47 protein-coding genes and 1 CRISPR repeat array (1 of these 48 running past the window's edge) are annotated in these 57,671 nt (G+C 53.8%); of the genes, 31 read left to right on the top strand and 16 right to left on the bottom strand.

All coding sequences use genetic code 11. The annotated features are described in order from the left end of the window. Positions 1 to 58 carry the start of a hypothetical protein gene (locus HNQ92_RS24725; protein WP_184178483.1) on the bottom strand. It extends 83 nt beyond the left edge of the window, so the window shows 58 of its 141 coding nt (coding positions 1-58); it begins with the start codon at positions 56 to 58; its stop codon lies off the left edge, out of view. 349 nt (positions 59 to 407) lie between these two features. Here HNQ92_RS24725 and HNQ92_RS24720 point away from each other — a divergent pair, with 349 nt between their 5' ends. The 3 genes from HNQ92_RS24720 to HNQ92_RS24710 all read left to right on the top strand — a co-directional run bounded on the left by HNQ92_RS24720 (position 408) and on the right by HNQ92_RS24710 (position 3,136). Beyond that, positions 408 to 764, top strand: a complete 357-nt coding sequence (locus tag HNQ92_RS24720) for a LytTR family DNA-binding domain-containing protein (protein ID WP_184178481.1) — start codon at positions 408 to 410, stop codon at positions 762 to 764. 136 nt (positions 765 to 900) lie between these two features. Next, positions 901 to 1,671, top strand: coding sequence for an SDR family NAD(P)-dependent oxidoreductase (locus HNQ92_RS24715; RefSeq protein ID WP_184178479.1), 771 nt, complete (start codon positions 901 to 903; stop codon positions 1,669 to 1,671). A 175-nt stretch (positions 1,672 to 1,846) separates the two neighbouring features. Beyond that, the gene (locus HNQ92_RS24710; RefSeq protein ID WP_184178477.1) at positions 1,847 to 3,136 is read left to right on the top strand and encodes an asparagine synthetase B; all 1,290 of its coding nucleotides are present in this window, start codon (positions 1,847 to 1,849) and stop codon (positions 3,134 to 3,136) included. A 19-nt stretch (positions 3,137 to 3,155) separates the two neighbouring features. Here HNQ92_RS24710 and HNQ92_RS24705 read toward each other — a convergent pair whose 3' ends face one another. From HNQ92_RS24705 to HNQ92_RS24690, 4 genes are all read right to left on the bottom strand, one after another. Next, positions 3,156 to 4,199, bottom strand: coding sequence for an SDR family NAD(P)-dependent oxidoreductase (locus HNQ92_RS24705; protein ID WP_184178475.1), 1,044 nt, complete (start codon positions 4,197 to 4,199; stop codon positions 3,156 to 3,158). Positions 4,200 to 4,283: 84 nt separating this feature from the next. Continuing rightward, entirely contained in the window at positions 4,284 to 5,309 is a 1,026-nt protein-coding gene (locus tag HNQ92_RS24700; RefSeq protein ID WP_184178473.1) for an MlaD family protein, read from the bottom strand. A gap of 72 nt (positions 5,310 to 5,381) precedes the next feature. Continuing rightward, complete coding sequence (locus tag HNQ92_RS24695) at positions 5,382 to 6,155, bottom strand: ABC transporter ATP-binding protein (RefSeq protein WP_184178471.1); 774 nt, start codon at positions 6,153 to 6,155, stop codon at positions 5,382 to 5,384. A gap of 22 nt (positions 6,156 to 6,177) precedes the next feature. Continuing rightward, complete coding sequence (locus HNQ92_RS24690) at positions 6,178 to 6,963, bottom strand: MlaE family ABC transporter permease (protein WP_184178469.1); 786 nt, start codon at positions 6,961 to 6,963, stop codon at positions 6,178 to 6,180. A 364-nt stretch (positions 6,964 to 7,327) separates the two neighbouring features. Between HNQ92_RS24690 and HNQ92_RS24685 the strand changes: the two genes are divergently transcribed. From HNQ92_RS24685 to HNQ92_RS24630, 12 genes are all read left to right on the top strand, one after another. After that, on the top strand, positions 7,328 to 9,055 hold the full coding sequence (locus tag HNQ92_RS24685; RefSeq protein WP_246440796.1) for an alpha-amylase family protein: 1,728 nt from the start codon (positions 7,328 to 7,330) through the stop codon (positions 9,053 to 9,055). Between the two features lie 227 nt (positions 9,056 to 9,282). Further along, the gene (locus tag HNQ92_RS24680) at positions 9,283 to 10,629 is read left to right on the top strand and encodes a DEAD/DEAH box helicase (RefSeq protein ID WP_425504314.1); all 1,347 of its coding nucleotides are present in this window, start codon (positions 9,283 to 9,285) and stop codon (positions 10,627 to 10,629) included. Between the two features lie 211 nt (positions 10,630 to 10,840). Beyond that, complete coding sequence (locus tag HNQ92_RS24675; RefSeq protein WP_246440793.1) at positions 10,841 to 11,554, top strand: DUF1361 domain-containing protein; 714 nt, start codon at positions 10,841 to 10,843, stop codon at positions 11,552 to 11,554. Positions 11,555 to 11,808: 254 nt separating this feature from the next. Further along, on the top strand, positions 11,809 to 12,693 hold the full coding sequence (locus HNQ92_RS24670) for an ABC transporter ATP-binding protein (protein WP_184178467.1): 885 nt from the start codon (positions 11,809 to 11,811) through the stop codon (positions 12,691 to 12,693). Positions 12,694 to 12,755: 62 nt separating this feature from the next. Further along, the gene (locus tag HNQ92_RS24665) at positions 12,756 to 16,403 is read left to right on the top strand and encodes an ABC transporter permease/M1 family aminopeptidase (RefSeq protein ID WP_184178465.1); all 3,648 of its coding nucleotides are present in this window, start codon (positions 12,756 to 12,758) and stop codon (positions 16,401 to 16,403) included. Between the two features lie 448 nt (positions 16,404 to 16,851). Beyond that, entirely contained in the window at positions 16,852 to 20,034 is a 3,183-nt protein-coding gene (locus tag HNQ92_RS24660; RefSeq protein ID WP_184178463.1) for a SusC/RagA family TonB-linked outer membrane protein, read from the top strand. A gap of 29 nt (positions 20,035 to 20,063) precedes the next feature. Continuing rightward, the gene (locus HNQ92_RS24655) at positions 20,064 to 21,554 is read left to right on the top strand and encodes a RagB/SusD family nutrient uptake outer membrane protein (RefSeq protein WP_184178461.1); all 1,491 of its coding nucleotides are present in this window, start codon (positions 20,064 to 20,066) and stop codon (positions 21,552 to 21,554) included. 125 nt (positions 21,555 to 21,679) lie between these two features. Then, positions 21,680 to 22,264, top strand: a complete 585-nt coding sequence (locus tag HNQ92_RS24650; RefSeq protein WP_184178459.1) for a hypothetical protein — start codon at positions 21,680 to 21,682, stop codon at positions 22,262 to 22,264. A 352-nt stretch (positions 22,265 to 22,616) separates the two neighbouring features. Continuing rightward, positions 22,617 to 23,153, top strand: a complete 537-nt coding sequence (locus tag HNQ92_RS24645; protein WP_184178457.1) for a (2Fe-2S)-binding protein — start codon at positions 22,617 to 22,619, stop codon at positions 23,151 to 23,153. Further along, complete coding sequence (locus HNQ92_RS24640; protein ID WP_184178454.1) at positions 23,146 to 24,138, top strand: FAD binding domain-containing protein; 993 nt, start codon at positions 23,146 to 23,148, stop codon at positions 24,136 to 24,138. The genes HNQ92_RS24645 and HNQ92_RS24640 overlap by 8 nt, the downstream gene beginning before the upstream one ends. A 3-nt stretch (positions 24,139 to 24,141) precedes the next feature. Continuing rightward, a complete protein-coding gene (locus HNQ92_RS24635) occupies positions 24,142 to 26,370 on the top strand; it encodes a xanthine dehydrogenase family protein molybdopterin-binding subunit (RefSeq protein ID WP_184178452.1) in 2,229 nt (742 codons plus the stop codon). 39 nt (positions 26,371 to 26,409) lie between these two features. Further along, on the top strand, positions 26,410 to 26,853 hold the full coding sequence (locus HNQ92_RS24630) for a hypothetical protein (protein WP_184178450.1): 444 nt from the start codon (positions 26,410 to 26,412) through the stop codon (positions 26,851 to 26,853). 158 nt (positions 26,854 to 27,011) lie between these two features. Beyond that, positions 27,012 to 27,644: a CRISPR direct-repeat array (repeat unit 37 nt; unit sequence GTTTCAATCCATCTTGATTTGGAAGGTACTTTGGAAG). Between the two features lie 195 nt (positions 27,645 to 27,839). Here the strand turns inward: HNQ92_RS24630 and cas4 are convergent. Genes cas4 through HNQ92_RS24585 form a run of 9 tightly spaced genes read right to left on the bottom strand, consistent with a single transcriptional unit; the run spans position 27,840 to position 36,626 of the window. Then, a complete protein-coding gene (gene cas4, locus HNQ92_RS24625) occupies positions 27,840 to 28,415 on the bottom strand; it encodes a CRISPR-associated protein Cas4 (protein ID WP_184178448.1) in 576 nt (191 codons plus the stop codon). A gap of 21 nt (positions 28,416 to 28,436) precedes the next feature. Beyond that, positions 28,437 to 28,727 carry a CRISPR-associated endonuclease Cas2 gene (gene cas2 / locus HNQ92_RS24620; RefSeq protein ID WP_184178446.1) on the bottom strand — a complete coding sequence of 97 codons (291 nt, stop codon included), beginning with the start codon at positions 28,725 to 28,727 and terminating at the stop codon, positions 28,437 to 28,439. A gap of 41 nt (positions 28,728 to 28,768) precedes the next feature. Continuing rightward, positions 28,769 to 29,767 (bottom strand): CRISPR-associated endonuclease Cas1, encoded by a 999-nt coding sequence (cas1, locus tag HNQ92_RS24615; RefSeq protein ID WP_184178444.1) that lies wholly within the window; start codon positions 29,765 to 29,767, stop codon positions 28,769 to 28,771. A gap of 28 nt (positions 29,768 to 29,795) precedes the next feature. Next, on the bottom strand, positions 29,796 to 29,966 hold the full coding sequence (locus tag HNQ92_RS24610; protein ID WP_184178442.1) for a transcriptional regulator: 171 nt from the start codon (positions 29,964 to 29,966) through the stop codon (positions 29,796 to 29,798). A gap of 24 nt (positions 29,967 to 29,990) precedes the next feature. Then, entirely contained in the window at positions 29,991 to 30,698 is a 708-nt protein-coding gene (locus tag HNQ92_RS24605) for a CRISPR-associated endonuclease Cas6 (protein ID WP_184178440.1), read from the bottom strand. After that, entirely contained in the window at positions 30,695 to 33,151 is a 2,457-nt protein-coding gene (cas3, locus tag HNQ92_RS24600) for a CRISPR-associated helicase Cas3' (RefSeq protein ID WP_184178438.1), read from the bottom strand. Before cas3 ends, HNQ92_RS24605 begins: the two co-directional genes overlap by 4 nt. Continuing rightward, positions 33,126 to 33,839 (bottom strand): type I-B CRISPR-associated protein Cas5b, encoded by a 714-nt coding sequence (gene cas5b / locus HNQ92_RS24595; RefSeq protein WP_184178436.1) that lies wholly within the window; start codon positions 33,837 to 33,839, stop codon positions 33,126 to 33,128. The genes cas3 and cas5b overlap by 26 nt, the downstream gene beginning before the upstream one ends. A gap of 9 nt (positions 33,840 to 33,848) precedes the next feature. Next, positions 33,849 to 34,712, bottom strand: a complete 864-nt coding sequence (cas7b, locus tag HNQ92_RS24590) for a type I-B CRISPR-associated protein Cas7/Csh2 (protein WP_184178434.1) — start codon at positions 34,710 to 34,712, stop codon at positions 33,849 to 33,851. A gap of 27 nt (positions 34,713 to 34,739) precedes the next feature. Next, on the bottom strand, positions 34,740 to 36,626 hold the full coding sequence (locus tag HNQ92_RS24585; protein ID WP_184178432.1) for a TM1802 family CRISPR-associated protein: 1,887 nt from the start codon (positions 36,624 to 36,626) through the stop codon (positions 34,740 to 34,742). A gap of 510 nt (positions 36,627 to 37,136) precedes the next feature. On the opposite strand from HNQ92_RS24585, the gene HNQ92_RS24580 reads away from it, so the two are divergent. From HNQ92_RS24580 to HNQ92_RS24570, 3 genes are read left to right on the top strand one after another with little or no spacing between them, the layout of a single operon-like run. Next, positions 37,137 to 37,370, top strand: a complete 234-nt coding sequence (locus HNQ92_RS24580) for a hypothetical protein (protein ID WP_184178430.1) — start codon at positions 37,137 to 37,139, stop codon at positions 37,368 to 37,370. Between the two features lie 5 nt (positions 37,371 to 37,375). After that, on the top strand, positions 37,376 to 37,549 hold the full coding sequence (locus HNQ92_RS24575) for a hypothetical protein (RefSeq protein WP_184178428.1): 174 nt from the start codon (positions 37,376 to 37,378) through the stop codon (positions 37,547 to 37,549). A gap of 50 nt (positions 37,550 to 37,599) precedes the next feature. Further along, complete coding sequence (locus HNQ92_RS24570) at positions 37,600 to 37,764, top strand: hypothetical protein (protein WP_184178425.1); 165 nt, start codon at positions 37,600 to 37,602, stop codon at positions 37,762 to 37,764. Between the two features lie 13 nt (positions 37,765 to 37,777). On the opposite strand, the gene HNQ92_RS24565 is transcribed toward HNQ92_RS24570, so the two are convergent. Next, the gene (locus HNQ92_RS24565; protein ID WP_184178423.1) at positions 37,778 to 38,665 is read right to left on the bottom strand and encodes a helix-turn-helix transcriptional regulator; all 888 of its coding nucleotides are present in this window, start codon (positions 38,663 to 38,665) and stop codon (positions 37,778 to 37,780) included. Between the two features lie 247 nt (positions 38,666 to 38,912). Here HNQ92_RS24565 and HNQ92_RS24560 point away from each other — a divergent pair, with 247 nt between their 5' ends. Further along, a complete protein-coding gene (locus HNQ92_RS24560; RefSeq protein ID WP_184178421.1) occupies positions 38,913 to 39,140 on the top strand; it encodes a hypothetical protein in 228 nt (75 codons plus the stop codon). Between the two features lie 10 nt (positions 39,141 to 39,150). On the opposite strand, the gene HNQ92_RS24555 is transcribed toward HNQ92_RS24560, so the two are convergent. Beyond that, the gene (locus tag HNQ92_RS24555) at positions 39,151 to 40,008 is read right to left on the bottom strand and encodes a dienelactone hydrolase family protein (RefSeq protein WP_184178419.1); all 858 of its coding nucleotides are present in this window, start codon (positions 40,006 to 40,008) and stop codon (positions 39,151 to 39,153) included. 281 nt (positions 40,009 to 40,289) lie between these two features. Here HNQ92_RS24555 and HNQ92_RS24550 point away from each other — a divergent pair, with 281 nt between their 5' ends. The 12 genes from HNQ92_RS24550 to HNQ92_RS24495 all read left to right on the top strand — a co-directional run bounded on the left by HNQ92_RS24550 (position 40,290) and on the right by HNQ92_RS24495 (position 57,492). Beyond that, complete coding sequence (locus HNQ92_RS24550; protein ID WP_184178417.1) at positions 40,290 to 40,529, top strand: filamentous hemagglutinin; 240 nt, start codon at positions 40,290 to 40,292, stop codon at positions 40,527 to 40,529. Positions 40,530 to 40,688: 159 nt separating this feature from the next. Then, positions 40,689 to 42,815, top strand: coding sequence for an alpha-amylase family protein (locus tag HNQ92_RS24545; protein WP_246440791.1), 2,127 nt, complete (start codon positions 40,689 to 40,691; stop codon positions 42,813 to 42,815). A 393-nt stretch (positions 42,816 to 43,208) separates the two neighbouring features. After that, positions 43,209 to 43,724 carry a YdeI/OmpD-associated family protein gene (locus HNQ92_RS24540; RefSeq protein ID WP_184178415.1) on the top strand — a complete coding sequence of 172 codons (516 nt, stop codon included), beginning with the start codon at positions 43,209 to 43,211 and terminating at the stop codon, positions 43,722 to 43,724. A gap of 100 nt (positions 43,725 to 43,824) precedes the next feature. After that, on the top strand, positions 43,825 to 47,652 hold the full coding sequence (locus HNQ92_RS24535; RefSeq protein ID WP_184178413.1) for a PVC-type heme-binding CxxCH protein: 3,828 nt from the start codon (positions 43,825 to 43,827) through the stop codon (positions 47,650 to 47,652). Between the two features lie 64 nt (positions 47,653 to 47,716). Continuing rightward, a complete protein-coding gene (locus HNQ92_RS24530) occupies positions 47,717 to 48,610 on the top strand; it encodes a sugar phosphate isomerase/epimerase family protein (RefSeq protein WP_184178411.1) in 894 nt (297 codons plus the stop codon). Positions 48,611 to 48,619: 9 nt separating this feature from the next. Beyond that, a complete protein-coding gene (locus HNQ92_RS24525) occupies positions 48,620 to 51,259 on the top strand; it encodes a PVC-type heme-binding CxxCH protein (RefSeq protein WP_184178409.1) in 2,640 nt (879 codons plus the stop codon). A 174-nt stretch (positions 51,260 to 51,433) separates the two neighbouring features. Further along, positions 51,434 to 52,429, top strand: a complete 996-nt coding sequence (locus tag HNQ92_RS24520; RefSeq protein WP_184178407.1) for a DUF2157 domain-containing protein — start codon at positions 51,434 to 51,436, stop codon at positions 52,427 to 52,429. Further along, the gene (locus HNQ92_RS24515; RefSeq protein WP_184178405.1) at positions 52,413 to 53,570 is read left to right on the top strand and encodes a hypothetical protein; all 1,158 of its coding nucleotides are present in this window, start codon (positions 52,413 to 52,415) and stop codon (positions 53,568 to 53,570) included. The genes HNQ92_RS24520 and HNQ92_RS24515 overlap by 17 nt, the downstream gene beginning before the upstream one ends. Positions 53,571 to 53,815: 245 nt before the next feature. Continuing rightward, positions 53,816 to 54,367, top strand: a complete 552-nt coding sequence (locus HNQ92_RS24510) for a hypothetical protein (RefSeq protein WP_184178403.1) — start codon at positions 53,816 to 53,818, stop codon at positions 54,365 to 54,367. Between the two features lie 225 nt (positions 54,368 to 54,592). After that, the gene (locus HNQ92_RS24505; RefSeq protein ID WP_184178401.1) at positions 54,593 to 54,940 is read left to right on the top strand and encodes a nuclear transport factor 2 family protein; all 348 of its coding nucleotides are present in this window, start codon (positions 54,593 to 54,595) and stop codon (positions 54,938 to 54,940) included. A 346-nt stretch (positions 54,941 to 55,286) separates the two neighbouring features. Continuing rightward, positions 55,287 to 56,198 carry an NmrA/HSCARG family protein gene (locus tag HNQ92_RS24500; RefSeq protein ID WP_184178399.1) on the top strand — a complete coding sequence of 304 codons (912 nt, stop codon included), beginning with the start codon at positions 55,287 to 55,289 and terminating at the stop codon, positions 56,196 to 56,198. 133 nt (positions 56,199 to 56,331) lie between these two features. Further along, positions 56,332 to 57,492 (top strand): DmpA family aminopeptidase, encoded by a 1,161-nt coding sequence (locus HNQ92_RS24495; RefSeq protein ID WP_184178397.1) that lies wholly within the window; start codon positions 56,332 to 56,334, stop codon positions 57,490 to 57,492. Positions 57,493 to 57,671: the final 179 nt, after the last annotated feature.

The raw sequence follows: 57,671 nt of genomic DNA, 5'->3' as shown, positions 1-57,671 counted from the left end.
AGGTGCGGACAAAGGGCGGCAGGCCGTCGGTATCGGGTGGTTCTTGCGGACTGTTCATGGTAGCGTGAGGGTAGGTTGATTCCGTATAATGTAGGCAAAAATAGGACGCTTTTTGGAACGAACTAGCATCTTTTTAAGAAAAAGTACATACTTCCTTCGCCAGTCGCTTACCTTATGCCCTTAGTCCGGATAAATGATTTTAAGCCTTGAGTCTAGCCTTCGTCAAAAAGCGTATGGTACTATTTCATCATTTTTTGCAAGCCCAGCTAAACGAGCAAATCACCGCGGAAGGTAGGATTGCCTCCCCTTTATTGAAATCAGAACGTTGTATTTTCCCAAAAATCGGCCTCTGCCACCCGAACACAATCTTTTATTTGCCAACTACCACACCCTAACTTATAACCTTTATGTACACTACTTTATGCTCCCAGGTTGTTTACGTGGGTAGTTCCACCTACCTCGATCCGGCGCTGATTGTCCGGCTGGAAGCCGACGGCAACTACACGCGCATTTACTTGGCCAACGGCAAGGAATTGCTCATAGCCCGTACCCTCAAGGTGGTTTTACTCCGATTAGAGCCCCACAGTGCGTTCGTTCGGATCAGTCGCCACGAAGCCGTCAACCCACGCTACATCCGGGTTTTCCGGGAAAATGGCGCACTCATCCTGCACGATGAAACCCGCCTGGTACCTTCCCGGCGACGCCTCAAGACGGTCAGGGAGTCCCTCTCCGCCCCCAAGTACCCCTGGCTTCTTGGTAAGTAAGGGTACTTCTGCACGCAGGTACTTCACCCAAGTACCTGTCGCCACCCACGTGTAGGTACCTGCCGACAGGTACCTGCACAAAGTGATTATTTACTCATGATTTTGCATATTGGGGCACGAACAAAAATGCACTCCTATGCAAACCCTAACCGACTATTTCAATCTTTCCGGAAAAGTAGCCCTCATTACCGGTGCCAGTAAAGGCATTGGTGAAGCCACCGCCCGCCTGCTGGCCCAGGCCGGGGCGCAGGTCGTGATCAGTAGCCGCAAACAAGCCGACCTCGACGCCCTGGCCAATACCCTGCGCCAGGAAGGCGCGGAAGTTACGGCCGTGGCCGCCCACGTGGGTGATAGCCAGCAGCTCAGCAATCTGGTCGAGCAAACCATGCAGGCTTATGGCGGCGTGGATATTCTGGTGAACAACGCCGCGGCCAACCCACACTACGGCCCCACGGTCGAGTTTCCCGAAAGCGCTTTTGATAAAATCATGCAGGTCAATGTGCGCGCCCCCCTGGAGCTTACCCGGCTTGTTCAGCCCAGCATGAAAGCGCGCGGCGGCGGGAGCATCATCAACATCAGCAGCATTGCGGGTCTCACGCCTGACCCCGGCCTGGGCATGTACAGCGTCACGAAGGCGGCCCTTAATATGCTCACGAAGGTATTTGCCAAGGAGCTGGGAGCCGACGGCATCCGGGTGAATGCGGTCTGTCCCGGATTGATCAAAACGAAGTTTAGTCAGGCCCTGTGGGAGGACGAAACAACGCTTGCCCGCTTCACCAAGCGCCTGCCCATCGCCCGCATGGGTACCGTAGAAGAAATCGCCGGGATGGTACTTTACCTGGCTTCACCCGCCTCAGGCTACTGCACCGGCGGAATCTTCACGGCCGACGGCGGTACTACCATTTAATTCCCTCTCCTTCTTACTTTTACCAGTCAGAGCCCGCTTTTCGGCGGGCTCTGTTTTTTCTAGTGCCCCCTGGCCCGTATCGCTTGATAAAGTAGAAACAATTTTATAGCTTTGGTATCCCTTCCTCTTCGTGCATCCGTTGATTTTTTCTTTTTACCCAAAAGCGACTGGTATTATGAGAACAGGCATACAACAAAAAGTAAGCGCCGTTATCACAAGAGGATACGTTACCTTCTTATTACTTCTGCTAAGTACCTTCACGCTGGCCAACTCCATCCTGATCCCGATGGACGATAAACAAGCCAACCACCTCAAAGCCTACGGGATTGCGTTTTCCGTGCTGAAAGCCGACGTGGACGTGGACTGGCTGCTCAACTACCGGGGCGGGAGTTTTATGGTAAAATACAGCTCGGTGGTGGAAAAGGAGTGCCGGGTGCGGGGGGTATCGTACGAGGTAGTTTCCGATGCACAAACCAACCGCATCCTGACCCTGATCGCCGACCCGGACGTGAACATGAACGTGGTGAAGCTCCAAAAAGCGCCCAAGGTTGTGGTGTATTCGCCCATCAAAGTCAGTCCTTCTGAGTTTGAAAATAACGATGCCGTACTCTTGGTACTTGCCTACGCCGAAATCCCTTTCGAGGTAGTGTACGACGAAGAAGTACTGAACGGTGACCTGGCCAAGTACGACTGGCTGCACCTACACCACGAGGACTTTACGGGGCAATACGGCCGGAACATGCGCCGCATGACGGTAGAGGACGTGAAGGCCCAGGAAGACATTGCCCGTCGGCATGGGTACGCCAAAGTGTCGCACATGAAGCTGGCCGTCGCCAAGTCCATCAAAGAATTTTGTGCCGGGGGTGGGTACCTGTTTGCGATGTGCTCCGCCGCCGAAACCCTGGATATCGCCCTCGCAGCCGAAGGGGTCGATATTGTGGACAGTAGTTTCGACGGCGACGGGATTGACCCCAACGCCCAATCGAAGCTGGATTTTAACCAAACGGTAGCCTTTCAAAACTTTACGCTGGAATACCAGGAAGGCTACGGCGGAATGGCTTTTTCCAACATCAACTCCACGGCCAGCTCGGGCTACTACCAGTCACTGGATTTCTTTTCGCTTTTTGACTTCTCGGCCAAGTGGGACATTATCCCGGCCATGCTGGTGCAAAACCACGAAAACGTGATCAAAGAATTTTACGGCCAAACCACCGCCTTTACTAAAAGTACCGTAAAGCCCAACGTACTGGTACTGGGCCAAAGCAAATCGTCGGACAGGTACCTGTACGGGGAGTTGGGTCGCGGGCAGTGGGTCTTTTACGGCGGGCATGACCCCGAAGGGCGGCGCGGCGGCGGCCACCGCATGGCCACCGACCTCAACCTCTACCCGCACTCCGCGGGCTATCGGCTCATTCTCAACAACGTTCTCTTTCCCTCGGCCCGCAAAAAGAAACGCAAGACTTGAAGGGTACTTGGAGGTACTTTTAGAGTTCGTTGTTCTCCATTGCGGCTTTATCCGTCAAAGCCGCAATGGGGCCCTGCGAGCGCGCCGACTCGCTGTCGTGCCCTTTTCGCCCCATCGAGCCCCCTTCTATGTTTTCAGGCAGGAAGCGATCCACCAGCACCAGGGCGTCACTTACCCAGCCGGGCATGACGCCCTGGAGCAGCGCAGCGGCCTTGCCCGTGGCGGTAAGTACCACCTCCGACTTGCCGTATTCCAGCGCTTCCAGAATATCCGCCGCCGCCGACTCCACCTCCTGGGCCAGCCAGGGAGCCGAATCCGATATTTTGAACCAGGCGTATTCCGCTTCGGCGTCTCCTTTTACGGTGACGTTTCGCGGGCTACCGGTGCGGGTCAGATTGGGCGAGACGGTCGTGACGTGGATGTTGTATTTCTTAAGCTCGGCATGCATGCCTTCCGAAAGCCCCACGAGCGCGAACTTGCTGGCCGTGTAGGGCAGCAGGTGCGGGAAAGCAATTTTACCCCCAATGGAAGCGATGTTGACGATGCGGCCTTCACCCCGTTCGCGAAAGTGGGGAATAACGGCCTGCATACTATGGAGCGGTGCCCAGAAATGCGTATTCATGGCCCAGTCGAAGTCTTCCATGTTCATGGCCTCCTGCGGGCCGACAATCATCACTCCGGCATTGTTGATGAGTACGTCGAGCTGTCCGTAGTGCGTAATGACCTCCTGAACCCTGCGATGTACCTCGTCGCGCTGGGTTACGTCCAGGGTGAAGGCCAGTACTTCGGCGCCCCGCTGCTGCAAGTCCTGCCGGGCGCGCTCCACCTGCTCCGCCGTCCGGGCGCATATCGCCAGGCGAGCACCCTTGGCGGCCAACTGCCGGGCCATCACCAGCCCCAGCCCGCGGGAGCCACCGGTGATGAATACTACCTTGCCCTCCAGGGGGTACTTGTTCATTTGCTTCCGAATGGCGTTGGCCACCGCCAGGGCCCCTAAGCCCACCAAGGTCCAGCCCAGCGTTTTGCGCAGGGAGGTACTTTCATGTATTGCTGGTTGATTCATACCGAAAACGACTAAAGTGTACGATGGTACTTGCCGGTTAAAAACTCCGTACCATTCGGTTTTCGGTAATCAAAAAGAGGTACTTTACCGGACTTCCGTGCTAGTGGTATCAGTAGGCGCAGATTCTTTCTGGGCTTTCTGCTCCCTTTTGTCCCGCTTGCGGAAAAAACCTCTCAACAGGAAGTTGTGCTGCAACGCTTCCAGGTTTTCGTCCAGCTTTTGGGAGCTGCTTTCCAGGTACCTTACGGTCGTTTTCAGTTCGGACGCCGTTTTTTCGTCGTTGAGAAGTACCCCCACCGGGCTGTTAGGATTAACCTGCAGGTCGTCACTCATGCGCTTGAGGTTGTCAACGGTAGCCTGCGCCGTGGCGGCCGTGGTGTTGAGCTGCTGCATGGTGGCTTTTACGCTGCGCATGATCGTCGTGTCGGTAGCCAGGTCGTTGGCCAGGCCGCCCTCGCGGGTGAGCTTGGCCGAGTAGCTCGACAGTGAGGCCGTCAGGTTTTGGGCGTTTTGGGACGTTCTCTTCAATGACGCCATCGTGGTATTGAGGTCGTTGTACAGCGATTCGTCGCCCAGGAGCTTCCCTACCGATCCTTCTCCGGCGCGTATCTTGCGACTGATCTCTTTGAAATCACTCGTAATGGCCAGGATGTTTTTGTTGTTTTCCTGCAAGGTATTCATGATATCCTGCTGGCTGTCTTCGGTTTGCACTTTGAGCACGTCTCCTTCTTCGATGGAAGGTACCTTCGGCGTTCCGCCCGCAATCACGATGATCTTGTTCCCAATCAGCCCGTCGGTACTTATTTTCACGGTGGCGTCCTTGCGAATATACTGTTGCGATTTTTCCTCAATGTTGAGAATCACTTCTACTTTTGAGCCTTCGTAAAAGCTAATTCGCTTCACAGTACCTACCTTTACACCCGAAAACCAGACGTTGTTACCCGCCTGTAGCCCGTTGACGTCGTCGAAAATGGAACGCACCGTAACCTTAGGTACAAACGACTTGCGCATACTCCCGATGGTAAGTACCCCCACGATAAAAATCACCAGGCCTAAGAATACAAACAAGCCCACGGTAACGGCCCTCTTTTTAGGGTTTATTGGTTTCATATTGCTCTACTTAAGATCTATAACTAATTGGTTTATTAGGGATTGTGGAATGGCTTACTAACCTTCCCAGCTTTATTCTACAAAATTGTAATCGTAAAAACTTTTGATGCGTTCTTCGTCGGTTTCGAATACCTCTTCAAAGGTACCTTCTCTGATAAACTGTCCGTCGAAGAGCATGGCCAGCCGGTCGCCGGTGGCTTTAGCGCAGGTGAGGTCATGCGTGATAATGATGGAGCTGGTGTGGTAGCGCTCGCGCACCTCATTAATCAACTCATTGATTTCCATGCACGTAATGGGGTCCAGGCCCGCGGTGGGTTCATCATAAAGCATGATCTCCGGGTTCATGATCAGCGTACGCGCAATGCCGATCCGCTTGCGCTGCCCGCCCGAGAGCTCCGAGGGCATCTGGTTGATGGTTTGGCTAAGACCTACCGAGTCCAGTACTTCTTCCACGGCGCGGTTGATCTCCGAACGGCTCAGGTTTTTGACGTTACGCACCAGCGGAAACTCCAGGTTTTCGCGTACGGTCATGCTGTCGTAGAGGGCGCTATTCTGAAAAGAAAAACCAATTTTTAGGCGTAGCTCCCTTAATTGCTTTTCGCTGAGCGAAGGTACTTCCTGGTTCAAAACCTGAACGGTACCCTGATCAGGTTTGAGAAGTCCGGCAATGATTTTGATGAGTACCGACTTGCCCGTTCCGGACCGGCCCAGTACCACTACATTTTCTCCTTTAAATACATCCAGATCGACCCCGCGCAGCACGTGCAGTTCTCCGAACGACTTGTACAGATTCCGGATCGAAATGGCCTTTTCGGTGCCTATTGGATGAGAAGTTGGCTGTTGCATAGGTACTTGTCTATTTCCGGGATTATCGCATCCAATTGGTAATCTGAACAATCGCTACTTCTTCCAGAAAGATCAGGAACATAGATAATACCACCGAAGCGTTAGCGGCTTTCCCCACGCCCTGGGTACCTTGAGTAGCATTATACCCTTTGTAACAGCCCACCATACCGATGGTAAATCCGTACGCAATGGCCTTGAAAAGGGCCGAGCCAATGTCCAGAAACGTGATTTGCTCAAAGGCTTTTTCGAAGAAGGCCACAATGTTGGTTTCTTCGTTGAGGGTTACGTCCAGGAAAGAACCCATGAGCCCGACGAAAGCGCAGTAAAAGGAAAGAATGGGAATGCTAATGGTGGAAGCAAGTACCCGCGTGACCACCAGAAACTTAAACGGATTAACGGCCGAAACCTCCATGGCGTCGATCTGCTCCGTCACGCGCATGGAGCCCAGCTCGGCCCCAATGCTGGAACCCACCTTGCCCGCACTGATGAGGGAAGTAATGAGCGGAGCCAACGCCCGAACGATGGCGATGGATACCAGCGAAGGCAGCCAGGACGTAGCCCCAAACTCCATGAGGGAAGGCCGCGACTGCTTGGTGAATACCATACCTGTAATAAAACCCGTCAGAGAAATGAGGGGTAAGGAGCGGTACCCAATCTGGTAGCACTGCTTCACCAGCTCCTGAAATTCCAGGGGGCCGCGGAACGCCTCGCGAAAGAAACGCCCCATAAACATGTACGCTTCGTAGAAATTCAGCAGCAGGTTGTCAATCCTTCGGGTAATTACGTAGTCTCTGGAATTGCGACGCATAGGGTTGGTAAAGAGAACAGCGAATCGGGTACGTATATTCAGCCTGGATATACCAGAGTAGGTAGGTCAGGATTCAATTTTAATTACATAAAAGTGTGCCAGGCCCCAGGTAGTAAAGTACTTCTCCGCTCCGTTCGGTTCCCGAATCGGTAAAATCAGGGGTTTGGGTGTGATCTGACGGGGGCCTCAGCCGCCTTCGTCCTGGCTCTCAGGAGTCCTTAGGCAGTATTTTGATCAAGCGAAGGGTGATTTGCGTACGGGTATGATTTTTACCCTATTACCAGCCGTTTGGCACTCGATACGTTTGCCTGCCGGGCTTATCCGCCCGGGTATGGTTCATCAACAACAAGCATTCACCGCTATTATGAAAAAGCTTAACTGCATTTACTACTACTTCCTGTTTTTGGTTTTCTCTTCAGCCACCTACGCCCAATCCACGGATCAGGCGCAGGATATGATCGACGCCCTTTGGTATAAAAACAGCATCATCTACAACCTGGAGGTAGGGGTGTTCAAAGACAGCGACAACGACGGCCGGGGGGATTTACGCGGATTAACCGAGCAGCTGGACTACCTGAAAGCCCTGGGCATTGACGCCATCTGGCTGGCTCCCTTCCAGCCTTCACCGGGCAAAGACGATGGCTACGACGTAGCCGACTACTACGGCGTGGACCCTAAGTACGGCACCCACGGGGATTTTACGGAGTTCATGCACCAGGCCGAGGCGCGGGGCATAAAAGTGATCATGGACCTGGTAGTGAACCACACCTCGGACACCCACCCCTGGTTTCAGCAAGCGCGGCAAAGCAAGGACTCGCGCTACCGCTCGTGGTACGTCTGGTCCAAAGATCGCCCCAAGGACTGGAACGAAGGCATGGTATTTCCGGGGGTGCAAGAGGCCGTCTGGACCCTGGACTCGGTGTCGGGTGAGTACTATTACCACCGCTTCTACAAGTTTCAGCCCGACCTCAACTACGAAAATCCGGAGGTGATCAAGGAGTCGCGGCGGGTGATTGCGTATTGGCTCCAACAGGGCATCTCGGGCTTCCGGCTGGATGCGGTTCCGTTCATCTTAGAGGGAGCCAAGCCGCTTAAAGACGTCCGCGATCTGGACTTTACGTACCTTATTAACATGCGTAACTTTACCCAAAGCCGCAAACCCGACGCCGTCATTCTGGGCGAAGCCAACGTAGAACCCAACGAAAATGAGCTGTACTTTGGCAAGCAGGGCGAGCGGATGCCCATGATGTTCAACTTCTACGCCAATCAGTTTCTATTCTACGCCCTGGCTACGGGCGAAGCGAACCTTTTTGTGGAGGCTCTTAAAAAAACCAAGGATATTCCGGCCAACGCCCAGTGGGGGTTCTTCCTGCGCAACCACGACGAAATTGACCTGGGGCGGCTTTCGGACAAGCAACGCCAACGTGTATATGACGTCATGGGGCCCGATACCAGCATGCAGGTGTATGACCGCGGCATCCGCCGCCGCCTGGCCCCCATGCTCAATAACGACCGCAAGCACATCGAGCTGGCGTATAGCCTGCTGTATTCGCTGCCCGGCACGCCCGTGATTCGGTACGGCGAAGAAATCGGCATGGGCGATGACCTGAGCCTCAAGGAACGGCTATCGGTCCGGACACCCATGCAATGGTCAGACGCCCAACATGCGGGCTTTTCGGGAGCCCCCGAGACGTTCCGGCCCGTAATTGATCAGGGAGCTTACAGCTACAAAACCCTGAACGTAGCGGCCCAGCGGCGCGACCCCAGCTCCCTCCTGAACTGGAACGCCCGGATGATCCGGCTGCGCAAAGAATGTCCTGAGATTGGACGGGGGGAATACAAAATTCTGGATACGGGCTCTCCGCACGTAATAGCACTTCGCTACGACTACAAAGGTAGTTCGCTCGTCATTGTTCATAATTTTAGCAAGGAAGCAAAAAAAGCCCGCATCAAAACGGCCCTGGATAAAACCACAACCGTTTTCGACCTCCTGGCCGACCAGCAACAACAGGAAGTAAAAAATGGTACGCTGGATCTATCGCTGCCAGGCTACGGCTACAAATGGTACCGGGTGGGCCAAGTAATGCGCTGAGGGGTACAGGACTGACCGCTCACTAAATAACGCTTGTATAAAGACGAGGGACGGCCGAAAATGAAGGCCGCCCCCTTCTTTTTTTGGTAAAAACAAAGTACCTTTGCTTGTAGTCAAGCGGTTTGCTGGCCGACGAAACGCAAGGTCAGCTTCACTATTTTTTCACCGGATTGCCAGAGCTTGCTAGCCAATAGCTGCTTTCTGTTGATCCTACATTCAGCTGAACTTTGCATTTTAACGAATTTGATCTCCACGATGACCTTCTCCAGGCCGTGGACTCCATGAATTTCCAGCAGGCCACCCCCATTCAGGAAATGGCCATCCCGCGCATCCTTCAAGGGAAAGACCTTATTGCCTGCGCCCAGACGGGCACCGGAAAAACGGCCGCCTACCTGGTTCCCATTCTCAACAGCATTGCTACCCATCCGCAGGAGCACATCAGTACGCTGATCATTGTGCCAACCCGTGAGCTGGCCCAGCAGATCGACGAGCAGGTACAAGGGCTGGGGTACTTTGTCAATGCCACCAGCATTGCCATCTACGGTGGTACCAAAGGCCCCGAGTGGGACCAGCAGCGCAAAGCCCTTACCCAGGGAGCCGACATCATCATTGCGACGCCGGGCCGCCTGATGGCTCACATGCAGCTAGGCTACGTACGCTTCGACCAGCTTCGGCACCTGATCCTGGACGAGGCCGACCGGATGCTGGACATGGGTTTTCTGGGTGATATTCTCAAAATCATGTCCCAGATTCCGGCCCAGCGCCAAACGCTCATGTTTTCGGCTACGATGCCGCCCAAAATAAGGGAGCTCGCCAAGCGTATCCTGCAGGAACCCGAAGAAATTCAACTGTCCGTCTCCAAGCCCGCCGCCGGTATTGACCAGCAGTTTTACCTGGCCTCCGACCAGCAAAAACTACCCCTACTGGTGCACCTGCTCAAGAAGGTGAATACCCCCAGCATGGTTCTGTTTACTTCGCGCCGCTCGTCCGTTGACTCCATCGTACGGGCCTTGGGCCGATTGGGCTACGACGCCTACGGCATTTCGTCTGACTCCGAGCAGTCGGTTCGGGAGGTTGTTTTGCGGGATTTCAAAAACCGAAAGTTTCCCATTCTGGTCGCGACGGATGTACTCTCGCGCGGCATCGACATCGATAACCTGAGCCACGTGGTCAACTTCGACGTTCCCCGTGACCCCGAAGACTACGTGCACCGGATTGGCCGCACGGCCCGGGCCGAAACCACCGGAACGGCCATTACCTTCATCAACCAGGACGACCAGCCCCGGGTACTGCGCATCGAGCGCCTGCTGGAAACGGTCGTGGAGAAGCAAGCCATTACCCAACAGCTAGGCTTGGGAGAAGCACCGGCCTTTGCTCCCCGTAGTGCAAAAGGAAACGGAAGCGGTGATCGCAAACGGAGCGGCAAGCCTTCTTCAAACGCCCGTTCCGGAGCTCCTACGGCGGCCCGAAACCCCGATAAGCCCGCCAAGAAGCGTTCGCCCCGCCGAAATCGCCCCCGCAAATCGCCTTCGGCTCCTACTAGCTCTGCTCCGCAAGATAGCAGCCCGAGCTAAGTACCTTAGTTTAGCCAGGTACCTAATAATTCTCTAGCAGGTACGTATTCCTGCTAGTTGTAATTTCTATTGATTCTTTATTATTAATAGGCTAAATCGACTTTTTTGTAAACCTAACTCCCTATTCAAGACGTTTTATAGTAGTTTCAATCCGAATACCCCGCCTAGGACGGTGTCGGCTATCGGAACAGGTACCTAACTAAAACGATCCTTGAAGCGACTCAAATCGTGGTGGCACTATAAAATAAGCGTCTCCGATCCTCCCATCATTACGCTGGAAGGATTGTACCCCCTGCTGCTGCTAGGCCTACTGAGTCTGTTGGCCTTCCTGTTTCATATGATTCGCATCCAGTTCAACGAAGCGGTTGACTTCTCGTTGGACTGGAATCTGTTTCTGAGCTGGATTCCCCTACTGATTGCTTACATTACCTCCATTCTTTCCAAACGCTTTGGCCCGATTCCCATTTTGGTAGGTATTTTGAGCGTAGTTTGGCTGGCTTTTTTTCCCAATGCCCCTTACATGATCACCGACCTGGTGCACCTGACGGTGGATTTTGAGCGTAACCTCACCTGGCACGACATCATCATGCTTTTCTACTACGCCCAGGTCAGTCTGATCAACGGACTGGTGTCGCTCTACTGGATACACCGTACCTGGCAACGTACCTACGGGAAAACGGCCGGTCTGACGCTGCTGCTCATCAGCCTGCCGCTGGCGGGTTTTGGCGTGTACCTGGGGCGCATCCGCCGCTGGAACAGCTGGGATATTCTGCACGATCCCATCGAACTGCTTAAAAATATCCTGGCCAGCGCACTGGACCGTACGGCGGTACTCCTTAGCTTTGAGTTTGCCCTCATGCTCGGAATGCTCTACCTGGTACTTTGGCTCCTGCTCCGTTTCCGCATCCGCAACGTCCGCCGCTAGGTGTGGGCCTGGGGCAAAGCAGAGGGCATGGGGCAAAGGGATTTAGGATGAAGGTACCCTGCTGCCCTCGGCTCCAAGTACCCCTTATGCCCTCCGCTCCAAAGTACCCCCTGCCCTATGCCCCACCCCCTCTGCCACAACGTTTACCGCTGATCCCGAAAAAATATTCTTCATCCCTAATATAGCGGTGATCAATCCGCCATTTTGTATCTTGTCCAATCGAAACTACCTGACAAACAACCTCCTTTCTACGTATGCAGCTCGTTATTGAAAATCTCAACAAGACCTACTCCAACGGCGTACAAGCCCTCAAGAACATTTCGCTCACCATCGACCAGGGCATGTTTGGGCTGCTGGGACCCAACGGAGCCGGGAAGTCGTCGCTGATGCGCACCATCGCTACCCTGCAAGAGCCCGACAGCGGTAGTATTCAGCTGGGAACGATCAACGTCCTGACCCAAAAAGATGAAGTACGGAAAGCGCTGGGGTACCTGCCGCAAGAGTTTGGCGTATACCCCAAGGTAGACGCCGAGACGCTCCTATCCCACCTGGCGGTACTGAAAGGGATTACCGATAAAAAAGAACGCAACGAGACGGTGAAAGCCCTGCTGCAGAAAACCAACCTCTACGAAGCCCGCAAAAAAAACCTGGGCGGGTACTCGGGCGGCATGAAGCAGCGCTTCGGCATTGCGCAGGCGCTGCTGGCCAACCCCAAGCTCATCATCGTGGATGAACCCACCGCCGGCCTGGACCCCGCCGAGCGCAACCGCTTTCTGAATCTGCTCAGTGAAATTGGCGAAAATACCATCGTAATCCTGTCGACGCACATTGTGGACGACGTGAAGGAGCTTTGCTCCGACATGGCCATTATCAACAAAGGTCAGGTACTTTATAAAGGAAGCCCTACTCAGGCGCTGGCGCAGATTCGGGGCCGGGTGTGGGAAATAAGAGTACCCAAGGCGGAAGTAGAGGTACTTCGGGCGCAATTCAACATTATATCAGAGAAGCTCGTAGGAGGTACCCCCGTGCTGCACGTGCTGGCGGATACCGAACCGGGGGAAGGTTTTGTGGCCGTAGACGGTGATCTGGAAGACGTGTACTTTTCGCACATCTTCGGGACGGCACCGGTAGAAGCCTAAGCCAACCTTGAAGACGCCATGCTATTTTTCAGCGCAATCACTACCCGAAACTACCCTACTTTATGTTGAAAGAAATTTTACGCTTTGAGCTCGCCTACCGCAAAAAACGCTCGGCTACCTACATCTACTTCGCGATTCTGTTTCTGATGAGCTTCTTTGCCGTCACCTCCAAGTACATCGTGATCGGGGGCGTGGCCGGTGGACAGATCGTCGAGAACTCGCCCTACAACCTATCCTTCATGACGGTCATCATGACCTTCGCCATGACCTTCATCGTGTCGGCCATCATGGGAGTACCCGTCCTGCGCGACTTCGACCACAAGACCGACTCCATGCTTTTTACCACGCCGGTGTCGAAGTTTGCCTACCTCTTTGGCCGCTTTTTTGGCTCGTTTGTGGTAACCGTCCTGGTTTTCAGCGCCGTGTGGGTCGCTTTTATGCTGGGCTTCGCCGTGGGCAAGTACCTCCCCTGGGAGCCTTCCTGGGCGGCCAAAGAAATGCTTCCTTTTAACTTTTGGCACTACATCCAGCCGTTCCTCACACTCGGCATCACCAATCTTTTTATCCAGGCGGCGCTCTACTTTGCCGCGGGTACCCTCAGCCGCCAGACCATCGTCATCTACGTGCAGGGGATCGTGCTGCTGGTACTTTACCAGATCGCCGACACCGTCCTGGAAGACATCGACAACAAAACCCTGGCCGCGATGCTGGACCCCTTCGGCTTCCGGGCGTTCCAGATCTACACCGAGTACTGGTCGCCCGCCCAAAAGAATAGCCAGCTGGTACCCCTCGAAGGTGTGCTGCTCTGGAACCGCCTGCTCTGGCTGGGCCTGGCGGGGCTGATCCTGGCCGGTACCTACTTTGGCTTTAGTTTTAGCGTAGTACGCAAAGGCTGGCGCAAAGCCAAAGCGGCCGTGGCCGAGAAAGTGACGTTCAAGCCCGAAAACGTCCGGATTCCCACCGTCAGGCAGGTACTTAATGCCGGTAGCTACCTCACCATGCTGTGGCAGCAGGCTAAGTTTTATTTCAAGATCACCACCCGCGACGTACCCTTCATTGGCATTGTGGCGGTGGGGCTTATCAACCTCATCGTGAGCTCGTTTTACTTCGGTGAGATGTACGGCACGGGCTCCTACCCCATCACGGCCAATGTCCTGGGTCTGCTCGACGAGTTCGATCTTTTCTTTTTGATCATCGTTATTTTTTATTCGGGTGAATTGATCTGGCGGGAGCGCAGCGTGAACATGAACCTCATCATGGACGCCCTGCCCGTACCCGACTGGGTGAACCTGGTGGCGAAATTCATCGGGCTGGTGATGGTGTACGTCCTGTTGCTGCTCGTCCTGATCGTGATGGGTATGGGCGTACAGGCCGCGCACGGGTACTTCAACTTCGAGATCCCGCTTTACGTCAAATCGCTCTTTACGTCTACGCTCTTTTTCCTGGTGGCCTACACGCTGCTGGCGTTTTTTATCCAGGTCATGGCCAACGACAAGTTCATTGGCTACGGACTCATGTTCGTGTTTTTTATCGTCACGTTCACCATCGGGGCCATGGGCGTGAGCCACCCCATGTTCATGTTCAACAGCGGTAACCTCGGCGACTACTCCGACATGAACCGCTACGGGCATTTTGTGGCGCGCTTCTCCTGGCTGAAATTCTACTGGTTCACCTTTGTGTGCATTCTGTTTTCGCTGTCGGTAGTATTTGCCGTGCGGGGCTCGGAGGCCGTGATGCGTACCCGCCTGCGGCTGGGAAGGCTGCGCCTGACGCGCCCGCTGGTTACGTTTGCGCTCACCACAATCATCGCTTTCACCGGCACGGGCTTCTACGTGTACTACAATACCAACCAGCTCAACAAGTACCGTACCCAGGAAGAAGGGGAGCAATGGGCCGTCGACTACGAGAAAACGCTGAAAAAATTCAACCACCTGCCTCAGCCCAAAATCGTGGAGTCGAACCTGCGCGTGGAGCTCTACCCCGACGAGCGCGACTTCACGGCCGAGGGGTACTTTTGGCTTAAAAACAAAACCGAACAACCCCTGGCCGACGTACACATTCAGGAAGATATTCTGAACGACGTCCAGACTGAGTACCTGCGGTTCGGCAACGGCGATGCCCAGGTGAAGCAGCGGTGGGAAAAGTACGGCTACACCATCTACACCCTGGCGCAGCCGCTGGCCCCCGGCGACTCCGTAAAGATGGATTTCAAGGTCAATTTCACCACCCGGGGCTTCACGGCCGGGGGCGGCAATACCAGCATCGTGCAGAACGGTACCTTTTTTAACAATACCTACTTCCCCAGCATTGGCTACGCCGAAGCCGCTGAGCTCGGCGATGACGACCTGCGCCGTAAGTACAAACTCCCCGAGAAGGAGCGCATGATGGAACAAACCGACCCGCGCGGCCTCAGCCAGAGCCTCTTCGGCGACGACGCCGACTACATCCGCTTTCAGATGATCATCGGTACCTCGCCCGACCAGATCGCCATCGCGCCGGGGTACCTGCAGAAAGAATGGGAAGAAAAAGGCCGAAAGTACTACCACTACCAGATGGACATCCCGATGGTGAATTTCTACTCCATCGTGTCGGCGCGCTACGAAGTGAAGCGCGACCAGTGGAAAAGCGCCGACGGCCAGGTGGTGAACCTGGAGATTTACTACAACAAGGGGCACGAGTACAACCTGGAACAAATGATGACCTCCGCCAAGAAGTCGCTGGGGTACTTTTCCGCGAATTTCAGTCCCTACCAGTTCCGGCAGCTACGCATCATGGAGTTTCCGCGCTACGCCAGTTTTGCGCAGTCGTTTGCCAACACGGTACCTTTCTCGGAGGGCATTGGGTTTATCCAGAAGGTGAGCAACCCCGAGAAAGACCTCGACATGCCCTACTACGTAACCGCCCACGAAATAGGCCACCAGTGGTGGGGCCACCAGGTACCCGAGGCCAGCGTGAAAGGCAACGCCATGCTCTCCGAAACCCAGGCCCAGTACTCGGCCCTGATGGTGATGAAGCACAGCTTCACGCCCGAGCTCATGCAGAAATTCCTGAAATATGAGGTAGACAAGTACCTCCAGGGCCGCGCCATGGAGCGCAAGAAGGAGCAACCGCTCGTGCTGGTAGAAGGCCAGGGGTACATTCACTACAACAAAGGTTCGGTGATTATGTACGCCCTGCAGGACTACATCGGCGAAGCCAACGTCAACACCGCCCTGCGAAACTTCCTGGCCGACTGGCAGTACCCCGGCCCCGACTCCAAGCCGGGCCGCTACCCCACCAGCCGCGACCTGCTGGGGTACTTCCGGGCCGAAACGCCCGACTCGCTCCAGTACCTCATCGATGACTGGTTCGAGCACATCACGCTCTACGAAAACAAAACCACCGAGGCTACCTACGTGAAGCAAAGTGATACCAAGTACGAAGTGACGCTGAAATTCAGCTCGGAGAAGTACCGCGCCGACAGCGCCGGGAACGACACGCCCCAAAAGCTGGCCGAGTGGATCGACGTGGGGGTGTACGGCAAAGATAAAGCCGATAAAGACTCGCTGCTCTACCTGCAAAAGCATAAAATAACGAAGCAGGAAAACGTCATCAAAGTGAGCGTACCCAAGGTACCTACCAAAGCCGGCATCGACCCGCTCAACAAGCTCATCGACCGCCACCCCGACGATAATACCAAAACCGTCAGCCAGGCCGAGACGACTAGCTAGAGGTACTTTACATAGGCTTATAACCCTTCCCCGGCTAGTTACAGAATAGCCGGGGTTTTATTTTGTATTAAGATTGTACTTAATTTAGTTATTATGGCAATAATTAATGTACAGATCAATAGACATCCATCAATTAAGTACAATTTCTCTTCTTCAAAAAAAGGCTACATTCTGGTATTTATGTGCATCCATAGAATATTCTGTTGACTATTCCAACCTAAGCCCAAACAGGCCATTCAACAAGTCAAAATTCGATTTACTAGAATACTATTCTTTATAACCAACTAAAAGTGAATAACTATTTGGTTAGTTTAAATTATAATAATATTAAAATTGGAAGAATCTGCTTGATTTTAGTACCAATTTGTCTTGACAAATAAATTACATGCCTACTTTTACGAAATAATAATATTTACATAATCCTCTATTCATCAAAAAAACATTCATTATGAGTAAAGCTCTATCGAGTTTCGTACTGTTGTTTTTGACCGTCGGATTTCTGCACGCGCAAACAACAGTAAGGGGAGTAGTTACCTCCCAGGAAGATGGATCAGCCCTACCCGGTGTAAGCATCGTGGTAAAGGGTACTTCTGTGGGTACCGTTACGGATGGTAACGGAAAGTACGTCGTCAACGTGAGCCGGGATGCTTCTACGCTAGTAGTGAGTTACATCGGATTTGCCACCATGGAGGTGAATATCAACAACCGCAGCGTGATTGATATTACCCTGGAGCAAGATGTAAAAATACTCAGCGAAGCGATCGTGGTGGGGTACGGTGCCGTGGATAAATCGACGCACGTGGGGTCGTCGGCCCAAATCAAAGCGGCTGACATCGAGAAGCGGCCCGTGTCCAACGCCCTCAACGCCCTGATCGGAGCCGCGCCCGGCGTACAAACTACCATGGGCAGCGGAGCTCCCGGCTCGGCTCCCGCCATTCGGGTGCGTGGGTTTGGCTCCATCTCCAACTCCAATACGGCTCTCTACGTGGTAGACGGAGTACCCTTTGACGCCTCTACGGTGAACTTAAACCCCGAAGATATTGAGTCCATCTCCGTTCTGAAAGACGCTTCTACCACGGCCATCTACGGTTCGCGGGGTGCCAACGGGGTGATCATGATCACGACCAAAAAAGGAAAAGCGGGCAAGAGTAACTTCAACATCTCCGCTTCCGGCGGTACCATTTCCCGGGGGCTTCCCGAGTACGAAACCGTAAACGCGCAGCAGTACTACCCCTTGATGTGGGAAGCCTACCGCAATACGCTCCACTACGGCTCGGCCAACCTTCCCATGGATGTAGCCAACAGCGTGGCCTCCGGCCAAACTACCACCTACGGAGGCCGAACCTATTCGGGCATTGCCGATCTGCTGGGGTACAATCCGTTCAATGTACCGGGCAATCAAGTGGTCGACGTCAACGGGGTACTTAACCCTAACGCACAGCTACTCTATCCGGATGATCTCAACTGGGCCAAGGCCATCCAGGGCGGCGGCCAGAGTCGGCAGAACTACACGATGTCGTTTGACGGTGGAGCTGACAAAACCGACTACTTCGTATCATTGGGCTATACCGACGAAAAAGGGTACCTTGTGAACTCCGATTATAAGCGCTTCACGGGCCGTATCAACGTAAGTACCCAGGCTACCAAGTGGCTCAAAACCGGCCTGAACCTGAACGGCGCCTACAGCCTGGCCAACAACGATAATACGTCTGGCAATACGTCGTTTATTAACCCGTTCTACATTTCGCGCTATATCGCTCCTATTTATCCGATCTATGCGCACGACCCTGCCACGGGGGCCTTTGTTCTGGATGAGAACGGAAACAAAATCTACGACATGGGTGATAAGCGGCTTTTTGCCAGTGGTCGCCATGCCATCTGGGAAAACGAGCTGAACAAAAGGACGCAGACCCGCGGCGTACTCGGGGCCCGTACCTACGCGACCGTCAACATCCTGCCTAGCCTGAGAGCCACCACGAACCTCAGCTTTGACCTACAGGATACCCACGAGCGCCGCTTCGACAACCCCATCCTGGGCGACGGAGCACCCGCCGGCCGGGCCTACCACTACCTCTACCGCACCACCGGCACCACCTGGAACCAGCTCCTGGAGTTTGACAAGACTTTTGGACAGCACCACCTGAATGTCCTGGGTGGACACGAGAGCTACTCCTACAAGTACAACTACCTGACTGGTAGTCGGACGGGAATGATCGTGGATGGCGTTACCGAGCTACCCAACTTTGCAACGGTGCTGGGTGTTTCCTCCTACGAGGACAACCACACCATCGAGAGCTTCTTCTCCCGCGCCAGCTACGATTTTGACAAAAAGTACATCATCAACGCTTCGTTGCGCCGCGACGGAAACTCCAAGTTCTTCCGCGATGTACGCTGGGCCAACTTCTGGTCGGTGGGTGGTGCCTACAACATCGAGCGCGAGGATTTCTTCCAGGTATCCTGGGTAGATCTATTGAAGGTACGTACTTCCTACGGCGTAGTGGGTAGCGATGGCCTTACGGACATCAACGGCAATACCTCGTACTACCCCTACCAGGCGCTTTACACCCTGGGCCGCAACAATGACGCCGAGCCGGGCTTTACGCAGGCCTCCATTGCCAACAACGCCCTGACCTGGGAAACGGCCAAAAACTTTGACCTGGGAGTAGATTTCAGCGTGTTCAAAGGACGGCTGTCGGGTAGCTTTGAGTACTTCAACCGCATCACCGACGGGCTGATCTTTGACGTGCCGCTGGCCCTGGCCAACGGCGGTACAACGGGTGGTGGCTTTAGGGTGAGCCAAAACATTGGTAGCCTCTACAACCGGGGTTTCGAGCTCCAGTTAACGGGTGACATCGTCCGCAGCGGCGATTTCCGCTACTCGGCTACGGTCAACTGGACTACCTTCAAAAACCAGATCACCAAAATGCCCGAAACCCAGCAACTCATCGTATCGGGTACTAAGGCATACAGCGTAGGGCACTCCATCTATGACTTTTACATGCGCGAGTTTCACGGGGTAGATCCTGAAACCGGTCTGTCACTTTACAAAACCAATATTGAAACGACAAACACACGTATTGTTGGAGCCGATACCCTGACCTCAATCATTTCTGAGGCAAACTTACGCTACACCGGCCACTCTTCCATTCCAAAATTCTACGGGTCGATGGATCACAACGTCTCGTACAAAGGCCTCTCGCTGCGCGTACTATTTACCTACCAGGTGGGTGGCAAAGTTTATGATAGCGCCTACGGTTCGCTCATGCACGGAGGCACCTACGGTACGACCATGCACGTCGATGCCTTCAATCGTTGGCAAAATCCGGGTGATATTACTTCTGTTCCCCGTTTCGACAATGGTAATACGGTTAATCAGTCAGGAGCAAGTACCCGTTTCCTAACCGACGCCTCCTATCTACAAATCAATAGCGTTACGTTAAACTACCAATTACCACGGCAGTTAGTGAGCACGATCGGAGCCAAGAATGCCAGCGTGTTCTTAGCTGGTGAAAACCTGGCGCTGTTCTCGGCCCGCAAGGGAATGAACGTATCGGGTACTTTCAACGGTACGGTAAGCAACAGCTACACCTTCAACCGGGTACTTTCCGTAGGTGCGAAACTTGGATTTTAATTGAGTCAAGGCTAAAAGAAAAAAGTAAAATGAAAAATATACTAAAAACTGGGGCGCTGGGGCTGGCTTTACTTTTGTCGCTCGCTGCCTGTCAAGAAGATTACCTGGAAACCGCTCCGACGGATCAGGTTTCCACCGTTGATGCTTTCAAAACAACCAAAAATGCCTGGGCGGCACTGAACGGTATCCACCGGATCCTGTACTCCCAGATATTCGGTACCCAGGCACAGGGTGGGCAGTCCGGAAACATGCTGTATATGGATATCATGGGCGAAGATCTGGTATTTCCAAACGTTTCTAACAGCTGGTTACGCTCAGAATACCAGTGGATTAGCCACAGAAACCCTTCTAGTAGCATTACGTTTTATAACTATACGTTCTACTACGTCATTATTGGGAATGCCAACATGATCATCGCCAATATCGACGGCGCCGAAGGGCCGGAAGCCGACAAGCGGGCTATCAAAGCCGAAGCCCTGACGTACCGGGCCTGGGCGTACTTCCAGGCGGTGCAGCTCTACGGCGAGCGCTTTGCGGCCGGAGCCGCCAACAGCGCCCTGGGTATCCCGCTGGTGCTTGAGCCTTCTACGGAATCCAAGCCCCGGAATACGGTAGCGGAGGTGTATACGCAAATCAATAAGGACATCGACGAGGCCATTTCGTTGTTTGGTACTTATGCGCGCCTCAACAAATCCCACTTTAACCTGAACGTAGCGAAAGGGATTAAGGCGCGGGTAGCCCTCACGCAGCAGGATTACAACACCGCCGCCCAAATGGCCAAAGAAGCGCGGGCTGGCTTTACGCTCATGTCTAACACCGACTACCTGGGTGGCTTCAACAACTACAGCAACCCCGAGTGGATGTGGGCGTCGCGCATCGTAGCCGACCAAACCAACTACTTCTACTCATTCTTTGCGTATATGTCCGTAAACTACAACTCCACGGCCATCCGTTCTACGCCCAAGGTGATGTACTCGGTGCTGTACGACAAAATTTCCGCCACCGACGTGCGCAAGAAGCTCTGGGACCCCACGGGCACGAACACCGCTGATTTCCCACTGCCCGCTTCGACCTTCCAGCGGTACAAGTACCACTCGAAGAAATTCAAGGTAGCTGATCCTAACCTGAGCATCGGGGATGTACCCTACATGCGGGCCGCCGAAATGTACCTGATCGAGGCCGAAGCCTTAGCTCGCCAGGGCAAGGATGCCGAAGCGGCCGAGGTACTCTTCACGCTCGCCGTAAACCGCGACCCCCAGTACGTGCGTTCAACGAATACCGGTGCGGATTTGGTAGAAGAGATCATGGTTCAGCGCCGGGTGGAGCTATGGGGCGAAGGCTTCCGTTTCTACGACCTCAAGCGCACCAACAGCCCGCTTAACCGCAACGGGGGGAATCACAATGCTTCTTATACCAACGGCGTACTTGAAATACCCGCTGGAGACATAAGATGGCAATTTTTAATTCCTCAGGATGAGATCAACAACACCAACGGCGCGGTAGCTCAAAACCCTCAATAAAGGGTATTGGAGTAAAAACAACAAAGGGTACCTCCAAACAGGGGTACCCTTTGTGTTGTTATAAGAAGGCGTAAAATATATTTTTACCTTTAAAATAAGGACCATTTACTAAGCCAACGCTACTTATGGAAAACGAACGCCAATTTTCGGGTCAAAATGAAGAAGAAGTCTGGCAAAAAATCCGGGCTGACCTGGCCCAAAAAAAAGATATACTGGACTACCAGGCTACCATTCGGCAGCAAAATAGGACGGTTGAGCTACGGGTCGACATCGACCTGGGCGGCGGGTTCGAGAGTGGCATTTCTACCACCCGCTTCAAAGCAGCGCTCCCCACGACCGACGAATTTAAATTCAAGATTTATGAACAAGGCCTGCTGAGCGAGGTAGGCAAACTCTTCGGAATGCAGGATGTCAAGATCGGTTACGAAGATTTTGACGCCAAGTTTATCATCCAGACCAACGACGAGGAGCGCGTCAAGGTACTTTTTGCGGACGAAACCACCCGCACTACCCTACTCGCAGTGGCCGATTCGGTACTTTCCAACCTCACTTTCGAGATCAATATCCCCGATTACCTGGACGCCGCCTTTACCGAAAAAACCCTGGAGCTTTCCGTGGAGGAAGGCATCATGGACCCCGCGCAACTCCAGGCTATGTACCACGTCTTTATGCGGGTACTTACCGTCCTGGATCCTCCTGCTCTTCACTAGCCGCGCCAACGTCAGGCCTTTTTAGTGATCGTCCAACGCAGGTACCTGGTCCTATTTTTAGGAGGAGGGTACTTGCTGACTATTTTTCCCAGGTATAGAAGCCTGCGCTCCGGTATGAATCACCAACACCGGAGCTTTTTTATACCCTTCTTCTTCCGGCCCATCCGGCTTTTTCTGGCCCTTCTTTCCCGGTTTCATGGCTTTTTAAATAAAGTACCTTCTTTATTTCACATCGTAGCGCTGGCCGTGCTTTCTGCACGGAAGTACCCATTCCTTTCCGAGGGCAGCTGGAACGCGAATTGTGAGTCTTGGATCATCATTGGATTTCTAAACCTTATAACCGAGGATGGGTATGTACAGAAGCGCAGAAAATGAAATCGTGGAGGAGGTCGAGAATCAGGTTCATCCACCTACTTCCATTACCCTGAAAATCAACGGTACCGAAACTCGACTCCACGTAGCTCCCTGGACCTCGCTCCTCGACGCCCTGCGGGAGTACCTGGACCTGACTGGCACCAAAAAAGGCTGCGACCACGGCCAGTGCGGAGCCTGCACGGTGCTGGTAAACGGCAAACGGATCAACTCCTGCCTCACGCTGGCCGTGATGAAAGAAGGTACCGACATCACCACCATCGAAGGCCTGGCCCAGGGCGAAGCGCTGCATCCTCTCCAAAAGGCCTTTATCGAACACGACGCGTTTCAGTGCGGGTACTGTACGCCGGGGCAAATCTGCTCGGCGGTGGGCTTGATGAACGAAGGCAAAGCCAAAACCAGGGACGACGTGCGGGAGCTCATGAGCGGGAATATCTGCCGCTGTGGGGCCTATACCAACATCGTCGATGCCATTGAGGAAGTCATGCACACCCAACCAGCCCCATGCCATGAATAGTTTCTCGTACAGCCGGGCCAGGGACGTAGCCGCCGCCGTGGACGAAGTAGCGTTGCCCGAGCGCCAAGCCAAGTTTATTGCGGGCGGTACTAATCTGCTCGACCTCATGAAGGAAAACGTGATGCACCCCCGACACCTGGTGGACATTACGCACCTCGAGCTCAATACCATTGAAGATACGCTCGAAGGAGGCCTTCGCCTGGGAGCCCTCGTGACCAACGCCGACACCGCCTACCACGAGCAGGTAGATACGCGCTACCCGCTCCTGAGCAAGGCTATCCTGGCCGGGGCTTCGCCGCAGCTGCGCAACATGGCCACCAACGGCGGCAACCTGATGCAACGTACCCGCTGCTACTACTTCTACGACACCGCCACGCCCTGCAACAAACGCGAGCCCGGTACCGGCTGTTCGGCGATCCGGGGGTTCAACCGCATTCACGCCATACTGGGTACCAGTGAGCACTGCATCGCGACGCACCCGTCGGATATGTGCGTGGCCCTGGCTGCGTTGGAAGCCAAGGTACACGTCAGAGGCCCCCACGGCGATCGCGCCATTCCGTTCGCGGATTTTCACCGCTTGCCCGGCGACACGCCCGAGCTCGACAACAACCTGCAGCCCGACGAGCTCATCACGGCCATTGAGCTGCCGCCCCAGGGCTTTGCCGACCACCATTCGTACCTCAAACTGCGCGACCGCACCTCCTACGCCTTTGCGCTGGTGTCGGTAGCGGCGGCGCTGGAGCTGGACGGCGATACCATCCGGGAAGCGCGCCTGGCGCTGGGTGGCGTGGCCCACAAGCCCTGGCGCGACCCGGAAGCCGAAGCCCTGCTAATAGGAAAAAGCGCCACGCGCGAAAGCTTCCAGCTGGCGGCGGAAAAGATACTGCAAGGAGCCAAAGGCTTTCCGTACAATGAATTCAAAATCGAGCTGGCCCGGCGCGCCATTGTGCGGGCCTTTGAGCAGGCTCTCACCAACGAAAAATAACGCATGGCTACCACTCACTATATAGGCCAGCCGACCAGTCGGGTAGACGGACGGGCCAAAGTAACCGGGCAGGCCAAGTACGCCGCCGAATTTAACGCGCCCGGCCTCCTGCACGGGGTCGTGGTGTCAAGTGCCATTGCCAAAGGCAAAATCACGCACCTTGACGCCAATGAAGCCCTTCAGCTGGAAGGGGTACTTCAGGTATTTTCCCACCAGAACCGTCCCGACCTTGCCTGGCTCGACCTCAGCTACAAGGACATGACCGCTCCGGGCGGCTCGCCCTTTCGTCCTTTTTACGACGAAAAGATCCTTTTTAATCAGCAGCCGGTAGCCCTGGTGGTGGCCGAGACCTTCGAGCTGGCCCGCTACGCGGCCACGCTGGTGCGGGTACAGTACGAGTCGGAAGAGCCCACTACCAGCCTGGAAGCCAACCTCGATGACCTCTACACGCCCGTCAGTTTTAAGCTAGGGTACCAAAAACCAAAGTCGCGCGGGGATTTCAAAGCTGCTTTTGACCAGGCTACGACCCGCATCGAAAGCGAGTACTACCACGGGGCCGAGCACCACAATCCCATGGAAATGCATGCCTCGACGGTTTTTTACGAAGAAAACGGCAGCCTGACCATCTACGACAAAACGCAGGGCGTGCTCAACAGCCAGCACTATGTCTCGATGGTTTTTGGCCTTTCCAAAAAGAACGTACGGGTACTTTCCCCCTTTGTGGGCGGCGCCTTCGGCTCGGGCCTGCGGCCGCAGTACCAGCTTTTTATGGCCGTCCTGGCCGCCCTGGAGCTGAAGCGCTCGGTAAAGGTGGTGCTCACGCGCCAGCAGATGTTTTCGTTCGGGCACCGGCCCGTCACGATGCAGCAGGTAGCAATCGGCGCTACGTTTGATGGCAAACTGGAGGCCATCCGGCACGCCGCTTACTCCGAAACCTCTACTTTTGAAGACTACGTCGAGAACATTGTGAACTGGTCGGGAATGATGTATTCCTGCCCCAACGTGGAGCAGGAATACAAGCTCGTGCAGCTGGACATGTACACGCCCCTCGACATGCGCTCGCCCGGCGCGGCCACGGGGGTACACGCCCTGGAATGCGCCATGGACGAGCTGGCCTACAAGCTCAATATAGACCCCCTGGAGCTACGGCTGCGAAATTATGCCGAAGAAGAACCCAGCGAAGAAAAACCTTTTTCGAGCAAAGCCCTGCGCGAATGCTACCAGCAGGGAGCCGAGCGGTTTGGCTGGGCCAACCGAAACCCCGAGCCCCGCTCTACCAAAGACGGCACCGCGCTCATTGGCTGGGGCATGGCCACCGGCATGTGGGATGCCATGCAAATGCCTACCCGCGCCACGGCTACCCTCACCAGTGACGGCAAGCTCACTGTGGGCAGCGCCACCGCCGACATCGGTACGGGTACTTACACCATCATGACCCAGATCGCCGCCGAAATGCTGGGGCTTCCGCTCGAGAACGTGACGGCCCAGCTGGGCGATTCGTCCCTGCCCCTGGCGTTTGTGGAGGGCGGCTCCGCCACGGCGGCCTCGGTGGGAACGGCCGTGACCTATGTTTGCGAAAAGATTCAGAAAAAATTGCTGAAGCTCGCCCAGGCTGCCAATAACTCCCCTTTTGCCAAAGCGAAATTAAAAGACGTAACCTTTAGCGAAGGGTACCTACGGCTGCGCAGCGATGCTACCGTAGCAGTGTCATTGACGGAGCTCATGCAGCAAAACAGCATCAATACTCTGGAGGAAAAGGCCACCGCCCTGCCCAAGCTCCTAAAACAGAGCAAGTACGCCCGCAACACCCACTCCGCCGTTTTTGTCGAAGTACGGGTTGACGAAGCACTGGGCTCTATTCTGGTGACCCGGGTCGTGAGTGCCATTGCCGCCGGACGCATCCTGAACCCCAAAACGGCCCGCAGCCAGATCTTGGGCGGAGTGGTATGGGGCATTTCGATGGCCCTGGAAGAAGACACCTTCATGGACCACACCTACGGCCGCTTCATGAACCACAACCTGGCCGAATACCACGTAGCCGTCAACGCCGACATCCGCGACATCGACGTTATTTTTGTGGAAGAGCAGGATACCATTGCCAGTCCTATCGGTGTCAAGGGTGTGGGCGAAATCGGGCTGGTGGGTGTGTCCGCCGCCGTGGCCAACGCCATTTTTCACGCTACGGGCAAGCGCGTCCGCGACCTTCCCATCACGCTCGACAAACTTTTGTAAGTACCTTATTCATCAACAAAATCTTTAACCCCTGAACGCATGAACACAACCGCTGCCGTGGGAGGAGGAATTGCCGGAGCAGTTGCCCTCAACGTTTTGCACGAGCTCTACCGCCACCGGGACCCCGACGCCCCGCGCATAGACCTGATCGGCGAAGAGGCGCTGGAAAAATCGTTAAAAAAAATAAACGTTGAGCCACCATCCGGCCAAACGCTCTATAACCTCACGCTCGCCGGAGACCTGGTCAGCAACGCCACCTACTACAGCCTCATCGGGGCCGATAAGGACAAAAACCTGCTGCTGCGCGGCGCGCTGTTCGGGCTGGCCGCCGGAGTTGGTGCGGTGTTGCTGCCCCAGCCCCTCGGCCTCGACGAAGCCCCCAGCAACCGCACTTCCAAAACCCAGGTCCTGACTGTAGCCTGGTACCTGGTGGGCGGCCTCGTCGCGGCCGCCGTAACCCAGCTCCTGCGCGACAAAACCTAAACGACTCCCACTCCACCCGTTTTCCACCTCCCGCGCCCGACAGCCGGGAGGTTTTTTTTGCCTTATACTACCTATAAAGTACCCTACGCTGTTTCTAAATAACCATCTCGCCTCCTAACAGAAACACTCAAGGAGCAAAGATTCCTGCATTCAATACTCTTTCAATCCATCTTGACTTGGAAGGTACTTTGGAAGCGGGTAATAACTACGAAACTAGTTACAACCGCATCTAGTTTCAATCCATCTTGACTTGGAAGGTACTTTGGAAGTTTACGGAGGTATCGGCAATCGGGTTGTTGTCTTTGTGTTTCAATCCATCTTGATTTGGAAGGTACTTTGGAAGTTTCTGCTCCACGGAATCGCACTTTACGGCCATGTAAGGTTTCAATCCATCTTGATTTGGAAGGTACTTTGGAAGATTTTCCGCGTTCATAGTCGTAGGGTTTTCAGGTTTTCGTTTCAATCCATCTTGATTTGGAAGGTACTTTGGAAGTACCCCTTGACATTTCACAGATTACTACCGACCTTTAGGTTTCAATCCATCTTGATTTGGAAGGTACTTTGGAAGTTCGCTTCGCAATGCTGGGAGTACTTACACAATAACGCGTTTCAATCCATCTTGATTTGGAAGGTACTTTGGAAGTTTGCCACGGTACCGGGTACCGTCACGCATCGGCGCTGTTTCAATCCATCTTGATTTGGAAGGTACTTTGGAAGACTACTGGGCCTGGCCGGGGCGGTGGTACTCAGAATGGTTTCAATCCATCTTGATTTGGAAGGTACTTTGGAAGTCGTCGGGAGCTCCAAAGTGCTGAATACTAATTGTTTATTTGCTTTTTGCTTAGCCCTATTTTTCATTACACAATACGTCAAAGAGCTTGGAAAGGGTTGATTTTGGCCCCTTTTCCGGAAGTATAAATTGCTGACCAACAGCGAATTACCTCTGATTTCGACAACTACCTCCATAAATTCACAGCCGGAAACACTCATCGGATACACATATTGCGGTACGTGCAAGTTACGCAACGGGCCTTGTATTTGGTAGCTTTTGGAAAGCGATTTTCGTCGATAATCTGAAAAATGGCGCGCGCCGCCGCGCGCACGTGCTCCTTGTCGGCGTCGGTGATGGGTACCTCTACTACCTTGTTCCGACTGCGGGTGTACACCAGGAAACCCTTGTGGACGGGTTTGCCAAAATGCTCCTCGATGAGCCAGGCGTAGCAGTAAAGTTGCGTGCGGTAGGTGTCATACACGCGGTCGTTGTACTCGGCAAATTTGTAGTCGAGCGGGGCCATGCTGCCGTCGGCCAGGGTCAGGACCTCATCCAGTCGCCCGCGGATGAGCTCGTTGGTCAGGTACTGGTCCAGAAGCTTGTCGGTAGCACCGATACGCCGCCGCAGGTAGTCTTTATTTTGCTCCAGCTTCTGGTCGTGCAGACCGCGTCCGCGCAGCACCAGGTAGTTGCTGTCTTCGTGCTGGGGTATACGAAGTACGTATTCAAAGTACGTAAACCGCGGACAAAACAGGTACTCGATGATGTGCGAGGGCGTCAGGGAGGGCATGGTGGTACGTGGGTAGGTAGGTTAAAAAAACAGCGCCGAAACTTCGTCTTTGACCAGTTTTTTGTCAAAAGCCTGCCCCAGCAGCACCGTCTGGCGCAACTCATCCTGGCTCATCGGAAAAATGTACACCTTGTCTTTTTCTTCGTCGATGAGTTCCTCCAGTTGCAGTGTCAGCGTGGTTTTCTGGGCCGGGGTGAGCGTCCCCAGAAAGCACGAAAACTGCACCCGGTAGAGCCCCGCCCGCTCGCAGGCTTTGGCCGCCTTGGTACGGCTGCGGTCTTTTTCGATGTCATACAGTACCCAAACCAGCATGGTAGTCGTCTTGGTTAATGGTGTAAAAAATGGCTACGCCCCTACCCTTTCTTCCCGATGAGCGTATTGGCAAAATGGTGGGCGTCGTGCTGGATGGCCAGGCTGCGCGGCAGGTTACGACCTCCGTGCCGGATCGGCTGCCCGTCCAGAAACTCGTTCAGGGTCGTTACGAGCAGGGCTTTGCCTTCCTTATTGAGCGTGACGCCCTGCGCCAGCGGGTCTACGTGCGCTTTGTTGACCTTCTTGGCCGAAAACAACCGGAACACCACTTCATCCACGTAGGTACGGTAGGGCTCAATAAAATCAAACACCATGCTGAGCTGGTTGTAGTCGTCGCGGTGCAGAAAACCCAGGTACGGGTCCACGCCCGCCACGATGAGCGTCTTTTCGATCTTGCTGTACAGGATGCCGTAGCCGTAGTTCAGGAAGGCGTTGAAGGCGTCGCGGGCCGGACGCATACTCCGGCCCTGAAACGTGTAGCCCTCCGGCAGCACGTAGCTGAGGGTTTCGAAGTAGAGCCGACCGGCCGTGCCCTCCAGCCCTCGCAGGGTGTCGGCTACCTCGGCCACGCGCGCCGCCTCCTGCGTCTGGATCGACACGCTCAGGGCCTCGATCCGGGCTATTTTGTCGTTCAGAAACGCGGCGTGCTGCGGACGGTGCTTCTTGAGGTCTTTGATCAACTCCAGCTGGTTGTCGAGCTTGCGGCCCAGCCACTGCTTCACCCAGTGCAGCCCGGCCGCGCCCACGCTGGCTTCGAGCTGCGCCTTCCGGATCTTGGTGGTGCTGCCCAGCTTGCTGTGCCACACCCGCCCGAAGGGGTCGCCGTCTTGCTCCAGAAACACGATGTCTACGTTGTAGGTCATGGCCAGGCGCACGGCGTCAGTACTCAGGGCGGTGCCCGTAGCCAGCCACAGGGCCGTCACTTTCTGGGCCGAGTAGTGCTTCTTCTGGATTTCCTTCTTCTCGTCCCGGACGCGCACCTCAAACATATCGTCCTTCACGTGGACGTACGCGCCGTAGGTATTGATGTGGAGCTGCATGGGGAGGGGGTTGTGGGGTGTTACTAAATCAACTCAAAACAGGATAGTGTATATCTTCATAAAGCTTAATGTACGATAGCGCCACTTGAAGCGCCACGCCTTCCGGGCTATCCAAACGCGGTTTTTGATCAAATTGCGCGTCTACCCATTCCAGCATCTGTTCGTATTCTCCTTCATTACGGATTGGTCTCAGTTCCATGATTATCGGGCAGTTAAGTACCTGTTACGCTAGTTTTCTCACCGTCCCAAAGCCCCGCGCGGCCTGCTTGCCCAGCCCTACGTCATCGGGCAGCAGCACGTTGGTGGTGAAGCTACCGCCAAAGCCCAGAAACTCCACGTTCTTGAACTTCGTTGTGACGGGCTCGGTGGGTGTGAGCTTCAAAAGTACCCGCTGCTCGGGCTGGTTTTTGTCCAGCTTCAGGCCAAAGGCCTCCACGAAGGTGAGGAGGTTGGCCACGGCCGTATTTTTCAGGATCGTGGCCTTCGCCGCCGCGTCGGCCTGGTGGTAAGCCTTGTAGTTTTTCTGGTTCAGCCCCAGCCAGAGGGTTTCGTAGCGGTAGGTGTGGAGGTCGTCGGAGAGGCCGATGGTTGCCTGCTCGTGCCGAATGTGCTTGCTCAGCACCGGGTAGGTAACGCCGTCGAGGCGCAGTTCCCGCATTTTCAGGAATAGCTCTACCAGCAGGCCCGCCCCCTCGCCCAGGCCCACCAGCGTAGGTACCTTACGAAGTACCTTGTACTGCACCAGCGGGTAGGCGTAGCGGTACTGCGGCCCCGCCCCGTCACTCCCCTCCTCGAAGTGGTTGTGCAGCAGGGGCGAATGCTCCCGAAACAGCGTGCCGAAGTACCCCCGCAGCTTGTGCGCATCCCGCACCCGCAGGGCGATCTCGGGGAAAGTAATGGTGGTGATGGGGATTTGGATGGTGGGGGTCATAGAATAAAAGTCTGATCATCTGTTGATTTAAACCCAGTTTTTAAATCATAATTTTCCTGCCAGTTGCTGATGTACATGATTTTCCTGTCTTTCTGATTAGCAGGAGGCACAAATTTATTTTTAGGAAATCTGGTTACGTATTGCAAGAGTTGGGGCTTTATACGTTTAATTTTTCGTTTTAGCTCAAAGCTATCTTCGGTTTCCTTTATAATAGACACATACTGCTGCCATATATCCTGCGCATTATCATCAATAGGAAGGAATACATTGTAGTTTCGATAGTCGGCCTCAATGAGCTTGAATTTGTTTGCGACATCCTCCGTACGAAGCTGCTGCATTGCTTCAATCAGATAAATCGACTCGTCGTTTGCTTCTGCTTTTCCCTTCCTCACCGCCGTAGCGTATTTTTTATTTAAGTCGTAAAGTTGTGATTCTAAGATAGATTCAGGATACTCCTTTAAAATTTCACGGGTTTTTGACAGTAGTACTTTGTCATAGATGTACTTAGCCTTATCCAGATTGAAAAGTTTTACGATTCCGCTGCCCTTCTCGCCATTCCGATTACAGCGCCCCGCTGACTGATTGATGCTGTCCAAAGGCGCAAAATCACGGTACACAATGTCAAGATCGATATCGACACCCGCCTCCACGACCTGCGTCGATACCACAATTTGCCTGCCATTCTGTTCTTTGATTTGACGGATTACTTCCATTCTTCGATTTGGCAAAATCGAACTGGATAAGTAGAGAATCTCCCCGAATTCATCTGAAAGCGACTTAAAAATTTTCTGGGAAGACTTTATCGTATTACAAATAATCAGAAACGATTTTTCAGAATTTTCTTCAATATCACTTTTCAGAAGTGAAACAAAATCGTCCAGTTCGATCTTATCGTATTTTTTAAGCAGAGATTGATCAAGTATGATTCTTTTCAATCCCTTAAAGTATTTTTTCGGGTCAGCCAGTTCTTGAATATCGGACTTATTTTCAAAAAGAAACGGCTGAGTGGCTGTCACAAAGACGAATTTAGTACCAAAGTATTCGTTCATTTTTTTAAATACAACTTCGATCGCTTCAAAATACTGAGGAGGGATATTCTGCACTTCATCTAAAATAAAAATTGCGTTAGTCATGTTGTGAAACTTTCGCAGTAGACGATTTTGATCGGTAAAGATACCTTCTAAAAACTGAACGAATGTAGTAACGATGATATCATGCTCCCAGCCTTCGGTGAGGTAGTCTGGCTCGTCACGGTTCAGCTTTTCTTCATCATATTTGTCATTAGAGGTAGACAAGTAATGATTTTTCGATAGTCTTGTTTCTAGGTTTTCAATTCCGCTTTTGACTAAAATATCTCTCAGAATATCTTCATTTTGATCGATTATTGATGTAAAGGGAAGAACATAAATTATTCTAGGGCATACTCTAAATTGCTCGTGATAAGCATTTTGTAAAATTATTGCTGTGTTGTAAGCTCCGTAGGTTTTACCTAGTCCTGTAGGTAATGTAATTGAGAAAAACCCTTTGTGCGCGTGTTCAAGCGCGTTCTTTCGCACTAACTGATACGCTTCCTCTCGGACTAGATCCAAAGCTCTGGGTTTATCTTCTTTGTGTTTTTGCTGTTTGTAATTACTAATGAGGTCTTGTGAAAGAAGCTGGTTTTCTTTTATTAGGTTTTCTTTCTCACTTCTATCAATCATCATGTCCCCTTTATCAGCAGAAAGGAGCAAGGAGAAAAGTAAATGTTGTAGAAAAAAATATTTAATTTCATTTTGCTTTTCAAGGGCACTTTGAATTTTGACAAGTTTTCTTCCACTTGACAGATTCGCCTTAATTTCGTCCCATGCATTTTTATGGACTGATAAATTTTGAGAGTCCAGTATTTGTTGATACAATTCAAAATCCTGATACTTTATTTGTTTCTCTAAATACTCAATTTCTGATTCAGTCAACAGAATTTGTAAACGTTCACTAGAATCTTTGAAAAAATTATTAAGACTTCCATGATGGCGGCGAATTATCTTTAGAAGGATAAACTCTAAAATGGGATCTTCGCTTTTAAAATTACTCAATACAAAGTACCCGCCCAGCTTGGCATGGTTTCCCAAGCGCTCGTCTTCTTCAAGAAGTTTCTCAAACTCCTCTCTGCGACTGCCATTGAAGAAAGCTATATAACCCTGAATTTCGGGAAGATTTTTGAATTTAGAATTGTTTTCTGCTTCCTCTGTCGCCTTAATGATCTTATATTGAAAAAAGCTTCCCTTTCCAAAATCATGAAAATATACCAGTAGATGCCTCATCTTCTCCAATAGATCCACTGGATAAAAAGCCTCTGAGTTAATATACTTCAATTGTAATATTTTGTGAGATATAGCATTACAGTTGAACAGGTGCGTTCTAAGGGTACGGTCAGGATGAGAGATTAATTCAAAAGAGGCAGATGTTCTTTCCATCGACTACGTAGTGTTTTTTTACTTTTGCGGGTATAGGGTTCCCTTTCCTTTCCAATAGAATGTCGTCCCGTTCGGTAACGTTACGCTCGGTGTCCATCTCCATTGCATAAAGACTTTGTTCGACCAAATAGAATTCACCGCCTGCCAAACTTTGGTTGTCAAGTCCGACAAAATCACTTCGGGGAATCACGGAATCAATGGTAACAAAATCAGGAGAGGTAGTAGCCTCAGCCTTATATTCTCCCACAAATCCAAAGTTCGAAAGCAAACCCGCCAAGCCTAGCGTAGGAGTATATGCTGCTGAATGAGACCGCAAGGCATCCCTTAGTTTCTGATACGTTTTTTCGTCTTGATGGCTTACATAAATGCGATAGCGAGGCTGATGCACAAATTCCGTCATGGTAGGTTTGGGAGGTGCCCCTTCCTTTTTCCTCCCTAACTCGGCTTTGAGGTTGATGCCCATGCGCTGAAAAATCAGTGGCTTTTGCAAACTAATCCCCACTAAACAAGACTTGTCCGCAAATGCCTTTAAATAGGCATTTCCCTTTTTCTCCAAACCTAATATGGCTCCTATATAGCCGTACAGACTGGTTTTGGTAGGTATGGCGTACGTCAGGGCGGATGTAGTAGCGTAAATCTTCTTGTAATGGGCATACTCGCCCCAGATGTCGAAAACCAAAATGTTCATGGACTGACTTTATTTGGTAGGGATGGACGCACTCATTTCTAGTCGGTCATCCGCCTGTACAGTTATTCCGGTAATCTTATCGTCATACTTTTTCAAGGCCGTGATAAGATCCGTCGTATCCAGAATGTAATCGCTGACATCTTCTAGGTTTTCCATCTTTTTTTCATCCTTCAAAGTCATCTTCAGGCGCTGACAAAGATCACCGATGAAAAAGCCGTCTCTGTAATCAATTTTGACTAGTAGGCGGGGCATGTGCCCTTTTTTTGAGCGCGTAAGCAAATCTTTCGTGCCATTCCACATGGCTTCTACCAATTCATTTACATCCTCCCCGGTAGTACCGACATGCCGGGCAGCGTTTTCATTAATTACCCCATGAAAAGCTATCAAACCATAGGTGATGTTGTATTCTTCGCGAAAAGTCTTTTGCTCTGCTCCCTCTTTCGTGGCAAAGGCTCCGGTTCCCTTAATAAAATTATCTTTCGTAACCTGATTCAGTGTGTAGCCCATCGAGAACTGCACCGGACCAGTAAACTGGTAGTTTTTGCCCTTTACTGCGGATACACCTCCAAACAGCCGGACATCGATAAATTTATTTTTAAACTCGTCTTCACTGGCATAAGCACCGGAACGTTGCTCACCCGTTACGGCCTCTGTCCTGATAAAAATATCACCTCTGCTACCCTCTTGCCCGTCGTATCCCTTATCAATGAGATAATCGCGAATGGTTCTTTTAAGGCGGACATCTGTGACAAGACATCGGCCCGTTTCTTCATCGAGGCGTGGACGATTGGAATCGAGTGGATCGCCGTTGGGATTGCAACGCTTAACGTCGTAGAGGAATAGTAACTCACTGCGGCTTTGGATAGTACTCATGGGATAGGAGGTAATTAGGTTGGAAAATTAGTTTTGAACGTCTGAATTTTGCTTATGGGCCTCTCTGTCTTTTTTTGCTTTACTACGTTCCTTTATTCGGTTCAGAAAAAACTCGCGCTGAATCGTCAACCCCAAGGAAAAGGCATAGGAGATTTCTGTTTTGTCGGCTTGCCTTTCATTTGCCTCAACAAACGAGGCGTCGAAGCGAGCTATCAGCCTCAGAAAATCCTCGTAACCACCATAAAGTTTGTCCGCTTTCTGGTATTCATCTGTTTTAGCTAAAAGCTTAGGCTTAATTTCCATCATCTCCCGGTAACCTATGCTCAGGTTATTGAGTTTATGATTGAAGGGACGGCTTCCCAAGTGGCTATCCTGAGCGTTCAGAAGAATTTCGGTCGCACATCCTAAGTAGAATGCCGCCATTTTCAGTGGTGTACCCTGAAAGAAATTCTGATGCTGTTCAACAAAAATTTCCGCATTTAAACTGATCGATTCCTTTTCTTGTACTTCCATTTTTCCGAAAAGTTGAAGGGTTTGAAAATATTGGTAAATGGTGAATGACCTTTTTACTAACTGAGGAAACTTGTAAGCTTCTTCGCTTTGGTTTTTAAACGCCTCGACAATTAGCTGCATGAACGACGCCAACACCTGCTTCTCCCTCACTAGGTTTTTATAAAAAATAGCCTCAGCTATCTGGAAGAAAAAGGGTTCAGGAAAGTACTTTTTGATTTCGTAGAAAGTCAGATAAAAGGGATATACATCCTGCTTCTTGGTTATGACTTTGGTCATATTATCATATCTTCTCTCAATCAAACCCTTAGCATTCAATATAGTCTTGAATCGCGAAGGTAGCACGTCCGATATATGTACTTTTATAGAAAATTGAGCCTGCTTCTGCTCGTAAAAGAAAATATCGTAATAGATGCTGCTATTGCTTAGTTTTTCCTCATGAATGATTTCATTGAAGATGCTTTCTGAATTTACGATCGACTGCGACTGTGTTTCCGATGAGGCCGCTTTATCCCGGCGGCTCTGCTGAACGTATATGTCAACAACCTCAAACCTTAATTCTTCGTCTTCCAGAGCAATGAACCGGGGAAGTACGAAGAACTTCATATTTTGAAAGCCATAGGAAAAACTATCTTCCAAAGCTCTCTGTGTTCCTTCCAGAATTTTTACAGCTTCGGGCGATACCGGAAACATCTTGTACGAGTTCTTGGCATCAAAGCCATTTCTGGAAAAGGAAATGTCATTGACCGTAAACCCCAACGTATCGACACGGCCCCATACTTCCTCTACCGCCTGGTAGGTTACGGAGCAGGTTTTATCCACTGCCCGGTAATCCTGCCCTTTACTGCTGAAATACTTGTTATAGGCTTCATCGTCCAGGATTTTCACCATTTCCGGAATCTCACCCAACCATTTGCCGTCTATTCTGAGCGTGAAAAGATAGTTTTTCTTTTCTGTGCAGTTTTCAATAACGAAATCTTTGAGTTCAATCAGTAGCCTTTCCAGAAGTTTTTCAGAGTCGAAAAGAGAGTTATAAATCTTTGCATTGGCTCCAAGACTCCTACCTAGCTTATCCATAAACTTTTCGATGCTGCCTTCGAGCAGTTTCTCGTTGCTAGCACGAGTCTCGGGCTTGTCTCCAATCGGAAGGTAATAAAAATGTAGTGTAGGCAAAATGCTGGTCGATCGGGCAGAAGCAAGTTCGCGGAATAAATACTTTTTGTCCCAGGTTTTGCGATACTCATCGAGCGACAATTTATTGAGTTGGCCATTGTCGATCTCTGCAACAATCACTTTCTCGTTTTCGGCTCTCTCTGAGTAGGGCGATCCAAAGGCCTGAAAGTACCGTTGCATAGAATCTATCTTCTGCAATTGCTTCCCAAACTGATAGAGAGTTTTTATCATAATATTTGATCGTGTTGCATATACGTCGGCAATCTCACCATCTCCATTGACAAATACGGACAATCAAGACTTTTTTTAGAAAAAGTTTATCAAGCGGTATGTAAACACATTAGGGAATCAGATCCTCATCGAAAGAATTTCCATTACAGATTTCGCATTCGGAGCATCGCTCTTGTCCACAGTTGTGGCACTTTTTGAAGGGGCGATTGAGTAATGTGTGCTGATCTACTTGATAGTGTAGGCTAGGCTTGCTAAATTTGGACATAAGAAATTTTGGTTTAAGTGAAACAAGGTTTCTGTGAGCAGACGACGGGCCTCGGAATCCTCGTCTGCTCTTCATCTACAATCCTTCTTTTATGGATCTTTTTTTTACGAATAGTAATCTGTTTCAAACCTTCTATTATTCTAGGATGTCGAGAGGTTTACTTTTACAAATAGCAATCTTAAAGTAATTACTTGTAAAGCAACACAATTAATGGGAGATTACCACCTTGTCAATTAAATAAACTTATGACCTATTGTCCAAAAACAATCGCCGAGACAGACAATCAACTCAAAATCAACGATATATCCATACCTAAACTAAAGCGTGGACAACTAAATACCTACAATTCTACTCAAATAAAAGCGGTGGGTGTAGATGCCTTCCTGGACTTAGTATGTGAGACAGAACCCATTCAGCCACCCGATTTAGGTTTCACCGAGGCGGAATGGGATGAAATGGAAACGTTACTACAAGACTAGTTCCTATGACAGCCACAAAAGACAAAATACAACACGTAAGCCCCTTGCTCACCAAAGATAACCGTCTCAAAAAGAGCTACAAGACCGTCGAAGAAGCCGCTCAGGCGAAAACGGACTATGTGATGAAGGTAGCTTTAAAGGACGTAGATTGGTCACAGTTAGATCGTTCAGATAAATAACTCCGCTTCAAAAAACAGTCCTGCCAATGAGTCCAGATGAAATAGAGGCCTTGAAGGATTTGATAGTCCGGCACTTGACCATCGAATTGGATCAAGAGGTCGAGGCCGTTATGAAAGCCAGAAACCTCACCCCGGAAGACCTAGCCCGGCGAACCGAAGCGATGAACGAGAACCGCACCGAGTACAAGCAGCAAGCCCGTCGCAGGAAAGGATGAAACCCATCCTGGATTACCATTCTCCCTTCTCCACTTTCTCCCGCAAAAACACCCTCAGTTCTTCGGGCTCAACTACCTCCACCTCACCGACCATACCCAGCAGAAACCGCCCGATGCCCCGGAAGTCCCGCACCAGGTAGCGGAATTCGTAGGGAAAGCGGGCCCCTTTGTCTTGGAGCGTCAGGTACGCCCGCGAGGCGGGAAATTCTTCAAAAAGCAGCCGGTACGCCAAAAAGGAAAGGCGAATGACCGTGGGTAGCGCTACCGGCCCCGAAAAGCCGAACAAATCCAGCTCGACGGATTCTTCCCGGTGTTCCTTCGTGGCTGAAAGTACCTCCACCTCTTCCACGCGGGCAATTTTGAAGGTTTTCTGTTTTTGGGAGACGAGCTCAAAGGCATTCAGCGTAGCAAAATCGTCGGAAAGGCTAAGGGGTTCCACGAGCCGATCGGCCACGGTGGATGAATGGCTGGAATGGTACTTGACGAGCCGCACCTGTCTGGCTTCGGCAATGGCCCGGTTCAGGCGGCTGATTAGCGTAGCGCGGTGCTTATCCGCTAGCTCATCGGCCAGGGGAAGTAGCTCGCTGCTCAGGTAGAGTTTACGTTCAATGCTGGTCTTCAACGGATGACTGGGCGGGAGCGCGGCCAGATGCTGCCGCAGCAGCCGGGTTTCTTCGAGGCTGAACTGCGTCTTCGAAGCCGTGGGCTCGGCTTCGAGGCTGTAGCGCGAATCTTCATCGGCATGTAGGCGATAACCGATGTTTTGCACGGCTTCGAGGTCACGGTACACGTTGCGTGGGATGGTATTGAGTAGCAGGGCAAGTTGCTTCACGGTGCTCTTGCGTTCGCGCAGCAGCCGGATGAGCCGAAGCACACGCTCGGCTTTGGGGATTTCATTCATGAGGAGTGGCGGGTATAGGGTGTGTTTTGTCTAAAAATCTTTAGCAATAGCAATATACGCAAAGTACCCCGACCCAACACTTGGGGCCAGGGTACCTTGGTCAAATTTTTATCCAGCGGTAGGTAAAGTACCCCCGCCCCAGGTCGCGGGTCGCGGCCTGCCTCGTCAGCCGCCGGAGGCAGGGAATGGTTTTTTTAGCGTATCCCGGATCACCGCTGGATCAGTAGCTAAACCAATCAGCCTTGCTATGAAGTACTTACTCTTACAAATACCCCAGGAAGTTCCGAATCAGACCGAGCCCGTCGATTTTACCTCCATGACGAGCATCGTGGTGTACCTTGGCGTTCCCGTGCTGCTGCTCGGGTTTTACATCTTCTGGCGCAAACGCCTGGCCCGGATCCACCGGGAAGAACAGGAACGCGAAATGCAGGAAAACGCCCGCTCCACCGACCGCCCCGACGAGTCGCACGGCTAGTTTGTTTCCATTAGCTTAAAGTTTCACCAAAAAACCGCAAGGTACGTTCCCAGGCCAGCTTAGCGGCTTCGGGGTTGTAGCGGGTGGGGGCGGTGTCGTTCAGGAAGGCGTGTTGCGCGCCTTCGTATACGTAAATCTCGTGCCGGACGCCCGCCTTTTTGAGCGCTTCTTCGTAGGCCGGAATACCCGCGTTCACGCGCTCGTCGAGCCCGCCGTAGTGTAGCTGCACCGCCGCCTTGATCTTGGGCGCATCGGCGGCTTCGGCCTGGCGGCCGTAGTAGGCTACCGCGGCCTGTAGCTGCGGCGAATGCACCGCCAGCTGGTTGGCCATCGCGCCGCCCCAGCAAAAGCCCACGCAGCCGGTTTTGCCGTTGCTTTCGGCGCGGGCGCGGAGGTAGTCGAAGCCCTTCAAAAAGTTGTTCAGGTTCTTAGGGGCCTCCAGCTTGCCGATGAGCGTGCGGGCTTCGTCTTCGCTTTCGGGGGTACCTCCGAAGGGCGAGAGCGCGTTAGGGGCCAGCGCCAGGTACCCGGCCTTGGCTACGCGGCGGGCCACGTCCATGGTGTGGGGGTTGAGGCCCCGGTTTTCGTGAATCACGATCACAGCTCCGCGCTTTCCTCCCGCTTTGGGGCGCGCCAGGTACCCTTGCATGGTGGTGCCGTCGCCGGGGTAGGTGATGTCTTCGGTCAGAATGTCTTCGTCGTTTTCGGCTACCGTGGCGGCCTGGGCGTAGTTTACTTCCAGGAGGGGCAGCACGGCCAGGGCCGCCGTGGTGCTACCCGTGAGCTGGGCCAGGCGCTTAAGGAAGGTCTCCCGGCTCAAGGGTTTGTGGGTGTACTCGTCAAATAGGTTGATGATGCGCTGATCCATGCTGCTTATTATTTTTGGTGAAATTGAAATCCCCTCCTAAACTACGCCAAAGCGAGGCTTATTTTCTTGTAAAAGCCTGGGGATCCTCTTTCTCTACTGACTTCAGGCAGATGGGTACTTTCAACCCGCGCTTTTGGGTACTTCCTGATGGTGGCTACGACCAGCCAACGCTAGCTTTTCGTCCTTCTTCGAATCAAGGCACGATATTTTAAACAATCAACTGCATGAACAATCCACACCCACGCCCTGCATTTTCCCAGAAACCGCTAAACCGTACGATCATGAGCCAGAACCCATATCCGGGACCTGACAATCCCAGCATTCCCGAAGAAAATCCAGTCCTGCCCGGCGAAACGGGGGTACCTATCCCTGACGCACCGGACGAAACGCCAGCCGTAATTCCCGAGCCCGAGATTCCGCCCTTTGAGCCGCAGCCGGAGAATCCACCCATCGAGCCGGGTATTCCCGAGCTGGACCCCGACCCCGTGCCGGGCCAGGAGCCGGATACGCCGATGTTATAAAAACCTGATTTTTGCCCAAGAGGCCGACTTCCCCGTCGGCCTTTTTTTATTGGTTAATAATTCCCCGGCCCAGGTACCTGCGTAGCTTACCTTTTGAAGTAAGATCAGTAGTAAATGGCCAAAGCTACTTTTTGGTAGAAGTACCCAAGTACCTCTACGATGAGAAAACGCCCCGTTTTGCTGCTGCTGGCGCTCCTGCTGCCGCTGCCGATGTTGGCCCAGAAGAAAAGTACCCCTTCCAACCCAGGTACCCCCTGGTGGAAGCAAAACAACCTGCGGCTGATCCAGACCAACCTGCCGGCCTACGAAGCCGCCACGCTCAACCCCGACTCCCTGCTCCAAGACCTGCAAGCCTGCTCGGCCAACGTCCTGCTCATCAACGCGGGCGGCATCATGGCCTTCTACCCCACCGAGCTGGACTTTCACTACCGCAATCCGTACCTGAAGCCCAATAACATGCTCGGCGAGGTGATCCGGAAGTGCCACGCGGCCAACATCCGGGTGATGGTGCGCTTTGACTTCAGTCGGGTCCATGAATCCATCTTTAAAGCGCATCCCGACTGGTGCTATATTTCCCCGAAAGGCGAGCGCATCATCAATACCGACATGTACGTGGTGTCTATCAACGCGCCCTACGTGCAGGACCGCGCCTTCCGGATCATCGGGGAGGTACTGGACAAGTACCCCATCGACGGCATTTTCCTGAACATGCCTGGTTACCAGGTACGCAACCCCTACGAGGACCAGTACCACGGCATCGACCAGAACGCCTACGACCAAAAACGCTTTGCCGACTACAGCGGCGGGCTGGCCCTGCCCACGGAAGAAAACAAGGCGGACCCGGTGTTTCAGAAGTACCTCGATTTCAAGAAATTCACGGTCGAAGATTGGTCGGAGCGGCTGCACAAGCTGGTCAAAGCCAAGAACCCGCAGGTGGCCATCTGTACCTACCTGGACCGCCACGTGGACATCATCCGGCACGAGTCCCAAACCAACAGCCTGCCCTACTGGCCCTACTCCGCCTCCGACAACGTGAGCAACGCGGGGAATTCCTTCCCGAACCACGTCATCAGCAACAGCAGCATTCAGCAGATTTCGTTTCAGTCGCGCTACAACGCCGTGGAGCCCGAGGAGGTAGCCATCCGGCTCTACGAAAACATCGCCAACGGCTCCGGGCTGGACATCAGCCTCATGGGCGACCTGCGTGGCTACGAAGACGAGCGCAATTTTGAGGTCGTTAAGAAAATTTACGCCCACCACCGTAAGTACGAGCCCTACTACGGGCGTTACGCTTCGGTAGCTAAGATCGCCCTGGTAGCGCCGGGCTCGTGGCCCAGCGGCCTGCCCATGCAGGAGTACCGCGGCCTGCAACTCATGCTCAAAGAAGCGCATATTCCGTTTGACATCCTGGAAGACGCGCAACTACCCCACCTGGCCGAAAAAGTGAAGCAGTACCAGCTGCTGCTCCTGCCCGACATCACCTACCTGCGGCCCGAGGCCGTACAGGTACTTCGCGAGGCCGTGCGGCAGGGTACGTCGCTGATTGCCACCAACCGCACGCTCTTCGACCAGCCCGACGTACTGCGGGAGCTCTTCGGGGCACGGATCGTGCAGCTCGACCACGACGGCAGCGGCAACTACCTGGTTCCCGAAGACAAGCGTATTTTCAAGCGCTTTGCGCAACAAAAAATGCTTTTCTGGAAGTTCAACCTCAGCCTCTACGACCTGACGGAAGCCGACGCCCGGCAACTACCCATCCTGAGCAAAGGCCGCCCCGGACCGCCCGAGATCATCGGCGGCCACGAGCCCACCGGCTACCACGCGCTGGGCATCAGGCAGCACGGCTCGGCCAGGGCCGCGATCCTGCCCATCAACCTGGGGCGGCTGTACTACCTGCACGGCTACGAGCAGCACAAGAATATCCTGCTGGATGTCATCGACTACCTCTACCCCGAAGCCCGCCAACTCGTCACCACCAACGCCCCCGAGCGCGTGGAGGTGATTTTGCAGAAGTACGGCAACAACCTGGCTGCTACGGCAAGTACCCGCCACGCCGACGACGGCCTGATCCTGCACCTGATCAACCTGACGGGTTTCAGTGGCAATACCTACTTTGCACCCCTGCCCGTACGGGATCTGACGTTTCGGCTGGCCTGCGCTTTTCGGCCCAGCCGGGTGTTTTCCATGCAGCAGGAGCGCCCCCTCCCCCACCGCTGGGCCGACGGGTACCTGGAGCTGGAGCTAAGTACCCTCACCGACTACGACGGCCTGATCATCGACCGGTAGTGGGGCAGAGGGCATGGGGCGTGGGGTACGGGGCGTGGGGCAGAGGGCATGGGGCATGGGGCGGAGGGGGTACTTCTTCTCTGCGTTGTGGAAAATATGATTACCGCAAAAATGGCTTATTTATGGCAGCAGTCAGGTACTTTTGACCTAGCTTTGAAAAGATAAACTCAACGTGAGTGATGGGATTAGATGATTGATAATACGCGGGATCTGTCAATGAGCTCATTTTGCTACACACATTCGACCGCTACGCGGCCATGAAGCCTATAGCTCAAGTTAAACTATTAAAATGTAACAACCCATTTTTTCAAAAAAGCCCTCCCTTACCAATTACAATAACCCCCTTCTCCTATGAAGGAGAAGGGTTGGGGATGAGGTTAAGCCAATAACACCATGATCCACTTTACCACTACCCTTCGGAAATTTGAACAAAAGGGCGAAAAAACCGGCTGGACGTACCTGGAAATCCCACCGCACCTGGCCGAAGAACTCAACCCCGGCGTCCGGATCATCTACCGGGTCAAAGGTACCTTGGACAAGTACCCCCTGGCGCAGGTCGCGCTGCTCCCGATGGGCGACGGCGGTTTTATCCTGCCCGTCAACGGTACCATGCGCCGGGCGCTCCGCAAACAGGAAGGCGCCATCGTGGCAGTAGCGCTGGAAGTGGATCATTCGCCCGTGGCCCTCTCCGACGACCTCCTCGAATGCCTCCAGGACGAGCCGCGGGCGCTGGAATTTTTCAATCAGCTCACCAAAGGCCACCAAAATTATTTCTCCAAATGGGTGGAAAGCGCCAAAACACCCGCGACCAAGGCCAAGCGAATCGCCCAGTGTATCCAGGGCCTGGCCATGCACATGGACTACGGCAGCATGATCCGGTACTTCAAAAAACAAGCGAACGCGGGCTAGAAGGTACTTTCTTTCTTACCAGGAACTAGTTGATCAGTACCAAATGGTTAAAAAAGGTACGTGGGGTACTTTATAGTACATTCACCCTCAGCCCGTACCTATGTCCCGACCGCTCCTTTGGCTCCTGACGCTCCTGATCACCCAGCTTTCGCCCGAAAGCCGGAAAACCGCTTCTTCGTTCGTACTTCCCGAAGAAAGTACCCTGCGCGTCCGGCAGGACGCGGCCGCGGGTACCATCGCCATCTACCGCGCCGGCCAAACCGAACCCATCGTGACCCAACACGCCCGCCCGGACTTCCGCCCCTACCTGCACCCCATCGCCGCCCCCGACGGCAAAGGGGTACTTACGGAGTACAGCCCCGGCCACCACAAGCACCAGACGGGCCTCTACTGGGGCTACACGCGCGTCAACGGTCGCGATTATTTTCACAATCCGCAGGGCGACTACTGGCGGCGCGTGTCAGCTACGGTAGTGGAAGACTCGGGCAGCGTGGTGAAGTGGCAAACCGTGTACGACCTGCTGGACGATAAAGGCCAGCCCGTGCTGCGCGAAACGCAGGACTGGGCGCTGCGCGAAAAAGACGGGCGCTTCCTGCTCGACCTGGAATGGAACGGCGAGGCGCTAACGGATATCACTATAGGTAAGTACGATTACGGCGGGTTGTTCCTGCGGATGCCGTGGAAAGAGGGGATCCGGGGAGAGGTGATCAACGCCGCCCGACAACGCAACGAAAAGGCCGAAGGCCAGCGCGCTATGTGGGTAGACGTAGCCATGCAGGTAGCGGGCCGCGACGACCTGGCCCACGTGGCCATTTTCGACCACCCCGAAAACAAAGGGTACCCCCAAACCTGGCGGGTGGATAACCAGCTGGGCGTAGGCCCCGCCCGCGCCCGCTCGGGCGACTGGCACATCAAAAAAGGCGAAACCGAAACCATTCGGCACCAGGTGGTGGCCTACACCGGCGAGCTCAACGACGTGGCGCTGACCAAAGCCTGGGGAGAGTATGCGGGCAACAACTCCATGTACTCCACGGTGGCGCTCTGGCAGCTGGCCCAGAAGGAAGGCCGCGAGGCCAAGTTCCTCACGCCGCAGGAAGCCGTAGCCGCCATGACCGCCCAGCCGGGCTATACCGTCAACGCCTGGGCCGCCGAGCCGATGATCACCCAGCCGATGGCCTTTTGCTGGGACGACCGCGGCCGCCTCTGGGTGGCCGAAAACCGCGACTACGAGGCGCGCGGGAAGGGTTTCTCCAACGCGGGCGACAGCCGTATCCTGATCCTGGAAGATACCAACGGCGACGGCGTGGCCGACAGCCGCAAGGTATTCCTGGAAGGCATCGCCTTTCCGGCGGCGCTGGCCGTGGGCTTCGACGGGGTATTTGTGGGTGCTCCGCCCAACCTGCTCTTCGTGCCCGACCGCAACCACGACGACAAAGCCGATGTAGATAACATTGAAGTACGCCTCACGGGCTGGGGCATCCGCGACCGCCACGAAACCCTCAACAGCTTCCACTGGGGTCCTGACGGCTGGCTCTACGGCTGCCAGGGCTTCGCCACGCCCTCCAAAGTACGCAAACCCACGGGCAAGGGGCGGCTCTACCGGCACAAAGACGCTTTCCCCGAGGACATCCTGCAAGGAGAGGGCGTCGACATCAACGGCGGCGTGTGGCGGTACCATCCTACCAAAGACATTTTCGAGGTTGTAGCGCACGGTTTCAGCAATCCGTGGGGTATTGACTACGACGCCAAGGGGCAGCTCTTTATTTCGGCTTGCGTCATTCCGCACCTCTGGCACGTGGTACCGGGCGGTATCTACCACCGCCAGGGCGGGCAGCATTTTAATCCCTACGTGTACCAGGACATCAAGACCATCGCCGACCACAGCCACCGCTCAGCCCACGGCGGGGCGCGCATCTACCAGTCGGATGCTTTCCCGGCCGAGCAGCGCGGACGGATCTTTATGGCCAACATCCACGAGCACGCCGTGCTATCGGACGTGCTGACACCCCAGGGCTCGGGCTTTACGGCCCAGCACGGGCAAGACTTCCTGCTGGCCAACAACGCCCAGTGGGTAGGTTTCAGCCTGGAGATCGGGCCAGAAGGGGGCTTGTACGTACTCGACTGGCACGATGCCGACATCTGCGGCTCGGAGGTACTTCAGCAGGAAACGGGACGTATTTATAGAATCATGCCCGAAAAGTCATTGGCCCAAAACTGGAAAAATCGCTACGCTGACCTGAGCAAACTACCCGACGCCCAGCTCGTCGAGCTCCAAACCAGCCCCAGCGAGTGGCACGCCCGCCGGGCGCGGCTTATCCTGCAGCACCGCGCCGCGCAGGGCAAACTACGCGCCGGTACCCACGCCGCCCTTCGTACCCTGTACCGCACCCACGCCAACCCCGACTGGCGACTGCGGGCGTTCTGGGCCCTGCACGTGACCAACGGCCTCAGCAACCAGCAACTCCTGGAAGCCCTCACCGACCGCGACGCCCACGTCCGGGCCTGGGCCGTGCAGTTTTTGGGGGAAAGCCAGGTACCTTCGGCGCAGGTACTGGCTAAAATGACCCAACTGGCCCATACCGACCCCTCGCCCGTGGTGCGGCTGTACCTGGCCTCGGCCCTGCAGCGACTCCCCGTCGCCGCGCGCTGGGAGCTGGCTAGCGCCCTGATGGCCCACGGCGAAGACGCCCAGGACCACAACCTACCCAAGATGATCTGGTACGGCCTGGAGCCGCTGGTCGCCGAAAATCCAGCCCGCGCCCTGCAACTGGCCTCCCGGAGCGAAATACCCCTACTGGCCCAGTTGGTGGCCCGCCGGGCGGTCGACGCCAACGCCACCGAAACCCTGGTAGCGGCCCTGGGCCAAAAACCCAAAGCCCTGCCCAGCCTGCTGGCCGGGATGCGCGACGGCCTCGAAGGCCGCTCCGACCTGAAGGCCCCCGCCAACTGGAAAACCGTGTACGCCAGCCTGCGGCAGTCCGACGCCCCCACCGCCCAGCTGGCCCTGGAGCTGGCGCAGCACTTTGGCGACACCGAGGCGGCGGGCCAGTACCTGACGACATTGAAAGACCCCAAAGTACCCCTGGAGCAGCGGCGTAAAGCTTTGCAAGCCCTGACGGCGCAGCAGCGGCCGGAACTCCTCAAAGAACTACCTACCCTGCTGCAGGACGCCGGGCTACGGCTGGACGCCATTCGGGCGGTGGCGGGCTACGACCACGAGCCGCTGGGCAAACTACTTCTGGCCAACTACCCCACGTTCAGCCCGGCCGAAAAAGCGGAAGCCGTGCAGGCGCTGGCCTCGCGCCCCCGCTACGGCTGGCTGCTCACGCAGGCCATTGCCAAAAACGAGGTACCCAAGCGCGACGTCCCCGTTTACCTGGCGCGGCAGCTCCGCCGGGTGGTCGGGAGTGGTTTCGTGGAAGTGTGGGGGCCGATTGACCACGTGGCGTTGGACGAAAAAGCCTACAGCCGTTACCGCAAGCTCCTCACCGAGCCCGCCCTGGCCCAGGCCAATCCGCGTCAGGGAAGGGTACTTTTCCAGCAAACCTGCGGCCCCTGCCACCGCATGTACGGCGAAGGAGGTACTCTGGGGCCCGACATTACCGGCTCCAACCGCGCCAACCTCGACTACCTGCTCAGCAACATCCTGGACCCCAGCGGCGAAATCCAGGACGACTACAAAATGGTGGTGGTCACGACCCGCGACGGACGTACCTACGTGGGTAACGTGGCCAAGGAAACCGAGCGGCAGCTGACGCTACGCATCGTGGGCCAGGACGCCGTGGTGATCAATAAGTCGGAGGTACAAACGCGCGAGGTAACGCCCACCTCCATGATGCCCACCGGCCTGCTGGAGCCCCTCACCGACACCGAAATCAAAAACCTGGTGGCCTACCTCCGCACCACCGCCCAGGTACCTTTACCCTAGGGTCGTTGGCGGGGAGGTGGTTTATAAGCTCTTTACCATTGGATAAAAACACAAACTCAACACTATGCAGCAGGAATCGTCCCGTCGGGATTTTATCAAAACCGCCAGCCTGGGCCTGGCTGGTACTTCGCTCCTAAGCCCCGAGCTGGTAGCAAGTACCCCCAAGGCGAAAAAAAAGAAGGTAGAGCTGGCCATTGCTACCATCACCTGCGACGGCTTCGGCGATCTGAACTTTGAGCGGGCGTTTGAAATCATCCCCAAACTACCTTTCAAAAACGTGGAGTTCAATTGCTGGTACGCCCGTAACCTCACCCCCACGGGCATTCGGAGCATCAAAGTCCGCTGTAAAAAGCACGGCCTGACGCCCATCTGCGTGCAGGGCAGTTCGTTTGGGGCGTCGGGCAACGTCATCAAGGACGTGACCCATAAGCTCTGGAACATGGAAGCCGCTCGGCAATTGGGCTGTAGGCGGGTGAAATTCACCGGGGCCGGGCGCGGCCAGGAGGGCGGGCTAGACGCCGTGATCCAGGTACTTAAGGAGCTCGCGCCCGCCGCCGAGGAAATGGACATGCTTATTTTGGTGGAAAATCACGCCAATAACAACCTGGAAACCATCGCCGACTACGACCGGGTATTCAGTGCCATTGCCTCACCCAACGTGGGTATGTGCATGGACAACGCTCACTTCGACGGGGCCAACGTGGACTTGTACGAAGTCGTGGAGCGTTTTCATTCCCGCATTTTGCACATCGACCTCAAAGATACCGAGCGAAAGGGTATTCACAAGGTGGTGCGGTTTGGGGAGGGCGTCACCGACAACGCGGGCGTGGTGGAGCGGATGCTCGCCCACGGCTACCAGGGGTACCTGCTGGTGGAGATGGCCCCACCCCTGGATCAAACTACCCTGGAGGACGACTTGCGTCGGGCCTATCACCTTTTTCAAAAATACGAACGCTAGGTACTTTCGATGCTTCATCCCCAACTACCCCCGCCCAGGTACTTGCTTACGGCTACTGTGCTGGTTGCCGCCTGGCTTCTTTCGTTTCGTTTGGGAGAAAAAACGCCCCCCGCACCGGAACTCCCCCACCTGCTGGACCCCCGGCTCGAGCTCACGCTCTTTGCCGAGGAGCCGGACATCGTGACGCCCATCGGAATTGCCATCGACCGCCAGAGCCGGATCTTCGTGCTGGAGTCGCATACGCACCTGCCCCCCGCCCACTACCCAGGCCCGAAAGACGACAGGATCAAGGTACTTACGGACCGCAATCACGACGGCCAACCGGACTCCAGTTGGGTTTTTGCGGAGGGGTTCAAAGAAGGCCTCAACCTGGCGTTCTCGCCCGAAGGGCACCTCTACCTCGTTACGTCGCGGGCCGTATGGGTACTTTACGACCGGGATGGAGACGGTATTTGTGAAGAAAAAAAGCGGGTACTTGAGCTCACCGAACCGGCCTCCGTCTACGCGCACGCGGCTTTGCTGGGTATTACGTTTTCGTCCGACGGCTGGATGTACGTTTCGCGCGGTAATACCAGTGGCGCGGCCTGGCAACTGGTAGGTACCGACGGCACCTCGCTGCGGGGCTACGGCGACGGTGGCAACATCGTGCGGGCCCGGCCCGACGGCTCCCACCTTGAGGAAGTCGCCACGGGCTTCTGGAATCCGATGGATCTTAAGTTTGACGCGCAGGGACGGCTGCTGGCGGCGGATAATGATCCCGACAGCCGCGGCCCCAACCGCCTGCTGCACATCCTACCCGGCGGCGACTACGGCTACCAGTCCCTGTACGGCGGCAGTGGCATCCACCCCTACCTGGCCTGGAACGGCGAGTTACCGGGTACGTTGCCCTACGCCGTGGGGCTGGGCGAAGCGCCTTCCGGCCTGCTCGATGCCAGCCTGGCCGCCCTCCCCACCGACTACCAGGGGCAGCTCCTGACCAGTATTTGGGAAGAAAGCCGGGTCGTGCGCGTAGGCCTACGGCCCCAGGGCGCATCCGTAACGGGCAGTACGGAGGTACTTATACAAGGCGGACCGGATTTCCGGCCCGTAGCCTTCGCCACCGATCCGGCCGGGACCATCTACTTCACCGACTGGGTACTGCGCGACTACCCCAACCACGGCCGGGGGCGGATCTGGCGGCTGGCAGCCCGGCCGTCGGAGGCGGTGGCCAAGCCTCGCTCCCCGTACGAGCCCGCCGGGCCGCCTTCCGAAGGTACTTTGCTTCAGGCAATCCAATCATCCACCGATTTCGAAGCACTTACAAAGTACCTAAGCCAGGACGATCCGTTCGTGCGCCACGCGGCCGTGATGGCGCTGGCTCGTCCCGAGTTTCGTCCCCGGCTAATCACGGCTACGCAGAGCCCCGAGCCCGCGGTACGCCTGGGGGTACTTTTAGCCCTGCAACGGCTGGGTACCCCGCCCGCCGACGACCTTTTGACGCGGCTCCTGGCCGACCCCGACGCACGTGTGCGGCAGCGGGTACTGCTCTGGATCGGCCGGGCGGGACTCACGGCGCTCCGGCCCGAGCTGGACCGCGCCCTGGCCGGAGGTACCCCCTCCCCGGCCTTGTTTGAAACCTACCTGGAAACCATCCGGCACCTCGACCCGGCCTTCATTACCGCCTACCGCAGCCGCGCGCAGCCCTACGCTAAGTCGATCCCCCGAAACCTGCCTCCGCACTTTCTGGAGTCTTTTGTGCGGGATCGCGCCCGTCCGTCGGCCTGGCGGGCCCTGGCGCTCCGGATGCTCGAAAAACCCGAAACGCAGCTCGAACTGCTCACGGCATTGCTCACCGAAGAACAAGACCCCGCGCTGCGGCTGGAGGCCGTGCGCTCGCTGGCGCAGGTACCCTCGCCCGCGGTGGCGGCGCTGCTCGGGCCGCTCGCCCGGCAAACGACCCAGCCGGTACTGCTGCGGGCCGAAGCGCTGCTGGCGCTATCCCGTCAGCCCACCGACCTCTCCGCCGAGGTAGTACCGCTCCTGCAAGACCCCTCCCCGGAGGTGCAGCTGGAAGCCGCTCGCTACTTACGTACCTACGCAGGTACTTTGCCCGTTCGGAAAGCCCTCCAGAAAGCCTACGCGGACGGCAAAACCCAGGAGCCGCTGAAACAGCAACTGGCCCTGGCGCTGGCCCTGCCAGACCGTACCCGCCCGGGTACCTTGGCTGCCTGGGAACAAGCCCTGACGACGACGGGGGATGCCCAGCGGGGCCGCCGGGTTTTTTACTCGGTCCGGGCGGTGTGCTCGGCCTGCCACGCTGTCGAGGGCCGGGGCGGAGCCCTGGGTCCAGACCTGACACACGTAGGCCAGTCCAAGTCGCGTAGCCAGCTCATCCGGGCTATCCTTAGGCCCTCGGAGGAGATTTCGCCCGAATGGCAGGGCTGGTACGTGCGGCTCCACAGCGGCGAAACCCACCAGGGTAGACAAATCGACGTGGGAGACCGAGACATTGAGCTCTACACGCAGGGCGCGGGCTTCCGGACGTTTTTGAAGAAAGACATCCAGGACTACGGCCTCATCACCACGTCCCTCATGCCCGACGGCCTGGAACAACAACTCAGCGTCAGCGACCTGCGGGATCTGCTGGCTTTTTTGGAAGCCAAAAAGTAGGTCCCTGGGGCGCATCGCGCGTGGGTGGCGTGAAAAGTCCAACCCGCCGCCCCCTTATCCTGGCTAATAACCACAGCTACTAGGTGGCATCCGCCACTTACTAAGTGGCGCTGGAAGTCAATAGCTTAGCCCGCGTCAAATAGCTACTTTTAGGCTTTTATTCGACTCTCCTTTATGAACGTACTTACCAACATCCTGAACGAATGGCAGGAACGCCAGTTCGTGGGGCCCGAGCAGCGCCAACGTCTCGAAGCCCGCGAACGCTCGCGGCCCGTCTCGTTGTTCCTGTTTCTGCGAAGCCTGCTCAGTACGGGCGTACTGCTGCTCGCGGCCGGGCTCGGCATCGTCATCTACCAGCACATCGACACCATCGGGCACGACGCGCTACTGATCCTCCTGGCCCTGCTCACGGCGGGCTGCTTTTACTACGCCTACCGCCACCGCCCGCCCTTGAGCACCGCCTACGTAGCCAGCCCCAAGCCCCTGGCCGACTACGTGCTGCTGCTGGGCTGCACGCTGTTTCTGGTGCTGGAAGGCTACGCGCAGTGGCGCTACCAGCTCTTCGGCACCCGCTACGGCCTGGCTACGCTGCTGCCCGCGCTGCTGTTTTTGTTTTGCGCCTACCGCTTCGACCACCGCGGCGTGCTCTCGATGGGCCTCACGGCGCTGGCTTCCTGGGCCGGGCTCACCGTCACGCCGCTGCGCGTCTGGGCCACCAACGACCTGTCCGATCCCCGGCTGGTGCTCACCGCCCTGGGCGTAGGTACCTTGCTGGTAGGAGCCAGCTACCTGCTGGAGCGGCGGGCCATCAAGCCCCACTTTTCGTACACCTACTGGCTGCTGGGCGGCAACCTGTTTCTGGTGGCCGCCCTGGCGGGGGTATTTGCCTGGGAGGCAAGTACCTTGCTCTACGCGCTCGGCCTGGCGGCCGGGTGTGCGGCGGCCTACTTCTACGCGCGCCGCAGCCAGTCGTTTTTGTTTTTACTCATGGCCGTTGTCTACGGCTACGTGGGCTTCACGTACCTGCTGTTTCGGGTCATGCCCGAAGAACTCTGGGCTTTCTTTGGCCTGCTCTACGTGGTAGCCAGTGCCGTAGGGGTACTTTGGTTTTTCCTGAATTACAAAAAAATACTTTCCCTCACGCCCCCTCCCCATGAAACTATACCCTGACGCCCCCCTCCGCCATCGCTACGCCCAGGAGCTAGCCCAGCGCCTGCATCAGGAAGCCCTCCTCTCCGACGACCAGCTCGACGCCATCCAGGCCCACCACGCCGATGTACCTTACGCGCCGCACTTTTTCGTGAAAGTAGGTTTGTTTCTCTTCGGCAGCCTGGCGTTTTTGTTCGGCGGCTCCTTTTTTGGTTTATTTTTCGTCGAGCTGCTCGGCTTTTCGATCTGCTCCCTGGCCTACGCCGCCCTGGCGGGGTACCTGCTGGTTCGCCTCATCCGCACCAAAAAGCTGCGCTTCGCCGGGGCCGATAACGCCCTGCTCTACGGCATCACGGGCGCGCTTTGTGTACCCGTTTTTGAGCTATACGAGCTCCTGCGCCTCCAGGAAGTGTGGGTGGCCGCGCTGGTGTTTTTGCCGGTGCTGTTCCTGATCGCCTACAGCACGGGCGAGCCGGTACTGGCGCTGGCGGCGCTAGGTACTTTGTGCACGGTCGTTTTTTCGCTCCTGCTCCAGTTCCCGCTCGGGCGGGTACTTTTGCCCTTCGCGGGCCTGCTGCTGGGGGTACTTGTCTACGCCTGGACCCGGCGGCAGCTCACCCGGCCCGGCGCCTACTACTGGCAAACCGCCCTCGAATGGGTAGGCCTGGCCACCCTGGTGGTGGTGTACCTCTGCGGCAACTACGGCGTGGTGCGCGAGGCCAACGCCGCCCTCAACGGCCGTTACGAAGCGGTTTCGCCCGAGATTGCTTTTGCGGGTTTCTTCTGGCTGCTCACCTTCCTGATTCCGCTGGGGTACCTGTACCGGGGCATTCGCCAGCGCGACCGCAGCCTGCTCCTGCTGGCGCTGCTGGGCCTGACCGCCTCGGTGGCTACCGTGCAGTACTACTATCCCTGGGTACCTGCCGCGTGGCTGCTGGTGCTGGGAGGTACTTTCATCACGGCGCTGGCGTATACCCTCATCCGGCTGCTCCAAACGCCTCGGCTGGGCTTTAGCTACGTCCCCGAGGTACCCTCCGAAGTACCCCCACTGATCGAAGCGGTGGTACTTTCGCACACCACCCAAAGCCTCACCCCCGACACCCCCGACTTCCAGCTGGGCGGCGGGGATTTTGGCGGCGGCGGCGCGGGGGAAAGGTACTAGGGAGGGTACTTGGCCAGATATTATGAGTTTTTAATTTAAAGAACCCTGTTCTCGGTGAAGTCTGGAACCAGGATGTCTTTAAGCGGAGTTGCTTTACCATTTATGGGGCTGTGCCCTAAGAACTATCGCCCATAAAAGTCATTTTTATATTAAATAAGTGTAAAATTAATACAAAAAGTACTACATTCTTTTTTGTATATTTAGGCGTCACTTTTATTGGCAACCCGTTTCAGAAAAAAGCAACAATGACTGTTAAAAAAGCAATAGGTATTTTAAAAACCCAGAAGGACAAGCTAGACGACTTCGGCAATGAAAATCTGAATTGGGTATTTCAAACTGCTTCTTATATCAAAGATTTTTTTGGGGAAGACTCACCCGAATTTTCATTTATTTCCCAATTTAGTTTTAATGTTAAAGCATCAAGCTGGGACCGCCCAGAAGATGTACGACGGTGGTTAGCTGAAAAGCCTATTGTAGCAAAACGTTTTCTTGACAACTGTATTGAGACATTAGAACAAAAAGGACTATTTAAACAACCTAAACAAAACTTTCTTAACCAACTAAGCGAGACAGCTCTTTGGACACTAATCCCTCTGATCGGGACAGGGCTTCTTAGCATAGGTCTCTTTTTTGGCAACTTATACTCTGATAAACAAAATATAGAGCTGCGGCAAGAAAACAAGCTACTAAAAGATAGTTTAAATACCTTTAGAACACTTTCTCTGGGCAATAAAACAATCAACAGTAGACCCGATACTATAATTCAAAAAATTACAAATAATGATAGCTTAAAATAGTGAACTCACTTCAAATTACAACTCGTTTGATTGAGAGGAGGGAAAGGGGACGGTTAACAATATTTTTATAAACTGTATTAGGACGTTAGGCATTTGATTTCAAATCACTATTTTACTTTTTTTGACTGAAAGTAACGTTTTTCAAATACCACAACTTCATAAACACTTTTAGTCCATTTTTTGACAAGCCCAAAAATTCCCACAACCACATAAACCACCAGCACCATGCCCCAACACAACAAAGCCATTTTAGAAAAAGCCAATGCGGCCATTAAGGAAGGAGACTACGAGGGTTTTCTGGCGTATTGCACGGAAGATACCGAGTGGGTATTTGTGGGTGATGTTACCCTGCAAGGGAAGGAAGCCGTTCGGCAGTGGATGGCCACGGCCTACGCAGAGCCGCCCCAATTTAGGGTGGAGCAGTTGATAGCCGAAGGAGATTTTGTAACGGCCCTGGGCACCATCAACCTCAAGGATGAAACCGGCAAAACAGTCCGCTACACCTACTGCGACGTATGGCGCTTCCGCGACGGCAAAATGGCCGGGTTAAAAGCATTTGTCATCAAAGCCTAGTGAAGATCAACGTCACCGACCCCCATGAATCGTTGCCTGGGGGGATTTTTCCTTGTACTACCAACAAGTTTTATTCATTTCTAAGTCTTTTAATTCTTTGCTTGCATTTTATTGGAAATATCTTGGAGTACACCCATTGAATCGTAGACTACTGTACTATTCTTTTTTCACGCTGTAGACTTTAAAATGTTTCCTGTCGTAAGTTACTTTGTTACTTAAAAGTTACTGTTACTTTTTTATACTTGGTATCAAAAATAAATAATAAGTTTCTAAATTTACCTCCTCAAACAAGTACTTATTGGCTTTACATAAAGGTAAAATCAAGCCTGAAACAAAAAAATAATTTATGAATAACAAAAAATCTCCATCAATCCTAATCGTAGGAGGAACAGGAACACAAGGTGGAAATGTAGCCAGAGAGCTTTTACAATTTGGACATCTTGTTCGTGTATTGACGAGAAATCCTAACTCATTAGCTGCTAAACAAATTGAACAATTGGGCGCTGAAATAGTACAAGGTGATTTAGGCGACCCAGACTCCCTTATTCCGGTAATGAAAGATGTTGAAGCTATATTTTCCGCACAATATTCAGATCCCAAGGACCCCTCTGTAGAGCCTCGTAATACAAAAAATATGGTTGAGTCAGCATTGAACGCAGGAGTCCAGCAAATAATACACACATCCGTAGTAGGGACAAATATTTTTCCTCGATGGAACAAATCCCAAATACTTTCCCAAATGTGGGAAAATAAGTATCAAGCAGAAGAGTATATTCGTCAAGGAGGGTTTTCAAATTGGACAATTTTACATCCAAGTTTTTTTATGGAGAATTTTACCGAGCCATTGTCTACCTATATGGCACCTGAATTAAAATTTGGAAAATTATTTGGCGTGTTGAACCCTGAAACCCCCATAAAACTAAATTGCGGACAAGATACTGCTCTTTTTGCAAGAATTGGTTTTGAAAATCCAGAAAAATTTCACAAAAAAGATATTAACATAGCCGCAGATGAACTTTCTATGAGAGAGATTGCTGCCATACTAAGTAAGACAGTGTACAAAACAGTAATTTACGAAAAAGTTAATGCTGTTGACGGCATAAGGCGTGGGCTTTTTCAGGGAACAGTTGAATCTCACCAATGGATGAACGATGTGCCAGGATGGGGTTTTGACCTTAAAGAAACGAGCAGCTATGGCCTTCCCCTAAAATCTTTTAAAAAATGGATAGAAGAAAACAGGAATCAAATAGCAATTTAAGCCCTAAAACGAGAAAACTAACCAATCCCATGCGCTGAGTGAATGGTTGGAGAGACCCTCCCTAACGATACTTAAAAAATCCAGCTATCAGTATTGCTTTACCCGTTAGATTATCCCTCACAAACTGATTCTTATGAACTATTTACTACTGGCTTGCTCACTCCTACTTGTTCAGGCACCCCTCTTTGGACAGAAGCCAAGAGCCCGGGATATTGGAATTCCTTTTCACGGCATCACCGGCAAGTTCAACGCAATAACGGATGTAAAAGGGGTGGAAGTGGGATACAGTACCCTCGTTTCGGGACAAGGAAAAAACGTAAGGGGAAAAGGTCCGGTTAGAACGGGCGTCACGGCCATTTTACCCAGGGGCAGAAACAACAATCCAGTTTTTGCGAACTGGTATTCGCTCAACGGCAATGGTGAAATGACCGGAACGACCTGGATAACCGAATCAGGTTTTTTGGAAACGCCCATCATGATCACAAATACCAATAGCGTAGGTACCGTGCGAGACGCCGTGTTGAAGTGGTTTGTAAAAACGGGTTGGTATAAAGAAGACTTTTGGTATACGTATCCGGTTGTTGCTGAAACCTACGATGGTTTCCTAAACGATATTTATGGTTTTCACGTAAAGGAAAGCCATGCGTATGAAGCATTGGACAATGCCAAATCCGGTTCTGTACAAGAAGGCAATGTGGGTGGAGGTACCGGAATGATGTGTTTGGGCTTTAAGGGCGGCACCGGAACTTCATCAAGAGTGGTAAAGATCAAAGACTCAACCTATACGGTGGGGGTATTGGTCCAATCGAATTTTGGAAGTAAACGCAATTTTACCATTGCGGGCGTGCCCATAGGACAAGAATTAAGAGACACGCTCAACTATGAATTTAAAGCGCCCCCCTCGTACCGACAAGAAGGGGACGGCTCCATCATCGTGGTAGTTGCGACAGATGCTCCGTTGTTGCCGCACCAATTAAAAAGAATTGCGGCCAGGGTACCCATTGGCGTAGGCATCGTGGGCGGACGTGGCGAGAACGGTTCCGGCGACATATTCATTGCCTTTTCTACGGCCAACCCTTCGGCCTTTCAAAGGGAGAACTTCACCAAAGTTGATGAGTTACCAAATGATTTCATAAATCCCTTGTTTGAGGCAACGGTTCAAGCCACTGAGGAAGCCATTATAAATGCGATGGTTGCCGCGGAGACGACGGAGGGCATCAACGGCAACAAGGCGTATGCGCTTCCTCATGGCTTAGTCATTGATTTGCTAAAAAAGTATAATAGAATAAAGTAAAAAGCCGCGCTAACGAGGGCAAGGAAATCCATTATGAAAGTACCTTGCTTCTTCAAAGCGGTGGTACTTTATTTACTGACATGAACAGGGCTTTCTCATAAAACTAATTCTTGGGTCATAAACTGAATCAAGGTTTGGAACTTATCAGCAAATGAGTCTATCTGGGCTGCCATGTTCTT

This window comes from Rhabdobacter roseus, assembly GCF_014202275.1.
Taxonomy (GTDB): domain Bacteria; phylum Bacteroidota; class Bacteroidia; order Cytophagales; family Spirosomataceae; genus Rhabdobacter; species Rhabdobacter roseus.
The sequence above is the reverse complement of the archived record's forward strand: the minus strand, read 5'-3'. Positions and strand labels throughout refer to the sequence as shown.

What these genes read in the sequence shown, in the direction of transcription:
- HNQ92_RS24710 (WP_184178477.1), top strand. Translation starts at nt 1,847, where the DNA reads ATGAGAACAGGCATACAACAAAAAGTAAGCGCCGTTATCACAAGAGGA.
- HNQ92_RS24690 (WP_184178469.1), bottom strand. Translation starts at nt 6,963, where the DNA reads ATGCGTCGCAATTCCAGAGACTACGTAATTACCCGAAGGATTGACAAC.
- HNQ92_RS24540 (WP_184178415.1), top strand. Translation starts at nt 43,209, where the DNA reads ATGATCCACTTTACCACTACCCTTCGGAAATTTGAACAAAAGGGCGAA.
- HNQ92_RS24505 (WP_184178401.1), top strand. Translation starts at nt 54,593, where the DNA reads ATGCCCCAACACAACAAAGCCATTTTAGAAAAAGCCAATGCGGCCATT.
- HNQ92_RS24695 (WP_184178471.1), bottom strand. Translation starts at nt 6,155, where the DNA reads ATGCAACAGCCAACTTCTCATCCAATAGGCACCGAAAAGGCCATTTCG.
- HNQ92_RS24630 (WP_184178450.1), top strand. Translation starts at nt 26,410, where the DNA reads ATGAACACAACCGCTGCCGTGGGAGGAGGAATTGCCGGAGCAGTTGCC.
- HNQ92_RS24670 (WP_184178467.1), top strand. Translation starts at nt 11,809, where the DNA reads ATGCAGCTCGTTATTGAAAATCTCAACAAGACCTACTCCAACGGCGTA.
- HNQ92_RS24585 (WP_184178432.1), bottom strand. Translation starts at nt 36,626, where the DNA reads ATGATAAAAACTCTCTATCAGTTTGGGAAGCAATTGCAGAAGATAGAT.
- cas3 (WP_184178438.1), bottom strand. Translation starts at nt 33,151, where the DNA reads ATGGAAAGAACATCTGCCTCTTTTGAATTAATCTCTCATCCTGACCGT.
- HNQ92_RS24500 (WP_184178399.1), top strand. Translation starts at nt 55,287, where the DNA reads ATGAATAACAAAAAATCTCCATCAATCCTAATCGTAGGAGGAACAGGA.
- HNQ92_RS24640 (WP_184178454.1), top strand. Translation starts at nt 23,146, where the DNA reads ATGAATAGTTTCTCGTACAGCCGGGCCAGGGACGTAGCCGCCGCCGTG.
- HNQ92_RS24720 (WP_184178481.1), top strand. Translation starts at nt 408, where the DNA reads ATGTACACTACTTTATGCTCCCAGGTTGTTTACGTGGGTAGTTCCACC.
- HNQ92_RS24660 (WP_184178463.1), top strand. Translation starts at nt 16,852, where the DNA reads ATGAGTAAAGCTCTATCGAGTTTCGTACTGTTGTTTTTGACCGTCGGA.
- HNQ92_RS24705 (WP_184178475.1), bottom strand. Translation starts at nt 4,199, where the DNA reads ATGAATCAACCAGCAATACATGAAAGTACCTCCCTGCGCAAAACGCTG.
- cas1 (WP_184178444.1), bottom strand. Translation starts at nt 29,767, where the DNA reads ATGCAGCTCCACATCAATACCTACGGCGCGTACGTCCACGTGAAGGAC.
- HNQ92_RS24530 (WP_184178411.1), top strand. Translation starts at nt 47,717, where the DNA reads ATGCAGCAGGAATCGTCCCGTCGGGATTTTATCAAAACCGCCAGCCTG.
- HNQ92_RS24545 (WP_246440791.1), top strand. Translation starts at nt 40,689, where the DNA reads ATGAGAAAACGCCCCGTTTTGCTGCTGCTGGCGCTCCTGCTGCCGCTG.
- HNQ92_RS24580 (WP_184178430.1), top strand. Translation starts at nt 37,137, where the DNA reads ATGACCTATTGTCCAAAAACAATCGCCGAGACAGACAATCAACTCAAA.
- HNQ92_RS24520 (WP_184178407.1), top strand. Translation starts at nt 51,434, where the DNA reads ATGAACGTACTTACCAACATCCTGAACGAATGGCAGGAACGCCAGTTC.
- HNQ92_RS24515 (WP_184178405.1), top strand. Translation starts at nt 52,413, where the DNA reads ATGAAACTATACCCTGACGCCCCCCTCCGCCATCGCTACGCCCAGGAG.
- HNQ92_RS24610 (WP_184178442.1), bottom strand. Translation starts at nt 29,966, where the DNA reads ATGGAACTGAGACCAATCCGTAATGAAGGAGAATACGAACAGATGCTG.
- HNQ92_RS24635 (WP_184178452.1), top strand. Translation starts at nt 24,142, where the DNA reads ATGGCTACCACTCACTATATAGGCCAGCCGACCAGTCGGGTAGACGGA.
- cas4 (WP_184178448.1), bottom strand. Translation starts at nt 28,415, where the DNA reads ATGCCCTCCCTGACGCCCTCGCACATCATCGAGTACCTGTTTTGTCCG.
- HNQ92_RS24645 (WP_184178457.1), top strand. Translation starts at nt 22,617, where the DNA reads ATGTACAGAAGCGCAGAAAATGAAATCGTGGAGGAGGTCGAGAATCAG.
- HNQ92_RS24535 (WP_184178413.1), top strand. Translation starts at nt 43,825, where the DNA reads ATGTCCCGACCGCTCCTTTGGCTCCTGACGCTCCTGATCACCCAGCTT.
- HNQ92_RS24555 (WP_184178419.1), bottom strand. Translation starts at nt 40,008, where the DNA reads ATGGATCAGCGCATCATCAACCTATTTGACGAGTACACCCACAAACCC.
- HNQ92_RS24565 (WP_184178423.1), bottom strand. Translation starts at nt 38,665, where the DNA reads ATGAATGAAATCCCCAAAGCCGAGCGTGTGCTTCGGCTCATCCGGCTG.
- cas5b (WP_184178436.1), bottom strand. Translation starts at nt 33,839, where the DNA reads ATGAACATTTTGGTTTTCGACATCTGGGGCGAGTATGCCCATTACAAG.
- HNQ92_RS24655 (WP_184178461.1), top strand. Translation starts at nt 20,064, where the DNA reads ATGAAAAATATACTAAAAACTGGGGCGCTGGGGCTGGCTTTACTTTTG.
- HNQ92_RS24715 (WP_184178479.1), top strand. Translation starts at nt 901, where the DNA reads ATGCAAACCCTAACCGACTATTTCAATCTTTCCGGAAAAGTAGCCCTC.
- HNQ92_RS24550 (WP_184178417.1), top strand. Translation starts at nt 40,290, where the DNA reads ATGAGCCAGAACCCATATCCGGGACCTGACAATCCCAGCATTCCCGAA.
- HNQ92_RS24700 (WP_184178473.1), bottom strand. Translation starts at nt 5,309, where the DNA reads ATGAAACCAATAAACCCTAAAAAGAGGGCCGTTACCGTGGGCTTGTTT.
- HNQ92_RS24650 (WP_184178459.1), top strand. Translation starts at nt 21,680, where the DNA reads ATGGAAAACGAACGCCAATTTTCGGGTCAAAATGAAGAAGAAGTCTGG.
- HNQ92_RS24560 (WP_184178421.1), top strand. Translation starts at nt 38,913, where the DNA reads ATGAAGTACTTACTCTTACAAATACCCCAGGAAGTTCCGAATCAGACC.
- HNQ92_RS24605 (WP_184178440.1), bottom strand. Translation starts at nt 30,698, where the DNA reads ATGACCCCCACCATCCAAATCCCCATCACCACCATTACTTTCCCCGAG.
- HNQ92_RS24510 (WP_184178403.1), top strand. Translation starts at nt 53,816, where the DNA reads ATGACTGTTAAAAAAGCAATAGGTATTTTAAAAACCCAGAAGGACAAG.
- HNQ92_RS24495 (WP_184178397.1), top strand. Translation starts at nt 56,332, where the DNA reads ATGAACTATTTACTACTGGCTTGCTCACTCCTACTTGTTCAGGCACCC.
- HNQ92_RS24575 (WP_184178428.1), top strand. Translation starts at nt 37,376, where the DNA reads ATGACAGCCACAAAAGACAAAATACAACACGTAAGCCCCTTGCTCACC.
- HNQ92_RS24525 (WP_184178409.1), top strand. Translation starts at nt 48,620, where the DNA reads ATGCTTCATCCCCAACTACCCCCGCCCAGGTACTTGCTTACGGCTACT.
- HNQ92_RS24685 (WP_246440796.1), top strand. Translation starts at nt 7,328, where the DNA reads ATGAAAAAGCTTAACTGCATTTACTACTACTTCCTGTTTTTGGTTTTC.
- cas2 (WP_184178446.1), bottom strand. Translation starts at nt 28,727, where the DNA reads ATGCTGGTTTGGGTACTGTATGACATCGAAAAAGACCGCAGCCGTACC.
- cas7b (WP_184178434.1), bottom strand. Translation starts at nt 34,712, where the DNA reads ATGAGTACTATCCAAAGCCGCAGTGAGTTACTATTCCTCTACGACGTT.
- HNQ92_RS24665 (WP_184178465.1), top strand. Translation starts at nt 12,756, where the DNA reads ATGTTGAAAGAAATTTTACGCTTTGAGCTCGCCTACCGCAAAAAACGC.